Annotated in this window: 40 protein-coding genes and 1 tRNA gene (1 of these 41 running past the window's edge); 20 read left to right on the forward strand and 21 right to left on the reverse strand. The window is 40.0% G+C overall.

Features of this window, described 5'->3' with window-relative positions; translation table 11 throughout:
• Positions 1 to 231: 231 nt before the first annotated feature.
• Positions 232 to 9,045 carry a carboxypeptidase regulatory-like domain-containing protein gene (locus JW794_07905; protein MBN2018033.1) on the forward strand — a complete coding sequence of 2,938 codons (8,814 nt, stop codon included), beginning with the start codon at positions 232 to 234 and terminating at the stop codon, positions 9,043 to 9,045.
• Between the two features lie 209 nt (positions 9,046 to 9,254).
• Positions 9,255 to 12,098 carry a T9SS type A sorting domain-containing protein gene (locus tag JW794_07910; protein MBN2018034.1) on the forward strand — a complete coding sequence of 948 codons (2,844 nt, stop codon included), beginning with the start codon at positions 9,255 to 9,257 and terminating at the stop codon, positions 12,096 to 12,098.
• 76 nt (positions 12,099 to 12,174) lie between these two features.
• On the opposite strand, the gene JW794_07915 is transcribed toward JW794_07910, so the two are convergent.
• The 8 genes from JW794_07915 to JW794_07950 form a co-directional block, all read right to left on the reverse strand.
• The gene (locus JW794_07915; protein ID MBN2018035.1) at positions 12,175 to 13,725 is read right to left on the reverse strand and encodes an NAD(P)H-hydrate dehydratase; all 1,551 of its coding nucleotides are present in this window, start codon (positions 13,723 to 13,725) and stop codon (positions 12,175 to 12,177) included.
• Between the two features lie 7 nt (positions 13,726 to 13,732).
• Positions 13,733 to 14,941, reverse strand: coding sequence for a HAMP domain-containing histidine kinase (locus JW794_07920; GenBank protein ID MBN2018036.1), 1,209 nt, complete (start codon positions 14,939 to 14,941; stop codon positions 13,733 to 13,735).
• Complete coding sequence (gene mazG, locus JW794_07925) at positions 14,931 to 15,698, reverse strand: nucleoside triphosphate pyrophosphohydrolase (protein ID MBN2018037.1); 768 nt, start codon at positions 15,696 to 15,698, stop codon at positions 14,931 to 14,933. Before mazG ends, JW794_07920 begins: the two co-directional genes overlap by 11 nt.
• Positions 15,698 to 16,453, reverse strand: coding sequence for a prepilin peptidase (locus JW794_07930; GenBank protein MBN2018038.1), 756 nt, complete (start codon positions 16,451 to 16,453; stop codon positions 15,698 to 15,700). Before JW794_07930 ends, mazG begins: the two co-directional genes overlap by 1 nt.
• A 9-nt stretch (positions 16,454 to 16,462) precedes the next feature.
• Positions 16,463 to 16,885: a hypothetical protein gene (locus JW794_07935; protein ID MBN2018039.1), complete on the reverse strand. Its 423-nt coding sequence runs from the start codon at positions 16,883 to 16,885 to the stop codon at positions 16,463 to 16,465.
• Positions 16,886 to 16,963: 78 nt separating this feature from the next.
• Positions 16,964 to 18,265: an asparagine--tRNA ligase gene (gene asnS / locus JW794_07940; protein ID MBN2018040.1), complete on the reverse strand. Its 1,302-nt coding sequence runs from the start codon at positions 18,263 to 18,265 to the stop codon at positions 16,964 to 16,966.
• A 2-nt stretch (positions 18,266 to 18,267) separates the two neighbouring features.
• Positions 18,268 to 19,254 carry a Gfo/Idh/MocA family oxidoreductase gene (locus JW794_07945; GenBank protein ID MBN2018041.1) on the reverse strand — a complete coding sequence of 329 codons (987 nt, stop codon included), beginning with the start codon at positions 19,252 to 19,254 and terminating at the stop codon, positions 18,268 to 18,270.
• The gene (locus JW794_07950; GenBank protein ID MBN2018042.1) at positions 19,251 to 19,559 is read right to left on the reverse strand and encodes a hypothetical protein; all 309 of its coding nucleotides are present in this window, start codon (positions 19,557 to 19,559) and stop codon (positions 19,251 to 19,253) included. Before JW794_07950 ends, JW794_07945 begins: the two co-directional genes overlap by 4 nt.
• 220 nt (positions 19,560 to 19,779) lie before the next feature.
• Between JW794_07950 and JW794_07955 the strand changes: the two genes are divergently transcribed.
• The 6 genes from JW794_07955 to JW794_07980 all read left to right on the forward strand — a co-directional run bounded on the left by JW794_07955 (position 19,780) and on the right by JW794_07980 (position 29,977).
• Positions 19,780 to 21,312 carry a PAS domain-containing sensor histidine kinase gene (locus JW794_07955; GenBank protein MBN2018043.1) on the forward strand — a complete coding sequence of 511 codons (1,533 nt, stop codon included), beginning with the start codon at positions 19,780 to 19,782 and terminating at the stop codon, positions 21,310 to 21,312.
• Positions 21,302 to 22,657, forward strand: a complete 1,356-nt coding sequence (locus JW794_07960) for a sigma-54-dependent Fis family transcriptional regulator (GenBank protein MBN2018044.1) — start codon at positions 21,302 to 21,304, stop codon at positions 22,655 to 22,657. The genes JW794_07955 and JW794_07960 overlap by 11 nt, the downstream gene beginning before the upstream one ends.
• A gap of 223 nt (positions 22,658 to 22,880) precedes the next feature.
• A complete protein-coding gene (locus JW794_07965; GenBank protein MBN2018045.1) occupies positions 22,881 to 24,167 on the forward strand; it encodes a Glu/Leu/Phe/Val dehydrogenase in 1,287 nt (428 codons plus the stop codon).
• 61 nt (positions 24,168 to 24,228) lie between these two features.
• Positions 24,229 to 25,971, forward strand: a complete 1,743-nt coding sequence (locus JW794_07970; protein ID MBN2018046.1) for a hypothetical protein — start codon at positions 24,229 to 24,231, stop codon at positions 25,969 to 25,971.
• The gene (locus JW794_07975; protein MBN2018047.1) at positions 25,968 to 29,117 is read left to right on the forward strand and encodes a nucleotidyltransferase domain-containing protein; all 3,150 of its coding nucleotides are present in this window, start codon (positions 25,968 to 25,970) and stop codon (positions 29,115 to 29,117) included. The genes JW794_07970 and JW794_07975 overlap by 4 nt, the downstream gene beginning before the upstream one ends.
• Complete coding sequence (locus JW794_07980; GenBank protein ID MBN2018048.1) at positions 29,114 to 29,977, forward strand: hypothetical protein; 864 nt, start codon at positions 29,114 to 29,116, stop codon at positions 29,975 to 29,977. The genes JW794_07975 and JW794_07980 overlap by 4 nt, the downstream gene beginning before the upstream one ends.
• Before the next feature lie 10 nt (positions 29,978 to 29,987).
• Here JW794_07980 and JW794_07985 read toward each other — a convergent pair whose 3' ends face one another.
• The 5 genes from JW794_07985 to hrcA all read right to left on the reverse strand — a co-directional run bounded on the left by JW794_07985 (position 29,988) and on the right by hrcA (position 35,826).
• Positions 29,988 to 30,719: a 16S rRNA (uracil(1498)-N(3))-methyltransferase gene (locus JW794_07985; protein ID MBN2018049.1), complete on the reverse strand. Its 732-nt coding sequence runs from the start codon at positions 30,717 to 30,719 to the stop codon at positions 29,988 to 29,990.
• A 7-nt stretch (positions 30,720 to 30,726) separates the two neighbouring features.
• Entirely contained in the window at positions 30,727 to 31,890 is a 1,164-nt protein-coding gene (gene dnaJ, locus JW794_07990) for a molecular chaperone DnaJ (protein MBN2018050.1), read from the reverse strand.
• Between the two features lie 77 nt (positions 31,891 to 31,967).
• Positions 31,968 to 33,926, reverse strand: coding sequence for a molecular chaperone DnaK (gene dnaK / locus JW794_07995; GenBank protein MBN2018051.1), 1,959 nt, complete (start codon positions 33,924 to 33,926; stop codon positions 31,968 to 31,970).
• A 32-nt stretch (positions 33,927 to 33,958) separates the two neighbouring features.
• Positions 33,959 to 34,600: a nucleotide exchange factor GrpE gene (gene grpE / locus JW794_08000; protein MBN2018052.1), complete on the reverse strand. Its 642-nt coding sequence runs from the start codon at positions 34,598 to 34,600 to the stop codon at positions 33,959 to 33,961.
• Positions 34,601 to 34,752: 152 nt separating this feature from the next.
• On the reverse strand, positions 34,753 to 35,826 hold the full coding sequence (gene hrcA / locus JW794_08005) for a heat-inducible transcription repressor HrcA (GenBank protein ID MBN2018053.1): 1,074 nt from the start codon (positions 35,824 to 35,826) through the stop codon (positions 34,753 to 34,755).
• A 150-nt stretch (positions 35,827 to 35,976) separates the two neighbouring features.
• On the opposite strand from hrcA, the gene JW794_08010 reads away from it, so the two are divergent.
• The 3 genes from JW794_08010 (at position 35,977) to JW794_08020 (ending at position 40,876) form a co-directional block, all read left to right on the forward strand.
• Positions 35,977 to 38,226: an endonuclease gene (locus JW794_08010; protein MBN2018054.1), complete on the forward strand. Its 2,250-nt coding sequence runs from the start codon at positions 35,977 to 35,979 to the stop codon at positions 38,224 to 38,226.
• A gap of 66 nt (positions 38,227 to 38,292) precedes the next feature.
• Positions 38,293 to 38,757, forward strand: coding sequence for a 5-(carboxyamino)imidazole ribonucleotide mutase (gene purE / locus JW794_08015; protein ID MBN2018055.1), 465 nt, complete (start codon positions 38,293 to 38,295; stop codon positions 38,755 to 38,757).
• Positions 38,758 to 38,785: 28 nt separating this feature from the next.
• Positions 38,786 to 40,876: a lamin tail domain-containing protein gene (locus tag JW794_08020; GenBank protein ID MBN2018056.1), complete on the forward strand. Its 2,091-nt coding sequence runs from the start codon at positions 38,786 to 38,788 to the stop codon at positions 40,874 to 40,876.
• Between the two features lie 778 nt (positions 40,877 to 41,654).
• Here the strand turns inward: JW794_08020 and JW794_08025 are convergent.
• The 7 genes from JW794_08025 to JW794_08055 form a co-directional block, all read right to left on the reverse strand.
• Positions 41,655 to 42,611, reverse strand: a complete 957-nt coding sequence (locus JW794_08025; GenBank protein MBN2018057.1) for a radical SAM protein — start codon at positions 42,609 to 42,611, stop codon at positions 41,655 to 41,657.
• Positions 42,612 to 42,712: 101 nt separating this feature from the next.
• Positions 42,713 to 43,177 carry a D-glycero-beta-D-manno-heptose 1-phosphate adenylyltransferase gene (gene rfaE2, locus JW794_08030; protein MBN2018058.1) on the reverse strand — a complete coding sequence of 155 codons (465 nt, stop codon included), beginning with the start codon at positions 43,175 to 43,177 and terminating at the stop codon, positions 42,713 to 42,715.
• Positions 43,174 to 44,169: a D-glycero-beta-D-manno-heptose-7-phosphate kinase gene (gene rfaE1, locus JW794_08035; GenBank protein MBN2018059.1), complete on the reverse strand. Its 996-nt coding sequence runs from the start codon at positions 44,167 to 44,169 to the stop codon at positions 43,174 to 43,176. The genes rfaE2 and rfaE1 overlap by 4 nt, the downstream gene beginning before the upstream one ends.
• Before the next feature lie 80 nt (positions 44,170 to 44,249).
• The gene (purF, locus tag JW794_08040; protein MBN2018060.1) at positions 44,250 to 45,635 is read right to left on the reverse strand and encodes an amidophosphoribosyltransferase; all 1,386 of its coding nucleotides are present in this window, start codon (positions 45,633 to 45,635) and stop codon (positions 44,250 to 44,252) included.
• A gap of 3 nt (positions 45,636 to 45,638) precedes the next feature.
• On the reverse strand, positions 45,639 to 46,313 hold the full coding sequence (gene plsY / locus JW794_08045) for a glycerol-3-phosphate 1-O-acyltransferase PlsY (GenBank protein ID MBN2018061.1): 675 nt from the start codon (positions 46,311 to 46,313) through the stop codon (positions 45,639 to 45,641).
• Entirely contained in the window at positions 46,310 to 47,629 is a 1,320-nt protein-coding gene (der, locus tag JW794_08050; GenBank protein ID MBN2018062.1) for a ribosome biogenesis GTPase Der, read from the reverse strand. Before der ends, plsY begins: the two co-directional genes overlap by 4 nt.
• A gap of 91 nt (positions 47,630 to 47,720) precedes the next feature.
• The gene (locus JW794_08055) at positions 47,721 to 49,040 is read right to left on the reverse strand and encodes a DUF2851 family protein (GenBank protein MBN2018063.1); all 1,320 of its coding nucleotides are present in this window, start codon (positions 49,038 to 49,040) and stop codon (positions 47,721 to 47,723) included.
• A 104-nt stretch (positions 49,041 to 49,144) separates the two neighbouring features.
• Here JW794_08055 and JW794_08060 point away from each other — a divergent pair, with 104 nt between their 5' ends.
• A complete protein-coding gene (locus JW794_08060) occupies positions 49,145 to 49,477 on the forward strand; it encodes an integration host factor subunit beta (protein ID MBN2018064.1) in 333 nt (110 codons plus the stop codon).
• 157 nt (positions 49,478 to 49,634) lie between these two features.
• Entirely contained in the window at positions 49,635 to 49,832 is a 198-nt protein-coding gene (locus JW794_08065) for a hypothetical protein (protein ID MBN2018065.1), read from the forward strand.
• Positions 49,833 to 49,858: 26 nt separating this feature from the next.
• Here the strand turns inward: JW794_08065 and JW794_08070 are convergent.
• A tRNA-Pro gene (locus tag JW794_08070) sits at positions 49,859 to 49,935 on the reverse strand.
• A 130-nt stretch (positions 49,936 to 50,065) separates the two neighbouring features.
• Here JW794_08070 and lon point away from each other — a divergent pair.
• The 7 genes in view from lon to thyX are tightly spaced (at most 17 nt apart) and all read left to right on the forward strand, a layout consistent with a single transcriptional unit that may run on beyond the window.
• Positions 50,066 to 52,414, forward strand: a complete 2,349-nt coding sequence (gene lon / locus JW794_08075; GenBank protein ID MBN2018066.1) for an endopeptidase La — start codon at positions 50,066 to 50,068, stop codon at positions 52,412 to 52,414.
• The gene (locus JW794_08080) at positions 52,415 to 52,648 is read left to right on the forward strand and encodes a DUF4911 domain-containing protein (GenBank protein ID MBN2018067.1); all 234 of its coding nucleotides are present in this window, start codon (positions 52,415 to 52,417) and stop codon (positions 52,646 to 52,648) included.
• 17 nt (positions 52,649 to 52,665) lie between these two features.
• Positions 52,666 to 53,622, forward strand: a complete 957-nt coding sequence (gene meaB / locus JW794_08085; GenBank protein MBN2018068.1) for a methylmalonyl Co-A mutase-associated GTPase MeaB — start codon at positions 52,666 to 52,668, stop codon at positions 53,620 to 53,622.
• Between the two features lie 2 nt (positions 53,623 to 53,624).
• Positions 53,625 to 54,857: a hypothetical protein gene (locus JW794_08090; GenBank protein ID MBN2018069.1), complete on the forward strand. Its 1,233-nt coding sequence runs from the start codon at positions 53,625 to 53,627 to the stop codon at positions 54,855 to 54,857.
• 8 nt (positions 54,858 to 54,865) lie between these two features.
• A complete protein-coding gene (locus JW794_08095) occupies positions 54,866 to 55,741 on the forward strand; it encodes a Tpl protein (GenBank protein MBN2018070.1) in 876 nt (291 codons plus the stop codon).
• Complete coding sequence (gene deoC / locus JW794_08100) at positions 55,734 to 56,528, forward strand: deoxyribose-phosphate aldolase (protein MBN2018071.1); 795 nt, start codon at positions 55,734 to 55,736, stop codon at positions 56,526 to 56,528. Before JW794_08095 ends, deoC begins: the two co-directional genes overlap by 8 nt.
• Positions 56,529 to 57,671, forward strand: the 5' portion of a protein-coding gene (thyX, locus tag JW794_08105; GenBank protein MBN2018072.1) for an FAD-dependent thymidylate synthase. It continues 255 nt past the right edge of the window; only the first 1,143 of its 1,398 coding nucleotides appear in the window; it begins with the start codon at positions 56,529 to 56,531; the stop codon falls past the right edge of the window.

Consider the following 57,671-nt stretch of genomic DNA (forward strand, 5'->3'; position numbering starts at 1 on the left):
AGAGAAAGAACGCGAGAATGTTAATGTCAAAATTAGGTTACCAGCCTTTTTTTACAATACAATTTTATATGGCTGGAGTTTTAATCTCGAATCACAATCGGGATATCCATTATGTTACTTTCGCAAGTAGGGAACCTGGGATATAGTCTTATGACAGCAACCCAGCATACTTGTATTTATGTTAATTTGCAATTAAGTAAAATTAATTAATCCTTTTATAGGAGGAAAACAATGAAAAAGTTCATTTTGTTGTTAATTGCTTTACTTCTGACTTCCTCTCTAGCGTTTGGTGCCTATATCGAAATCGGTGATGGTACTGGATATCAAAATTACGTTCCTTGCTATGGTTATTATAACTATTCATGGTCCCAGACTATTTATCTTCAGTCTGAAATTGGAATGGCAGTTGATATCACAGGAATTCATTATGATGTAAATAATACACCTGCAGCATACGCTATGGAAAATCAAGAAGTATACATCGGTCATACTACCTTAACTGAGTTTCCAAGCAACGAAAATGTTGATCCTGTTGCTCTTGGAATGACATCAGTCTGGAGTGGTACAATGACATGGAATGGCAGTGGCTGGCAAGGAATTGACTTTACAGCACCGTTCTCATACAATGGTACAGACAACCTTATGATTGTCTGGATCAACTACCGTGGGGACTATTCTACTGGCTATCCAAACTTCAAATACACAAACCATACAGACAGAGTGGTTCGTGATTATGATGATTATGTACCCCCTGGCCCAGGTCATACGACCGGTTACCTGTCTTATTATGTCGCAAACATCCGCCTTCTGGCTGATATTCCTTACGGTTTAAACGTAACCCAGCTTACCCCTGATGCAAACATTCTTATGGGTCAGACCTTTGATTACCTTATGAAGGTTTGCAACCTTGGTGATAATGCTGATACGTATGATCTTACACTTGCTGGTGGTGCATGGACCTATGAGATCAGAGATAAGGACGATACTGGTGTTATTTCAACAATCAGCATTGGATCTGGTGAATGCGATACTGTTATAGTTCGCGTTACTGCTCCAGCTGCAAAAGATGTAACAGACATGACGACCTTTACTGCAACATCGCAGGCAGATCCAACAGTTTCAGCATCTGATGATATTAACACGACTGCATACGAACCTTACCTCGACCTCTTCGAAAACTTCGATACATGTACTGCGCCCGACCTTCCACCTAAATGGTCGAGAATCGTACAGACCACAAGCACCTATCCTTATGTTGATACATATTCTAGCGCAACATATGCCTATTCCGGCTTGATGAGCGTGAAAATGTACAACTCAAGTGATACTGCTGCAGAACTGATGCTCGTTACTCCCGCCCTTCAAACAGGTGTATGGGGTAATGTTATCTCGGCAATGGTTCGCTCAAGTTCAGGTACACAGAATATCTTGGTTGGAACCCTAACGGATCCTTCAGATCCTTCAACTTTCTCTCTTGTTCAATCCTTCGAAGTAACGAGTACCTATTCTGAGGTCATTTGTCCCATCGACTTTGCAAAAGCAACAGGATATGTTGCATTCAAGCATGGTCAAGATGGCACCTATGATTACTTCTACATTGATGATGTAGCCTGGCAAGAGATCATACCTGAACCAGATATGATTATTGACGAAACTGCCCATGATTTCGGTATGGTTGATCAGGGAACAGTAGAAACATGGGATGTTACGATCTATAATGATGGATTTGGCACACTCTATTTCAATGGTGTCACAATTAATCCTCCATTCTCAGTAACATATCCAGACTCAATCGAACCTCTCAGCTATGATGTTGCTACAGTAGAACTCGATGCTACAACCGTTGGTATGTTCGCTGATGTTCTTGAATTCCACACCAATGCAGTTCAGGACTCCACAATCGACCTTAGCGTTATTGTGAAGGGTGTTGATTATGCGATGGAAGGATTCGAAGAGACAACATTCCCACCATTCGGTTGGGAAAATCCTGGCGACTACTGGGCACGCTTTATGAGCGATGCTTATGAAGGACAGGGATTTGCACGTTGTAGCTGGTATCATGACTATGACGCTGTTCTGATCACTCCTCGTCTTGTAATAAATGGTGGTGATTTCATTGACTTCTTCTGGAGAAATGATAACCTCTATGAGGCAAAGGGTGCAGATATCCTTGATGGTGATACCCTGTTTGTTGAAATATCCAACACATATCTCAATCAGAATCCTACTTGGGAATGCATTGCAGTCTTAACCGCAGATGCACCAATGGATGATTACGAAGAAGTGTTTGTAACTATTCCAGATACGTATATTGGCGAAAATGCAAAGATCAGATTCCGTCATCGTAGTGAACTCAACAGTGAGTCCCGTGGTGTTGGTATTGATAATATCATCATGCCAGAACCGTATCTTCCGATCAACTTCTCAGTCGATCCATACTATGCATCCGATTATATCGCTGCAGGAAACAATATTCAGTACGAATTCGACGTTACGAATATGGGTATTCAGAGTGATAGATACATCTTTGTTGTTCAGGATAGCTCAGCTATTCGATACAACAAGAGAGATGTCGAAGACTTCGAAACCAGTGATGGTGGCTGGGTAGCTACTGCAGACTGGGATCCAGTGGGTGACTGGGCATGGACGAATACGTATGATGTTGCCAACTATACCGGCACACATACACCTCCTCCAGCAGCTCACTCCGGAACAGGTCTCTGGGCAACCGTTCCCGAAGGTGATTACACCAACTCGGGCGGCAATACTTACATGAGCAAGACCGTTGACTTCTCATCAGTTACCGGTGCATACCTTCAATTCTGGTATTGGTCAGATATCTTTGGATCATGGGACTACTGTGATGTTATCGTTAATGGAGATATTCTTCTTACCGTTGACTCATATCCCGGAACTGCCTGGGAATTCGCAGATCTTGACCTTTCAGCTTATGACGGCATGTCCGACGTTCAGATCGTCTTCTCATTCTATGCAACAACAGTTGTTGAGTATGCAGGAATGTATATCGACGACCTCGACTATCCTGGCGGCGGTGGTCCTGGTCCAGGTCCTGGCCCAACAGGATGGCCTGTAACTGTTAGCCCTCCATACATTGAGCTTGATCCGGGTGAAGTCGGCAACTTTACAGTTACCGTAGCAATTCCTGAAGACGCAGCTCTTGATGCTTGTCAGCTTACCCCTGTTCTTGCTTACTCAAGAGAAGAAAGTGCTGTTCAACATCAAGTATTAGTGCTTGCAACTGCTCATCCCAGAGATCCGTATGAACCAAACGATCTTATGGTTGATGCCACACCTGCACACTTTGACTTTGTGTCTGAAGGTGCTCAGATCTACTATAATCCGGATTATAGAGATAAGGACATTGATATCTATACGATCGATTGCTTAGAAGGCGATATCGTATGGTGTGCCTTTGAACTTCCGATTGATGAAACAGAATTTGACGGTGCTATCAAGCTCGTTGATGCAGATTCTACTGAACTCGCCTACGCAGATTCCTGGGCAGGTGGCGGAAGTGAATATCTGCAATACAGAATTCTTGAAGATGGTACCTATTACTGGATACTTGGAAAATGGGATAACGTTCTTCTTGGAAAAGATTCGAAGAAGACAGTTACAAGAGGTGTGAACACCACCTATTATACTGTTGCCTTTGACCTTATTCCTTCACCAGAAGTTGCTGTGGAACCTGCATCACTTACCCTTGGTTTGATCGCAGGAACCGGTGGCACTGTTTCTGATGAACTTTACATCTCGAACATTGCACCAGACGCTATGGCAGAAGACCTTTCATTTAATATTGAAACTGTTATTCCAGGTGTCGAAACACTGTATGAATCAGACTTTGGTGACTTTTCCAGTTGGACAATTACAGGTGGCACAAACTGGGGTGAAAGCAATACCAGTTATGCTGGTGGAACACCTCCGGAAGCACGCTTCTACTGGAGTCCTTCTACAACAGCTCTTCAAAGATTGATCAGCCCTGTTATTAATACAACAGGATATACAAGTGCTAATTTAACATTTAAACATTTCTTAGATTACTATTCTACCGGTATTACCGTTGGTGTCGCAACAACCAGTGATGGTGGTGCCACATGGAATACTGTTTGGTCTACATCACCAACCGCAAATATGGGACCAGAAACTGTTCCTGTAACCATTGATAATGCTGATATGGGTTCAGACCAATTCCAGATGTGCTGGTTCTTTGACGGATACTCATTCAATATCGATTACTGGTATGTTGACGACGTCAATCTCGGTGTTGGTTCCGAATGGATCAGCGTTTCACCAGTAACCGGTACAGTTGGTCAGGGTAATACCAAGACCATTACTGTTACCTGTGACGGTGATGCACGTCTCGATCCCGGCATGTACACCGCAGACCTTATTGTCCATAACGATGCATTACTTTATGGTGCATCAGATATAACCGTTCCGGTTGTATTCTACATCAGCGATGCAGCTGGTGGACTTCAGGGAACAGTTACCTTTAATGGTGATCCGGTTCCTGATGTTATGGTCAAAGCAGGTAACTTTGTAACCTACACTGATGAATATGGTTTCTACTGCTTCACAGAAGTAGCATCCGGATTCTTCGATATCTACTTCTACAAAGATGGATTCCAGCCATACTGGGCATATGGTGTCTATCTTAATCCTGGCTGGATCGTTCTTCTCGATGTAGAAATGATATTCGATGGTCCTGTACCAGAGAACCTCTCAGCTACAGGAATACAAGAAGCTGTTGATATTGATTGGGATAAACCGCAAACCGGTGGTGGTGGCGGTGGTACACAAGTTGATTATGTACTCGACGACGGCACCTACGAAAACGGTTGGTCAATCAATCCTGGTTATGAAGCATGGCTTGGTAACCTGTTCCAGACTGATGATGGTGGTGAAATCATAAGCTTCGAGCTTTATGGTGATGCCAACGCAGCAGCTGGTGGTGAAACAGTTACGATCGACATTTATGATGAAGATCGGAACCTGATCGGAACCACAGATCCATTCGTGATCCCGGCTGATGATTGGGTAACAGTACCTGTACCAAACGTCTCATTTGCCGGTGACTTCTATGCAATGGTTCACTGGAACATGAATACAAGTTCTACAAACTATGTTGGATTTGATGAGAATGGTCCGAATGCAAATGCAAACCTTGACTGGTACATGAGCGGTGGAGCATGGCAGCTTCTGCATGTTGCTGCAGCTTCTACTCCTGGTGTGTTCGGTATCCGTGCAACCGCAATGGTTCGTGGACGTAATATCGAGCTTGCCTATAACGAGAAGCAGCTTGGTAAAGAACCTGAAGTGAACCTGTACGCATTTGATGCAACTACCATTGATAATGGTAAGAGAATCCTTGATAAGGTCTTCGCACAAAGCGGTCATACTGTCGATACCGGCAATTATGAAGTATCTCATTATACCTTCAACGGTAATACTGAACTTGGCTTCAAGATGCCGAGAGATATTACACTTCTTGGTTATAATGTGTACGAACTCGGTAAAGGATTTGTTGCCTATGTTGATGGTGAAAACCATACCAACTACACTGATGACATCGTTGCTGTAGGTGAAGAATATACCTACTGGGTAACGGCAGTCTACGAAGAAGGCGAATCCGGTCCTTCAAATACCGATACAGCAGTTCCGCTTGCACCAAGTGGTGGCTATCATGAACCATTTGATGTTGATTGGCATAATACCGGTTGGACAACACAAGGTTCTCCGAACAACTGGTTGTGGTCTGCAGGATATGCATACCTGTACTGGAGTCCTTCAGTTACAAACTATGACATGTCATTGGTCTCACCAGTGATCAACCTTCCTGCTAATCCATTGGATGTCTACGATATTAAGATCAGCATGTATATCAATGATTACAGCACCGATAGCGGTGAAATCATGGAGATCTGGGTCGTCCATCCTGGTGGTGAAGACTTGATCTTCGAATGGGATCTTGATACCAATGATGACTGGGGTGTATCCGGTGGAACAGACTGGTTCTATGATGATACTGCTCAGTATGCAGGGCAGGATGTCCAGTTGAAGTTCCGTTCCCATGGTGGAACCACATATAACTTCAATTACTGGTATGTCTATGATGTCCTCTGGGATTACGCTGGCATACCACCTGTTTACGGTGCTCTTGAAGGAACCGTTACAGACGGTGATGGTAATCCTCTCGAAGGTGTTGCTGTAACAGCTAATCCTTCCGATTACAATCCTGTCTATACTGACGAATTCGGTTACTATCTCATTGATCCTATGGCTGTTGGCTTCTATGACGTCCAGTACTACAAAGCCGGTTATACCGAAATTTGGTACTATGATGTTGAAATCGAAGAAAATGTAACAACAGTCCTCGATGTAGCACTTGGTAATCCTACCATGGATATCACGCCTACTTCGATCAATGCGACCGTACCGGTTGGCGGAACCTCGACACGTACGATCACCGTTACCAACAATGGTAATGCTCCTCTTGATTGGTCTGCCTCGATTGAGAATCAGACCGAGTTGAGAGCTAAGATGCTCGAAAACAGCTATACCGGTCAGACAGCTCCTTCATTTATTGCAGAAGCTGATCCAAATCCAGATACCTACAATCCTCCAGCATCTGATGATATGTGGGATATCCTCTTTAACTGGGATGTCGACACACCTACTGGTGGTGTTGGTGTTGCAGGTGCAGGATGCGGTAATAATTACGTCCTCGCTTCTGAATGGGGTTACTCAAGCAGAAATGTCTTCAAGTTCGACTTTGAAGGTAACTACATCGGCAGCTGGGTACCCACATGGATGCCTGGTACTGCTGGTCTCAGAGACATGGCGTTTGACGGTGAATACTTCTATGCTTCCAATGCTGGAAATACCATCTATCAATTTGATGCTGATGGTAACAACTATGGAACCATTTCTTCACCTGTTGCAGTCAGATCGATTGCCTATGATGACATCAATGATGCATTCTGGGTAAACAACTGGAGTGAAACACTGACGCTTATCAGCAGAACCGGAACCATTCTTAATACAATTGCCTCACCTCCAAGCATGTATGGTTCAGCATACGATAATGTTACTGCTGGCGGACCATATCTTTGGATCTTCACCGGAACAACAACTGGTGGCGGATGCCAGATCGAGCAATACAATCTGAATACCTTAACACTAACGGGTGTTACCCACAGTGTTGACGGTGACTTCGGTGTTGGTTCCTATATTGCTGGTGGTCTGTTTGCAACTGGTAACATGGTACCTGGAACATGGGTTCTTGGTGGTTGTGCACAAGGCACACCTGACCTTCTCTTCGGATATGAGCTTGGACCTTTTGCATCATGGATAACAATGGATCCTACTTCAGGAACCGTTCTTCCATATGGTGCATATGAAGAAGTAACTGTTACATTTGACGCCTGTGATGATCCTGCAGGAACAATTCATACCTGTGACATCACATTCGACTCACCGCAAGGCGTACCTTCAGTTACCATACCTGTAACATTAATGGTTGGTAATCCTGAATATGGCGAACTTGCCGGTACCGTAACAGCTGCAACTGGCGGAGCTCCTATCGCAGGTGCTCAGATCACTGCTTCTGATGATGCTGATAATACCTATGTAACCTACACGAATGCCTCTGGTCAATACACCATCGAGGATATGATGGTCGGTTACTATACTGTTGAATGCATAGCAGATGGATATAATTATCATGTTGAGACCGATGTGCCTATCGTTGTTGATCAAACAACTACACAAAACTTCGCACTGACCGCTCCTGTGATGGTTGTTAATCCGACCGTGATCAACGTTAACGTACCTCCGGGATCAACTCATACCGAATACATCACCGTCCAGAATACTGGTGATGGTCCAATGGACTTCAATGTTAATCTGTATGACTACGGTAAGCTACTTACAGCCCCAACAGATTACAGCAGATTTAATTGCGAAGATGAGCTGCTCAGCATCAAGAATGAGCCTGTAACAGGAACCACTTCATTCAATGCCACTCAGACCCGTGATGATGTTACAATTCAATATCAAACCGGTTATGATGATAATGGTATTGGTACAGGTGGCGTATTTGACGCAATTTGTGCTGCCAGATTTACCTCAACTGAGCTTGCACCTTATTATGATACCTATAACTTAACACAGGTGAATATTCACGTTAGAAGTGCAGACTTCACCTCTGTTGAACTCAAGGTATTCGAAGGTGGTTCATATGGTAATGCTGGAACAGAAGTGTACTCACAAGACATTACAGCCTCTGTACTGATCGATCAGTGGACAAATGTTGTACTTACAACTCCAGTTCCAATCCTGAGCGGTAATGAGTACTGGCTTGGTTACTCGATTTCTGCAACTGCAGACCATCCATGTTCTGTTGACGCAGGTCCAATGGCAACCGATAAGGGTGCTTGGATGTACTACAGTGGCGCATGGTCACTGCTGACAGATCTCAATCCTGCACTGGATTACAACTGGTGTATCCAGGGTATCCTGAGCTTAGGTACTCCTCCGTGGATTACTGTTGATCCGACATTCGGAACGATCGCTCCAAGTGGTCAGACTCAAATCGCTGTTATGTTCGATGCAACTGATCTGACATACGGTGAGATCAAGACCGCGGACATAGAGATCCTTTCCGATCCTGATGTTGGTTCAGTAACCGTACCGGTAACCCTTACAGCTACCGATACAGTCTCTAACGGCGATGTACCAGTAACAGAAACCAAACTGTATGCGAACTATCCTAACCCGATGCTTCATACTACAACCTTCCAGTTCAGCTTGAGGGAAAGATCTCATGTTAAACTGTCCATTTACAACTTGAAGGGACAGTTGGTAGAGACAATAGTCGATACCGAGTTCGATCCTGCACCTAAACATTCGGTTGAGTGGAATGGCACCGCTAACGGAAAAACGCTTGCAAATGGTATCTACTTCTATAAGCTTGAGGCTGACAACAAGACCTTCCTCAAGAAGATGATCTTGATGAAGTAACTCGCGTTGAAACTCATATAAATTAAGGGAAGAAGGTTCGCCTTCTTCCCTTTCTTCTTTTACTATTATTATAAATAAATATATATATATGAGGAATTCCATTATAATATACAAAGACAATTGAGGTGTAAAAAACTTGACTCCGCTGCTTAATACTCCATGAAAAGAACAATTGCGTAAAAATATCAGCGTCTTATTAATTCGACGTTTTGAAAGGAGAAAAGATGAAAAAAGCAATGACAGTTATTGCTCTTTTCGTACTCTTGACCTCACTTGCAATAGCAGAATCACAAGAGGTTAGAGTACAACAATTACAAGTGCAACCTGTTCTTTCAGGGACTGATTCACCAATGATCAATCCTGCCACAAAGAGCAGAGACATGACACAAGTTTACTTTGAAGATTTTGAGACAGGTGCTACTGATTGGACAGCGTGGGATGCAACTGCAACTCCACCCGTGTGGCATATTGATACCTATAATGCCTATGGTGGCTCAGGTATGTCATGGTGGATGGGTGATCCTGATATTGAACCTAATGGTGGTTATCTTGATCACTGGTACCAAGTTCTGGATACTCCCCCGATCACAATTCCCGATCATGCAGACAATCTTCTCAGTTTCCAACAGTTCCGTGCGATCGAAGCACTTGGTACAAGCGGCAACTTCGATGGCTGGGATGGATTTAATGTAAGGATCCGTCTTGCTACAGAAGAATATTCTGAAGCTGAAGTATTAACGAATTGTACACCTGCTTATAACAGTACAAGTATGTATAGTTTCGGTTTTGAGCACGGAGAATGCCCCACAGGTATACCTGGTATTCCTGGATGGGGTGGTTCAACCTCTGGTTGGCAGGCAACAAACATTACCATTCCAAGTAACTGGAATGGTGAAACAGTGATTATTAGCTTTGCTTTTGCTTCAGATCCAGCTCAATGTACAACAGATGATCCTACATTGATAGGTGTGTTTGTAGATAATATCGCACTTGCATCATTCTATAATACCGGTGATGACGCTACTGGTTTTGATATGTTCTCAAATGTCCCGGAAGGTGGACAGCTCTGGCATATTTATGATGATGCTTCTGCTCCCTCTCCAACACATGCAGCAGGTTGTTTCGATCCAGGAACCGGATTCTATAATCCTGATATGGATGATTACTATATTACTCCTGAATTTGATCTTCCAGCAAACGTAGATATTACCTGGGATATGTATGTTCAAACAGACCTCGATGATGGTGTTTTCCCTGATTGTGATTACCTTTATGTTGAAGTTCGTCACGATGATGGTGCTGGCTGGAGTGGCTGGTGGTCAGTGAGTAATCCTCTCGGTGATCCAGGTGGAGACAATTACGTTTTCACCGGCAGCATTGCAGATTGGTCACTCTTCTCAGCAGGATGGTCTGGTTATTCGGATATTTCATGTCTTGCTGGAATGACCGTACAATTCCGTGTCGGTCTTCACTCAAACTCAGATCCCGTAACCACGTGGGGTTTCCATGTTGATAATTTTGAAGTATTGGCAACAATCGATGTTCTGCCACCAACAAATCTAATAGCAGATTATAATGAACAAACAGCATTTGTTGACCTTGACTGGGATGCTCCAGTAGGTGGTGGTGGTGATATGCAATGGGATGATGGAACATTTGAAAATGCAATATCATTCACAACTGGTTCAGGTATCATGGGTGCTTCATTCCCTGTTGGCGGTCAATGTCAAATTCTTGAATTTACAGTATTCAGCGAGAACTTAGCCGGTCCAACAACAATTGGTGTATATGAAAAAGAAGGTGCATCCTATTCATCGACTCCATCATATACTATGGGTGTTACAACTCAAGCCGGTGCTGCAGCCACATACGATGTATCTGCTATGCATTGGGATGTTCAAAACAGCTTTATCCTCGGATTTGAATGCTCCAGCACAGTTGACTGCGCTTTAGATGAATCAACAGTTCCAAGTGAACACAGCTACGTAAATACCGGTGGAGCATGGGCTACATGGGCAGACGTGGCAGCAGCAAATAGTCTTCCTGATGGCGAATGGGGAATTCGATGCAGCACAACATATGCAACCGTTGATCCTCCCAATAGTTATAATGTATATCGTGGTCTGGAAAGCGGAAACTATGATGATACACCAGTAGGAAATACTGCTGACACCTTGTTTACAGATGAAACAGTTGAAGCTGGAAATACCTATTATTATGTTGTTACAGCAGTCTATGATGCAGGAGAAAGCCAGTATTCAAACGAAGCATCTGCATTTGTTGAGATCGCTTCAGCAGTAGAATATGCCTATGATGATGGTACATCCGAAATGGGTTATAGTGCAGGTTCAGCAGCAAGTCAGCTCGCTGTTCGCATCACTCCTGATCAATATCCTGTAAAACTTATTCGTATCAAATACTATCTTACAGAAGTCAATCAGCAGCTTATTGTATATGCTTGGGATGATGACGGTCCGGGTGGTCAGCCAGGTACACAACTCATCGATCCGATCTATATGATTCCTTCTGCAAACCTTGTTGCAAATGACTGGAACGTGGTTTCACTTCCGGATGATGCACGATATAATATCGTGATCAACGATGGTGACTTCTATGTTGGATGGTTTGAAGCATCGAACAGCAGCTTGATAGGTGTTGATACAAATGGTCCTTCATACTTCAGGAGTTGGCAGTATACATCAGGTACATGGTTTGACTATACAATGGGTATTCCTCAGAATATGATGATACGTGCAGTCGTCGATACCAACGTGATCGTTTCCAATGATGACGAACCGGTCGTCGGCACATACCTGCTTCAGAACTACCCCAATCCTGTTAAGGGTTCAACACAGATCAAATATGGAATTCAGAATCATCACGGACCAGTTGAGATCGATATCTACAATATCCTCGGACAGAAAGTAGATTCTATTGAGGGTGAAAGTGGTGTCGCAACCTGGAATCCTGGTGAACTTCCAAGCGGTATTTACTTCTATAAACTCGATACTGCAGAATTCACTCAAACAAGAAAAATGCTACTCATTAAATAGCAATTCTTATTATAAAAATCAAAGTCCCAATCGTTATACGTTTGGGACTTTTTTTATTGCGATTGAACGCTAAAATCTATTCTTCAGATTCAGGCGGGATAAATATTCTGTGAATGTTTGAGATCAATTTGGAAGGAGTTATCGAAGCTTCATCATATTCATCAAGCAATATGTCCGCAACTTCTCCATGAATATAAGCACCGACCCGTGCCGCTTCATATGGTGAGAAATGCTGTCCAAGCAGAGAACCGATAATACCACTCAGAACATCACCGCTACCGCCTGTGGCTAGCCCTGGATTACCCGTGACATTGAATGTTATGTTACCATCTTTTGAGGCTATGATTGAAGTACTTCCTTTAAGAAGTAATGTGAGTTTGTATTTTTTTGCGAATTCCAGAGCATATCCCAGTAAATCCTGCTGAAGTTGTTCTGCATCGACATGTATCATGCGGGAGAATTCCTTTATATGAGGAGTAAAAATATATGGTTTTCCAGAAAGTTTTTGCAGTGCATCACTATCATGTTCAAAGGCATTGATGGCATCTGCGTCGATAACAGCTGGTACTGTATTGCGGAATAAAAACTCTCGCACGAACTCAGCAGTCTCTTCATCTCTTGAAATACCCGGTCCAATTACAACGGCATCACAAAATTCAACAAAATCAAGTACTTCGTCAACTGCTTCCCGAGCAAATGTATGCTTCTTTGTTTCAGACACTCCTCGTGTCATCACTTCTAGAAGTCCTATTTCAAATATAGTACCCAGGCTCTTAGGATGAAGAAGAGTGATCAGACCAGAACCCATTTCCAATGCAGCATTTGAAGCCATCATACCAGCTCCGGTCATACCAGGTGAGCCGGCGATGATTGCTATTTTGCCATAATTTCCTTTATGTGTATTCCGTTCGCGTATGGGGAAATATTGGAGGATATCGGGAAGGATTTCTGCAACCGGTGGATTTTCTTCGTATGCATTGAGAGGAATACCTATATCAACAATATACATCTCACCGCAAAGGTCGCGTCCCGGATAGAGAAGATGCCCGTACTTCATATTTGCCATTGTGATAGTGATATCCGAATTGATTGCAACATTGGCAACCGTTCCTTTTTCTGCATCCAAACCTGATGGTATATCAATTGCAATGATAGCAGCATCAAGTTCGTTTACAATCTCGATAAGGTTTTTTCGAAATCCTTGAACGTCACCTTTGAGTCCAACTCCAAAAAGAGCATCGATGATCACCGTGAAATCATAGAATTGGTCAATAACATCATCCAGATCATCTTTACTCGATATATATTGAATTTCACAATGCATTTTCTGAAGGATATCATGGTTCTTCTTGGCAAGTGAGGTGAATTTTTTTGTATCTCCAATGATATAACAGCAAACATCAAAACCATGATTGTGGAGCCATCTCCCAATGACCATACCATCTCCGCCATTGTTCCCTGTACCACAAAGGATCGCTATCGAATCCGATTCTTCCAACATTTCCATCTCGATGATCTCGGCACTTTTCTTGCCGGCGTTTTCCATAAGCAGGATCGGGTCAATACCGAATTGCTCGTGAGCTGTTTTATCAAAAAATCTCATTTCTTCCGGGCTTAATATATACATAGATACCTCATTTATATTTTTTAGGAAGCATTATCTCAAAGGTTGTTCCTTCATTTTGTTCACTCTTCAATATTGAAATCTTTCCTTTATGAAATTCTTCAATGATCCTCTTTGTAAGGGCAAGACCCAAACCCCAACCTCTTTTTTTAGTAGTGAAGCCAGTGTCAAAAATAATTTTCTGCGATTTCTTAGGTATTCCGCAGCCTTCATCCTTTATTTGGATGTAGAATTTATCACCTTTGTCATATGTTATAACAAAGATATTTCCCGATTTTTCCTTCATGGCATCTATTGCATTTTTCAGGAGGTTCTCAAGAGCCCATTTCAGGAGATCGGGATCAAAACAAATTACTTTTTGTTCTGCATGATCGATATAGTTCAGATTAACCTGTTTGCTTGATCGTGGGATACGGTCGCGGAAATAATCGAGTACCTCGTGAATTGTCGCTTCAATATTTGCTTCTTTGATCTGTATATCCGAACCGACCTTTCCAAACCTGGATGCTATCATTTCGAGGTGGTGTACATCCTCTTTCATGTGCTGAACAATATCTTCCATCTGCTGAATTTCTTTGCATGAAGAAGCTTTTGATCTTAGAACTTCAAGCCATCCCAGAAGTGAAGTTATAGGAGTGCCAAATTGATGTGCGGTTTCTTTTGCAAGGGCTACCCAAATTGTCTCTTTTTCCTGTTTTTTCATGATCGAAAGACCGGATATGCCAACGCCGATAAACAAGATGACGATCAGGAACTCGAAGAAAGGAAGATATTTAAGCTGCTTCATCGTCTGAGAAGAACTGTATAGTATTTTTGAAATAATTTCCCCAGTTCGGGGTTCTTTCAGCAGGATGAATGTCTCATTTTTCTCCATTTTAGAGGCGATTTCACGGACTCGATCTTCATTGATCTCCTGGTCAGATTGCTCTGTTTCAAGATTTTTCCAGTATTTAGGATTATTATGAACGTCGGTTACAATAATTGGGAAATTTATTTTCTGAATAACTTCAGTAAGGATGATCTCCAATAATTCACTTTCAATATTTTCCTGGGTGGACACTTCTGCAAAACGCGCATAGATCTTTGGAAATACTTCGAGTTCTTTTCGAACCTGTTTGAGAAGAATATTTGAATACAGTACAAAAGATAAAATAATAATGATGCTGCCGAGGAGAAAGTAAAACCTGAGAATGGTTAGATTCTTATTGTTATTCTTCATCTTTTTCCTTGGCTTTTTGCCAGTAATACTCCATTTCATCAAGATCAGCAGAAAAAATCTTTTCTTTGAGTTCATCCTCGATGAAATTGAAACGCTTTATAAATTTCTTGATGGTTCTATCAAGAGCGAATTCTGGATCGATGTCAAGCCGACGTGCGAGATTGACAAGTGCGAAGAGAATATCTCCAAGTTCATCTTTCATTTTTTCAATGTCTTTGGTCTTATATTCCTGTTCAAATTCCTGTATTTCTTCCTTGAGTTTATCAAATATCAGATCAACTTCATCCCAATCAAAGCCCACGGTTGCTGCTTTTGCCTGGATTCTCCTTGCTTTTATCAGAGCAGGAAGAGATTTGGGAAGTCCTTCCAGAATTGAAGTCCGAGCAGTTTTTTCTTTCTTCTTGATCTTTTCCCAATTATGCTCAACCTCTTGATGATCCTTAACGTGTATATCGCCAAAAATATGAGGATGCCGTCTTTCCATTTTATCATTGATCGCTTCCAGAACATCATCCAGTGAAAATCGTCCCTCTTCTTCAGCAATCTTAGCTTGAAATACGATATGAAGAAGTAAATCACCCAACTCTTCTTTCATATGAACATCATCTTTATGATCGATCGCTTCGGAGAGTTCATAAACTTCCTCGATCATGTGAGGACGAAGTGACTCGGGTGTTTGTAGTCTGTCCCAGGGACAGCCCTTTTCAGGATCGCGAAGGATTTTCATAATTTCAACAAGTCTATCAAATTCTTTCATTACAAGCCCCAAATCTGTAAATACAAACGAATAATATCATTGCCGATCAAGATACTAACAAACATTGCCATGATGATGAAAGAGCCATACGGAATCAATATTTTATTTCTTTTCACAGAAAAAGCATAAATGAGAATACCCAATATCGAACTTAAAAAAATGGTAAGAAATGTTAATTGAAATCCTAGAAAAAGTCCTATCATTGCAATAAGCTTGATATCTCCCCCTCCAAGCCCGTCTCGCTTTGTGATAAGCTTGAATAATAATGCAATGAGTATAAAAACACCAGCACCCAGAGCAAATCCCTTGAGTGAAAACCAAAAGCCTAAGCCGTTAAAAAATGAAAAGAGAATCCCGCACGCCATCATAGGAAAAGTAATAATGTCCGGGATTACTCGGTAATAGAGATCCAGGAAAAAAATGAGAATAGCGATTATTGCCAGGAATCCAAATTGAAAGAACAATACTGATAATTCAAATTTGATAAAAAAGAGAATTAAAAGGATCGGTGATAAAACCGGTATTATAAGAAGATATGATGGAAGAGATTTTTTGCAATGTGAGCATTTACATTGAGTAAGTATAAAACCTAAAATGGGTATTTGATAAACTGGTATAAGCCGCTCTTTACACTGCGTACATATCGGTGATGAGAAAAAATTTCGTTTTTCGGGAAATTGCCAAACAGTTAGAGCACAAATCCATCCAAGATTAATTCCCACACAAGGAATAATAATGATCCAGATCAACCACATCCGAATCCTTTATCTGAAGGGATAATAATACGTTGGAAAGCTGTTATACTCAATATGTAGTCTCATGTTCTCGGCCGGTGTATAATCAAGACTGAAATTCGGCAGTATCTTAGTGTTTTCACGTGATATCAACGGGCTGCTTGAACCGAATTTTCCATAATTCACAAAATTCAGGTCTAATGCAAGTTTGAGTTTGTCAGACAATGGAAGAGAGAAGCTATTACAATAATTGCTGAGATAATATGCACTTTTCGTTCCGCTGTTGTATGTTGTTGAAAAACTGATTGACTGACTCATCTTGAGATTGTTTAAGGGAAGTGCTGTAGGAAACGAAAATAAGGATGAAGGAGTGTTCTTGGGTATCGTTAAATCCTGAGCACACAGGAGTGTAGCGCTTACTATTAAAATTGTGATTATTATAATGTATTTCATCTCGACTCCCAAAATTCTATATATGTAGAATTATTTTTTATTTGATGTACTAATATTTCGTGCTTTTCGTGGTTCATACTATGGATAAATTCTGTAAAGCATTCTCGGGAAGGGAATTGCTTCACGTATATGCCGTACGCCGGACATCCATCCGATCAAACGCTCAAGACCGACACCGAAACCGCTGTGTGGTACAGATCCATATTTTCTTAAGTCAAGATACCACTGGTAATCCTGCATAGATATGCCGTCTTCTTCCATTCGTTTTTTGAGGATGTCGTAATCATCTTCTCTTTGTGATCCACCAATGATCTCACCGAATCCTTCCGGAGCGATAAGGTCCGAACCGAGAGAGATATCCGGGTCATTAGGATCCTGTTTCATGTAAAATGCTTTAATATGTTTGGGCCATCTCTCAATAAATATAGGTACGTCCGAACCTTCTGCAAGCGCTTCTTCTTCGGGTGCTCCCATGTCATCTCCGTAATTTATACTAACACCCTTTGCCTGGAGGATTTCTATCATGTCATTATAGGTAATTATCTTAAATGGTGCATCCGCTTTTTTCAAAGCATCAATATCACGTTCCAATGTCTGTAAATCAACAAGATTGTTCTTCAAAACAGACTTAATAACAAACCGGATGAGTTGTTCCTGGATCTGCATGTTCTCTTTGTGCTCTACATAGGCTTCTTCAGCATCCATCATCCAGAATTCTGTCAGATGTTTACGGGTTTTAGATTTTTCCGCACGGAAAACAGGACCAAAATCATACACTCTTCCCAGACTCATGATACCGGCTTCAAGATAGAGCTGCCCGGATTGCGATAGATAGGCTTTACCCTGGTCAAAATAAGGGACCTCGAAAAGTGTGGTTGTTCCTTCGCATGCATTTGGAGTGAGAATAGGGGAGTCAAACCTATAAAATCCATTGTTATTCAGATATTCGCAAATTGCAAAATAGACGGTGTGCCTGATTTTCATGAGAGCATGCTGTTTACTGGAACGAAGCCAGAGATGCCTGTTTGAAAGGAGAAAATCAACCCCATGTTCTTTTTTTCCTATGGGGTAATCTTCTGCGATGTGAACGATCTCGAGACCGGTTAGTTGTATCTCGAATTGTCCATCGAGGTTGGGATGTTTTTTGGGGATACCGGTTATAATTATTGATGATTCAAGGGTTAAAGCTTTTACTTTCTCGAAATTTTCTTCACCAAGATCAGGTTTCCAGGCAACTACCTGCACCTCACCAGTACCATCCCTGAAAATAATAAAACGCAGCTTGCTGCTTGATTTGCGGTAGTTACGTACCCAGCCTTGGAGGGTTACTTCTCTCCCAATATATTTTGCAAGATCTTTAACAAATACTCTCTTTGCCATTCCTATTCCAAATCCAGTTTTTTCCTATTATTTTCAATATCTTCCATGATCTTATAAGCAACTCGCAATGCCTCGTAACCATCCTGAGCATTAACAATGGGGCGTGTATTATTCTTTACAGCATGAATAAAACTCTCGATCTCAGCTTTCAATGGTTCTTTTTCAATGATCGGGAGTTCTTCAGACCTGAATAATTCAAAGATATTGGGATCGCGTTTCCCAGCCATGACCTCATCCATGATTTCTTCTACTTTTGGATTTTTTTGCACAACACGCACTTTTTTATCCTGGTAATCCAAAGAGATATACATATCTTTCTGGAAGAATCTGATCTTTCGTTCACGTTTGAGTGAAATTCTACTTGAAGTTATGTTTGCCAGTGCACCATTTTCGAATTCTATTTTTGCATTCGCAATATCGATGTCGTTTGTGAGGATCGGTACACCAACCGCATTGATTTCTTTCACTCTGCTTTGTACAAGCGAGAGGATAATGTCGATATCATGGATCATAATATCATACACAACCGGAACATCACTACCGCGAGGAGTAAAGGGTGCAAGCCGGTTTGCTTCGATGAAAATAGGACGAAGCAGGATCGATGAAAGAGCCACAATAGCAGGATTGAACCGCTCGATATGCCCGACCTGTACTTTGATCCCTTTTTTATCAGCAAGCTCAACCAGCTTCTTCGCATCATTAAGGGTACTGCAGATGGGCTTTTCTACAAGTATATGCTTACCATTTTCAACGCAATAGCTTGAATATTCATAGTGAGATTGTGTAGGGGAAGCGATACTCAAAATGTCAGCATTTTCAAGCAGTTCGTCCAGGCTATCATAAACCTTGCATCCGTTTTTGTCTGCGATTTCCTTTGCTCTTTGAATATCTGTATCAAAGATCCCTACAGATTCAATATCCTGCAGTTCCGAATATATTCTTGTGTGATGCTGTCCCAGATGACCAACTCCGATAATGCCTGCTCTCATTTGCTGTCCTTTGTTTCTGCTGTGTTAGTATTTTTCTTTTTAGAATAACTCATTCCGAGATTAAAGACAGCATAAAGGATAAAGAGATAAGCAACTATCCTCATAAGGATCGTAATGCCCATGATAACAGTACTGAAGGTTATTTCATTTAATAAGAAAATGACTGCAAAAAGAGCAAAAGCTATTGCAATAAAAAGAGGAGATTGGTTTTGAGTCTCCTTATACGCCCAGAGACCAAGGAGAAATATTATAATATAAAGAAGCAGATAAAATATGGGAAGAAGCGCAAAGAAAATATCGACCATGATTTCTCCAATCTTTTCAAGAACTTAATGAAAGATATGCAATGATGCTAAAATGCTGTCAATTATTTTGCTATGATGCCAGTTTTGTAACTCCTTCTGAAGATGTCTGTTATTGAGAAGACTTTCATGAATAAGTCCAAAATTCTGTTATCATCCGATATTATTTGACAAATAATTAAGTTCATTTATTTGGTAAAATACCGAATTAAAGGAATATCCTATGATCGATAAAATTCATTATATATATCGTGAGTTGATCACACTCTCAAAGAAGAAAACCAATCTTCTGAAATATGTACATACGATTCACAAGTTCCTTGCTGCCGAGTTGAACGTGCGTGAATCGATCTTTGTATTTGTAATAAACGGTTATTTTTTTAAAAGTACATATAGTATTGAAAACGATGAATACTGGGATGTGCGAACGAATGAAGCTCAGGATGAAGAACGTTTCTTACGATTAGCTGATATTGTTTTTCAGGAGATAAATTTTAATAAAGATTCAGATATACGAGTCGAGATAAGGGATGATGATGCAACAACGGGATATATTATTGTACGTCCATTCAAGGAAAATGAAGGTCTTATCGAAATAATGGAAGAGATAAAGGATTTCTTTTTCCTGATATGTCGTTCCATATATCGTCAATATCAGTTGAATGAGAGAGTAAAGGAGTTGAGCTGCCTGCAGAATATCAGCAAAATTGCCGAAAAGGTCGATATAAGTATCGAGGAATTTCTTGATGAAATCGTGAACATCCTTCCTCCGGCATGGCAATATCCGTCACAGGCACAAGCTCGAATACTATTCAATGACGAGTCATTTATGACTAAAAATTACAAGGAGAGCGAAAGATCCCTTAAAGCACCTATAGTGCTGGGAAAGGCAAAAGTTGGTTTTGTTGAAGTCAATTATCCTCAAGAAAGCACTTTTCCAGATGCTCATACTTTTTTAATAGAAGAAACGCATCTCATTCATATTATAGCACAGGAATTGAGTATTACCCTTGAGAAAAAAAAGGCAGAGAGTGAGAGCAGGCAGCTTGAAAAACAGCTCCGGCATGCAGACCGTCTGGCTACGTTGGGACAACTATCTGCAGGTATAGCACATGAGATCAATGAACCACTCGCAGGTATTCTTGGACTAGCGCAACTGATGGAGAAGAATGAAAGTCTGGATGAACAAGCGCAGTCTGATCTGGAAAATATTGTATCTGCATCCCTTCATGCACGTGATGTCGTAAAGAAATTGATGTTGTTTGCACGTCAAATGCCTTCCAGCCAGTCAGATCTGAATCTTAGCGAAGCAGTAAATAATGCAGTATTTTTCCTCGAATCACGCTGCAGAAAGAATATGGTTAAAATCATGCTTGATCTCAAAGATGGGATGCCAAGTATCAAGGCAGATTCTTCGCAAATCCACCAGGTTCTCATCAACCTGATCGTGAATGCTCTGCAGGCAATGCCAGAGGGGGGCACTATTACGATCAGAACTTTTTATGATGACACACATGTTAGTCTTGAATGCAGTGATACAGGTATCGGTATGAGTAAAAAAGTGCTTTCACAAATATTTAATCCCTTCTTCACTACAAAAAAGATAAATGAAGGAACCGGACTCGGTTTATCAGTTGTACACGGGATAATCTATTCTCATGGGGGTGAGATAAAAGTGAAAAGCAAACCCGGCAACGGAACAAGATTTACAATTACATTTCCATATTCGCTGGAAGTAGGCACAGATGAAAAATAAAAGAATTCTTGTTTTAGATGATTACGATTTAACCCGCGATGTAATAAAGCGAAATCTAACAGCAAATGCCTATCAGATCTATACAGCAGGCAAATTTGAACTTGCGAAAGAGATACTGGAAGAGATTGAGATCGATCTCGTCATAACTGATCTTAAGATGCCGGATATAAGCGGATTGGACGTGATCAAGTATATAACAGAACATTACAAAGATATTGAGATAATCGTCATAACTGGTTATCCGACCATAACTTCTGCTGTCGATGCAGTTAAGCTTGGTGCCGATGATTATCTGACGAAACCGTTTACTGATGTCGAGCTTCTTGCTGCTGTAAAAAAAACTTTTGAAAAACAAGAGAATAAAAGGGAATTCAATAAGGAGATTTCTGACGGATTTGGAGAAAAATTCGGGATCATAGGAACTTCAGACAAAATGCTTGAAGTGTTCAGTACTATTAAGAAGGCATCTGAGATCAATAGTACGGTTTTGATCACAGGAGAAAGTGGAACTGGTAAGGAGTTGGTAGCTCGAGCTATCCATTATGCCGGGTATCGAGCAGCTGCACCATTTGTCCCCATCAACTGCGGTGCTATTCCGGAAACACTTCTGGAAAGTGAACTTTTCGGATATGTGAAAGGAGCTTTTACTGGTGCGCATACAACACGAAATGGTTTTTTCAGAAGCGCCAACAAAGGAACGATCTTTCTCGATGAGATCTCTGAAACGTCTATGATGCTTCAGATAAAACTGCTTCGAGTGATACAGGAAAAAGAAGTATACATGGTCGGTTCTGCCGAACCTCATAAAGTTGATGTGCGGATACTTGTTGCTTCCAACAAAGACTTACATGGTCTTGTTGATCTGGGTAGATTCCGTGAAGATCTTTACTATCGTTTGAATGTTCTTACCATAAATATCCCACCTTTACGGGAACGAGGAAGGGATATTTTCCAACTTGCGAATTATTTTGCCAACAAGTATGCAAATGAGTTTAACAAAAAAGTACCTGTTTTCCATGATGAGGTACTAAAGACCTTTGGTAGATATAACTGGCCTGGCAATGTGCGTGAACTGGAAAATATTGTACACCGCCTGGTGATCATGGATGAGGACGGGAAAATATTGAAAGCCGATCTTCCGAACTATATGAAGTCACGAATAGGAAGCGGAACCGACCTTACCAGGACGCTGCTGGAGATGGAACTTGAGTATATTAAAAATGTTCTTGAGTTTACCAATAATAATAAATCAAAAGCTGCGCAGATCCTCAATATTGATCGCAAAACATTGAATAATAAACTTCAACAGGATGTGGAAAAAGACTTAAATAAAAGCAAAAGCTAAGATGATATGAGTGAGGAAAAATAGAATAGTGGGGAAATTTTCCCCAATTTGAATCTTTCATAGTTTAGTTATGGAACCTCAATTTACACAGATTTTGGTGAAAAAATACTCCTTTTAGTTAGATTTCTCTTATAATCATGAGTAATTTCATTTAATTTCAACTTTTGGCACAGCATTTGCAGATTGTCATCATAAAACCAAAAATATGTGCGAAGGAGAAAAGATGGAAAAATCTTTCAATGCATTCAAGATGGCACAAGATCAGTTTGATGCTGTTGCCGACAAGCTTAACCTGAATCAAGCAGCAAGGGAGCTGTTAAGAACTCCTATGCGTGAATTTCATTTTACGATTCCTGTAAAAATGGATGATGGAACTTCAAAGGTGTTCCGTGGATTTCGTATCCAACATAACGATGCACTTGGACCATGTAAGGGTGGTATTCGTTTCCATCCTCAAGAGACTGTCGATACGGTGCGAGCGCTTTCTATGTGGATGACATGGAAAACCTCAGTCGTGGATATTCCTCTTGGTGGAGGAAAAGGTGGCGTGATCTGCGATCCTCATAACCTTTCTTTACGAGAACAGGAACAGATCTGTCGTGGCTGGATTCGTCAACTACACAGAAATGTTGGACCTCTTCGTGATATTCCCGCTCCTGATGTTATGACCAATGGACAGCACATGCTCTGGATGTTGGATGAATATGAAGCAATTATGGGCGAAAAATATCCTGGTATGATCACCGGAAAACCAGTTGGTATGGGCGGTTCACTCGGTCGAACTGAAGCAACCGGTTATGGTGTTATCTTTACGGTTCGGGAAGCTCTCAAAGAGATGAATATCAAGATCGAAGATACGACTGCATCTTTCCAGGGATTTGGAAATGTTTCACAATATGCAATCAAGCTCTATAACCAGCTTGGTGGTAAGACGCTCTGTATTTCCTGCTGGGATCAGCAAGACCAGAAATCTTATGCATTTTATAAGAAAAACGGTGTCGATCTCGATGAGCTTCTTGCAATAACAGACAGATTCGGCGGAGTCGATAAGAAAAAAGCAAAAGATCTTGGTTATGATGTACTTCCCGGAGAAAAATGGATTGAGGTGCAGTGTGATATTCTCGTTCCTGCTGCCATGGAAAACCAGATCACCGGTGAAACAGTGAAGAAGATACATCCGCAGGTCAAACTCGTTGCAGAAGGTGCAAACGGTCCCACTACTCCTGAAGCAGATGAAGTTTTGAAAGCAAGCAACATCTTTATGATTCCTGACTTTCTCTGCAATGCCGGTGGTGTTACATGCAGCTATTTCGAGCAGGTTCAGTGTAATATGAACTACTTCTGGAGTAAAGACGAAGTACTCGGTAAACTCGATTATAAGATGACAACAGCGTATCATAAGGTATCCAAACTTGCAAGAGACAAAAACATTTATATGCGTGATGCTGCATATATGATCTCTGTTGATAGAGTGGTTCGTGCCTCAATTGCAAGAGGTTGGATTTCATAAATGACGATATATCAAAGGGCAGAGGATCTGTCTGCCCTTTGAATAATCAAAGAGAAAAATTATGGAAAGCGGACACAAATTTGATCGCCAAACCGGATTCATGCATGATGGTTTTACCTATATAGGACGTGGATTGCCTGGTGGTAAGGCTTCTGGATTAGCACTCGCTCAGGAAATTCTCATAAAAAACTTCCCTGAAGGAAGTATAGATGGGATGCAGGTTGATATTCCTCACACAACAGTACTGCTCAGTGGAGTTTTTGAAGAGTTCATGAAGAACAACGATCTCTATGATATTGCGCTGTCTGATGCATCGGATGAGGATATAGCTATAAGCTTTATACATGCGTCATTCGGTGGCGTGTATAGCGGCGACCTCTATTTCTTGATCGAGAATGTTGATAGACCGCTTGCGATCCGCTCCTCGAGTATCTGTGAAGATTCCTTGAATGAACCATTCGCAGGTGTGTATGAAACAAAAATGGTAGCTAATAATCAGACAAGTACGACTGAGAAGTACAACGCCCTGGTGAATGCGATCAAGTATGTGTATGCATCCATGTTTTTTCAACAATCTAAAAAGTATTTCAAAACGATCAACCGTGACATCAAAGAAGAAAAAATGGCTGTAGTCATTCAGGAAGTCGTGGGTGATCAGCATGGAGAGTTCTTCTATCCCTATATTTCAGGTGTTCTCAAATCCTATAATTTTTATCCCTCAGAACAGATCGGACCGGATGCAGGATTTGCAGCTCTTGCGTTTGGTTTGGGTAAGACGATCGTTGATGGCTCGATATGCTGGAGCTACTGCCCCCGTTATCCCCGCACTCCTCAGCCTTTCAATAATATGAGAGACCTGCTTGAGAATACGCAAAAGGAATATTGGGCTGTGAACCTTGGAACCATCAACAGTTATAATCCAGTTGCAGAAACAGAGTATTTAGTCCAAAATTCTATATTTGATATTAAGGATCGGGACGAGTTAAGACATGTCTGTTCAACATACGATCACACGAATGACCGTCTTATCATGGGTGTTCAGAAGTATGGTGCGCCGGTTCTCGATTTTGCTCCAATTCTTCGAGCAGGAACATTACCTTTGAATAACGTAATAGAAAAAGTGATCAAAGCATGTGAGGATGAGACAGACAGCAAGGTTGAGATCGAGTTTGCAGTATCTCTTGGATCGAAAAATACAAAACCTCGTTTTGGTTTCTTGCAACTCCGTCCTATCAATGTCTCTCATGAAATAGTAGATCTACCTGATATTGATAACAATGTAGATGATGTCCTTCTATTATCAAAACGGGCAATGGGAAATGGGATTTATGAAGATGTATGTGACATCGTGTATATTCGACCGGATACCTTTGATGTGAAGTATTCGAGTGAGATCGCAGGTGATATCAACGAATTGAATACGCTATTCACAGCAAACAAACGAACGTACCTTTTAATTGGATTTGGACGATGGGGTACATCTGATCCATGGTGCGGAATTCCCGTGCGATGGCCTCAGATATCCAATGCAAAAGTTATTGTTGAATCAGTCCTGCCCAGTATGCAGGCAGACTTCAGCCAGGGTGCACATTTCTTTCATAATATGACTGCACATAATGTGTTCTATTTTTCTGTAGATGAAGACGAGGCAAAAAATCTTGACTGGAATTGGATTCAGCAGCAGAAGACTATTAACGAAACAAAATTTGTGAAACATGTACGGTTGAAGCATAGTCTCAAAGTGATGGTTGATGGACGTCTAAGTAAGGGTGTTATTCTCAAAAATGAGGTTGGTGCGCAATGAGCATAATCGAAGAAAATACAAACAGACTTATTGAAAGTCTGAAAGAGCGACAGAAAGAACTCAACTGTATTCATGGCCTGGAAGGTATTTTAATCGATTTTGATTCACCCATAAAGTTAATATTTGATAAAATACTCGATAACTTACCAACTGGCTGGCAGTTTCCTGAAAAGTGCTTTGCAGAAATCGAATATGAAGACAAAGTGTACAAAAATTCCCCACATCCGGTAACTGAATATGTCCAAAAAGCTCCCATGCATAAGAATGGTAAACGATTTGGGGAAATACGTATATATTATACTGATGTCCCGCCGGAACAGCATCAGGAACCATTTTTAAAGGAAGAATATTCACTTCTCAATACCATTGCAAGCATCCTTGCATCATATCTTGCTGTACGGTCATATAAAGAAAGTGAACCGTCAGAACGGCATAAGGGTGAATGGAAGATCATCATAAATATGCTGCAAAAGACTGATATTAAGCTCTTTTTACGAATTGCGCGAAAACTTTTGAATTTACTCTATCAGAAAGGAGTAAAGGAAGTACAGTCCATTTATGCTTCTTTCGGTGCCACAACGAGAGACTCGGATATCGATTTGTTTCAGGAGATCAATGTTCCACTTGAGAAAAAGGATTACAGGGAAACCATCAAGCTGAGTGACAAGATCTTTGAGAGTGCTCAGCAACATTTCTCCGATGAAGAATTAATTGATTACATCCGAAAATGGATGCAGGAAGAAAAACTAAACTTCCTGATAAGTTCCCTTGAAAGTAAGGATACAACGTTATCTGAACTCCAGGATGTTCTGTTCCATTACCACAATAATGAGATCGAAAAGGAGAGTATTTCACCTTATTCATATATGAATGTAAAGGTTCTCCTCATTCAGAAATTATTTACAAATCAACTACAATTCATAAATGTTGCAAAGAATTACATCGAGATCGATGATTTCTATAAGGTGCTTCAGCATACGATCTTTCCGCTCAATTCTCATGGGAAGCTTGGTGGCAAAAGTACCGGTCTTTTCTTTGCAAATAATATCATTAAACGGGAACTCGGTCCTGAATTTAATAAACATTTCAAGATCCCACAAACATGGTATCTTACCTCTGATGCGATGCTTAACTTTCTTCATTACAATAACTTAGAGGAGATTGTTGAGCAGAAATACAAGGATATTGAGATCGTCCGTGCTGAGTATGGAAACATCATACAGATGTTCAAGAATTCTCATTTCCCACACGACATATCAAAGGGATTGTCTCAGCTTCTCGATAGTCTTGGAGATAAACCCATTATCGTGCGGAGTTCATCACTTCTGGAGGATAGTTTTGGTTCGGCGTTTTCCGGTAAATATAAGAGTCTTTTCCTTGCGAACCAGGGAACTAAACAGGAGCGATTGAATGCACTGCAGGATGCTATAGCAGAGGTTTATGCATCAATCGTGGGTCCTGATCCGATCGAGTACAGAAAAGAGAGGGGATTGCTGGATTTTAAAGAGGAAATGGCAATTCTTATCCAGGAAGTCGTGGGTAAAAAATGCGGGAAATACTTCTTTCCTGCCTTTGCCGGGGTTGCTTTTTCAAATAATGAGTTCCGCTGGTCATCACGTATCAAAAGAGAAGACGGGCTTGTTCGCATGGTTCCAGGTTTAGGAACCCGCGCCGTTGATAGATTGAGCAATGATTATCCTGTTCTTGCTTCACCTGGTAATCCGAATATCCGTGTTAATCCAACCACGGAAGAAATCCTGAAATACAGCCCCAAAAATATCGATCTGATCAATCTCGAAACCAACTCATTTGAATCCCTTCCTATCGAAGAAGTCATTTTGGAATGCAAGGATAATTTTCCTCTATTCCAACAACTATTTTCTGTGTATGAGGACAATGAACTTGTTGAAAAATCTGGATTTATGATCGATTTTGAAAAGGCTGATCTCATTGCTACTTTTAATGGAATTATTAAAAATTCGAACTTTCTAAAAAGAATGTCATTAATTCTTGAGACATTAAAAGCAAAGCTGGGAACACCAGTGGATATTGAGTTCGCCGTGAAGGGTGAAGATTTTTATTTTCTTCAATGCCGACCGCAAAGTTTCTCGAGCACCGACGAACCGCAGCCCATTCCCCAGGATATTCCAGCAAATGATATTATTTTTACTGCGCATAAATACATCTCAAATGGTTATATTCCTGAAATATCATATATCGTGTATGTCGATCCTGAAAAATACAGCGTCCTGAAGTCCCTCGAAGAATTGCATAAAGTAGGATACTGCGTCGGAAAGTTAAATTTGCTTCTTCCAAAAAGAAAATTCATACTGCTCGGTCCAGGAAGATGGGGAAGCAAAGGTGATATCAAACTTGGTGTCAATGTTACGTATTCTGATATTAACAAGACTGCAGTACTCATAGAAATAGCCAAGGAGAAAGGGAATTATGTACCAGATCTTTCCTTCGGGACGCATTTTTTTCAGGATTTAGTCGAAGCTCGTATCCGTTATATTCCTCTGTATCCTGATGAAAAGGGCAATGTCTTTAATACAAATTTTTTCAGGTTTTCCAAAAACATCTTACCCGATCTGCTTCCAGATTTTGAAGATTTGAAAGATGGCGTGAAAGTGATCGATGTTCCTGCTGAAACAAGCGGAAAGATATTGAAGATCTTTATGAATGCTGATCTTGATGAAGCGATCGGTTATATCGGTTCTCCGGGTAAAACACGAGGAATTGTTCCCAACGTACCTGAAAGCTTAGAAACCGGTATTGAAAATTATTGGTTCTGGCGTATGCAGGTATGTGAATTCCTGGCACAAAATATTGAGGCGAATAAGCTTGGTGTTGAAGCAATATATGTATTCGGAAGTGTGAAAAATGCCAATGCCGGTCCAGCAAGCGATATAGACCTTTTAGTACATTTTCGCGGGAATAAGACACAAAAAAAGGAACTCCTTGCTTGGCTTGACGGTTGGAGCATGTGCCTTGATCATTTCAACTACCTGAAAACAGGATATAAGACTGGCGGATTGCTGGATGTGCATATTATTACTGACGAAGATATTGCAAACAAAACCAGCTTCGCGATAAAAATCGATGCAGTAACAGATACCGCGAGAAAGCTCGATATGAGAAAATGACATCCGCCTTTTTTATTAGTGATTTACACGGATCAAAAAATAAATACGAATTTCTCTTCAAAAGTATCCTGACTCACAGACCTGCAATTGTATTTTTGGGGGGTGACCTGATGGGATTTGCTTCTTCAGCAAGAAGTAGTTCAATCCCAACTGGTGAGGATTTTCTGTATGATTATTTTGCTCGCAATCTGCAGAAAATAAAGGATATTCTGGGGGATGAATATCCACAAGTTTTTGTTATACTGGGTAATGATGACCCCAAAATACACGAAGCAGCTCTCCTCGATATATCGACAACAGGTTTGTTAATCTATGCACATGAAAGAACAATTGCATTTGGAAAATACAAAGTAGTTGGATATTCATACATCCCTCCTACTCCTTTTCTCAATAAAGACTGGGAGAAATATGATGTATCCCGCTTTGTGGATGTTGGTTGCGTTTCTCCGGAAGATGGATATCGGAGTATTCCGGTCTCCATCGATGATCTCCGTTACTATACCATAAAACGTGATTTGCACACTCTTTTTTCAGATGTTGATATGGCTCATGCAGTTTGTCTTTTCCATTCACCTCCACATGATACAAAACTCGATCGGGCTGCACTGGATGGGATAATGATCGAGCATGCACCGGTCGATGTGCACGTTGGAAGTGTTGCGATAAAAGATTTTATACTTGAGAGAATACCCTATCTAACTCTTCATGGGCATATTCACGAATCGACTCAATTAACAGGAGTCTGGAAAGAGCGAATAGGGGAGACACTTTGTTTTCAAGGGGCTTCTAAGTCCAATGTTAATAGAATTATTCATTTCGATCTTGATGATCCGAATCATGCGGAGTTGATAGAAGAGTAGTTAACCTCTATTAATAAAATGCGGGATTCTTTCCCAGTTGGTAGAACATCGTTTGTGCAGTAAAAGCAATCGCAGCAGTCTCTGCTCGCAGAATATGATTTCCTAACGAAACAATTTGAGTGTTATATTTTTTTGCTAAGCTAATTTCACGTTCTTCAAAACCACCCTCCGGTCCCACGATCAAACAGATATCCTTGAAGGTAGTATCAAGTACTGATACCAAGGATGTCTTTTGTTCCTCTTCCCATGCAAGAATGGGAGTATATTGGTTAGTGACACTGTTAAGCAATTTTTCATAAGTTACAGGTTCATGAATGAATGGAAGATGGGTTGAATCACATTGTTTAATAGCTGAGACAGTGATCTTTCTCAACCGTTCGAGTTGATGATCTGAGAGCGAATCTTTTACATTTCTTTTTGCATAAAAAGGATAGAATTCAAACACACCGAGTTCAGTGCATTTTTCAATGATAAGATCATTGTGCTGTTTGAGGAGAGCAAATGCCAGAGCGATGTGTGGATGGGATTTTTCTTTGTAAGTTGTCTGATTTATCTGAAGGATAATTTCCCTATTCTGAATATTCTTAATTTCACAAAAAGCAAGCATTCCTTTACCATTTGTGACCTCGATCGTATCTCCAATGCTCTTTCGCAAGGTAGTTTTTATATGCTTATATTCGTTATCAGAAAGAACAATTTCATGTGAGTTTTCATTGAAATCTGGAGAGTAAAAGATCGGCATAAATGGATTACACGAAGTAGTCTTTTAATTTTTCAAAGAATGATCTGCCCGGTTTCAGATTCCGTGCTTTGTCGAAAGGGGCGATCTTGGTGTAGAGTTCCTTCTCTTCATTTGATAATTTGTTCGGGATCACAACAATGATCTTCACATACAGGTCACCTTTTCTATTGCTGTTCAGGTAGGGAAGACCTTGTCCGCGAAGGCGGAATACTTTTCCGGACTGTGTGCCGGAAGGCACTTTCATTTTTGCATGACCCTTCAGAGTTGGGATTTCCATCGTATTTCCAAGCACAGCATCAGTAACAGTGATTGGGAATGTGCAGATGAGATCTTGACCATCTCGTTCAAAGAGGTCATTTCTCTTTTCTTTGATATACACGAGGATATCACCAGCTGGACCGCCTTGTTTGCCGGCATGTCCCTGTCCGCGAAGTTTGAGATATTGTCCGTCAGATACACCAGCAGGGATCTCAACTTTGATCGTTTTAACCGAAGATACTCTTCCATCACCATTACATTTTGTGCATTTATTCTGGATTATCTGACCGGTACCATTACAAGCAGGGCAGGTCGTGATCGTGGACATCTGACCGAAGAAGGATTGCCGAATCTGCTTAACTCTGCCCGATCCACCACATTGCTGGCAGGTTGTAACTTTTCCATCAGCTGATCCTGTTCCATTGCAGGCATCACAGACCTGCTTGATATTTACCTTAAGCCGCTTTGTTACACCTTTCGCAATCTCTTCCAAACTGAGAGAAAGTGATATCTTGAGATCACCACCACGATTGACAGTGTGTTGGCGCGGTTGTGCACCAAAACCAAATCCTCCACCACCCCCTCCAAAAAAGGTTTCAAAAATATTGCCGATATCGCCAAAAATGTCGGTGAAATCATTTGCATGTGTGAAATTATCCCATGTGAAACCGCCACTGCCGAAAGCACCTTCCAGTCCGGCATGCCCGAATTGGTCATATTTCTTTCGCTTTTCTTCGTCACTCAGCACTTCATACGCTTCAGATGCTTCTTTGAATTTTTCCTCTGCATCTTTGTCATCTTTGTTCTTGTCCGGGTGATATTTCAATGCCAGCTTTCTGTATGCACTTTTGATCTCACTTGGAGAAGCTTCTTTTCCAACACCGAGTATTTCGTAGTAATCTCTTTTAGCCATATCCTGTCTTAACCTTCTTTATTGATAGGCACGGGAACTGCGCCTTGGCAATCCCCGTGCTTTGAGTTTATGTTATCTTATTTATTTTCTTCGTCATCAACAACTTCGAAATCTGCATCGACAGCTTCATTATCAGTTGATTCCTGCTGTGTTTGAGATTCCTGTTGCTGAGTCTGATCTTGACCGCCAGGTTCTTCCTGTTGCTGCTGTTGTTTCTGTTGATTCATGGTTTCCTGGTAGACGATTTCACCAAGTTTTTGAGCTTTCTGTTCGAAGTCAGCTTTTGCTTTCTTAAGCACTTCAACATCCTGCGAATCAAGTTTTTCTTTTGCAGCTTTGATCGCTTCTTCGATCTCCGTCTTTTCGTTGTCTTTCAGCTTATCACCGTATTCTTTTAGTGATTTTTCGGTGCTGAAGATCATGGTATCGAGATGATTTCGAAGTTCGACCAACTCTTTGAATTTCTGGTCTTCCTGGGCGTGTTCCTCAGCTTCTTTGACCATTTTATCGATCTCGTCTTCAGAAAGCGCGCCAGCTTTATCGATCTTGATCTGCTGCTTCTTACCAGTGCCCTTATCAACTGCAGAAACATGAAGAATACCGTTTGCGTCGATGTCGAAAGTAACTTCGATTTGCGGCATTCCGCGTGGTGCTGGTGGGATCCCAACAAGATCAAAACGACCAAGCGTTCTGTTCTGAGCTGCCATCTCACGTTCACCCTGTAATACATTAATTGATACTGCTGTCTGGTTATCTGCTGCAGTTGAGAATATCTGGCTCTTCTTAACTGGAATGGTCGTATTCCTTTCGATAAGTTTTGTCATCACACCGCCAAGGGTTTCGATTCCAAGAGAGAGAGGAGTCACATCCAGAAGAAGGATGTCTTTCAGGTCTTCATCACCGGAAAGGATACCACCCTGTATAGAAGCACCAATAGCAACAACTTCATCAGGATTCACGCTCTTATTCGGCTCTTTCTTAAAGAAATTCTTCACTGCTTCCTGAACTGCGGGAACTCGGGTGGAACCACCTACGAGGATAACCTCATCGATCTCTGATACATCGAGTTTTGAATCTTTCATGGCTGATTTACAAGGTGTGATACTTCTCTCGATAAGGTCGTCTATCATTCTGTTGAATTCAGAACGGGACAGGTTCAAAGAAAGGTGTTTCGGACCGCTGCTGTCTGCAGTTATATACGGCAGATTGATGTTTGTGGATTGAGTTCCACTTAGTTCGATCTTTGCTTTTTCTGAAGCTTCACGAATTCGCTGCATTGCCATAGGATCTTTAGAAATGTCGATACCGTCGCTTTTCTTAAATTCGCTTACAATCCAGTCGATGATCTTCTTATCAAAGTCATCTCCACCGAGGTGAGTGTCTCCATTTGTTGAAAGCACTTCGACAACGCCTTCACCAATTTCCAATATGGAAATATCAAAGGTACCGCCACCAAAGTCATATACTGCGATTTTTTCATCTTTTTTCTTTTCAAGACCGTATGCAAGTGCTGCAGCAGTAGGCTCGTTGATGATACGATCAACTTCCAAACCAGCGATCTTGCCGGCATCTTTGGTTGCCTGTCTTTGAGCATCATTAAAGTATGCCGGGACAGTTATGACTGCTTTATCGACTTTCGTACCGAGATATTCCTCAGCAGTCTCTTTCATTTTTTTTAGGATAAATGCAGAGATTTCCTGAGGGGTGAAATCTTTTTTCTGGTTCGGTATCTCTATGACAACTTCACCTTTGCTGTCACCCTTGATCTTGAAGCTTACTTCAGATTCTTCCTGCTTTACCTCATTTACTTTTCTACCCATGAAACGTTTTACCGAGTAAACCGTATTCTGGGGATTGGTTACTAATTGATGTTTTGCTAACTGACCAACTAGTATTTCACCGTCTTTTGTAAAACCAACCACCGAGGGTGTTGTTCTTCCACCTTCTGAGTTTGGAATTACGGTAGGTTTTCCACCTTCCATAACAGCCACACAACTGTTGGTCGTTCCTAAGTCTATTCCTATTATTTTACTCATGGTTATTCTCCTTGAATTTTTTATTTAAAAATCTAATTTTCTTCATTATTATTTTTCTTCTTTTTTGCATTTATTTTGATCGAATCATCATCGACCTTGTCTTCGAAATATTCCTGATCTTCATCAGAATACTCTTCAGGAGCTTTTGCAACAGCCACTCTGGCAGGTCGCAGCACTTTGTCGTTCAATGTATATCCGCTTTGAATACAATCGAAAATAATATTATCATCGAAGCCTTCTTTTGGAGTACAGATGATCGCCTGGTGATATTGAGGATCAAATTCGACACCCACAGCCTCGATTCGTTTGAGTCCGTATTTTTCAAGAAGGTCTTTCAGTTGATCATGAACCATAATGATGCCTTTCTGAAAATTTTCTGGTACTTTATCGGTATCTGCAGATTTCATGGCCATTTCGAGATGCTCATAGACATTGATGAGTTCAGTGATGAGTTCCTTATTGGCGTTCTTTATCCAATCGATGCGGTCTTTTTCGTTACGGCGGCGGAAGTTTTCAAATTCAGCAGCGCTTCTCAACCATCTATCTTTGTAGGATGTCACTTCTTCTTTCAAAGTCTCGATCTCTTCTTGTAAGATATCGATCGTATCCTGTACCTGTTCTTGTTTCATGTCCTGTTCCATTTCTATATCATTATCTTGTTTCTTTTTGGGCATTTATATCTCCTGATTATTATTTATTTTTACCACTCGGCTTCTTTTCAATACGCCGCAGCAAGCGAAATACACGAAAGGCAAGTATGAATCAATTTTCTTCTCTGGGATGAGATCCCTTTATACAAAATCTTTTTATGATTCATTAACTTTCCTTAAACCGCATGGCATGGCATGACAGTACCACGTGTGGTCATCTCGGTTATCATGCGTGAAGCAAAGCAGATCATTGGAATGTTCTCACGGTAATCCATACGTTTGGTGCCGAGTATTCCAATAAATCCCGGAAGATCCATTACCTGATATTTGCCGAAGATGAGTACGAGGTCTTTGAACTCTTCACCTTTGATCTCATCACCCATAAGGATCGTATAATCCTCCGAACCATACTGCTGGAAGATATCGAGGAAATCTCTTTTTCTTTCGATTATCTTGAGTAGTTGTACGATCTTCTCTTGTGAGTTGAATTCAGGTTGATTTAAAAATCCCACTTCACCTTCGAACCTGATATTGTATTGCTTCACTTGCTGGATGATCTTTTTAATCTCAAAGAGAATATCAAAGAGAAACGCTTTTTTATGGGGATCAAGATTCAGGTCATTCAAGCTGATCTTATCAATTTTATGGATTGGCTTTTCAGCAATTCTTGTATTGACATAACGGGTAAGAGCATTGATCTGAGCATCTGAAAGGGAATACGTGTCCTGCAAGGTGAACGTCTTTTCGATACCACCTTCAAAATTTACGACAATGAGCAGTTTTTTTCCTTCGATCTTAAAGATCTGTATAGATCGAAGAATCCCAAGCGAATAATCCGGTTCAGCTATGATACTGAGTTGACCTGATGTTTTTGCAAGGAATCGATGGAGTGCACCAAGCATCCTATCGAGATTTTGATAATTTTCCGAGAGAAGTTGCTGCATCAGCTTTATCTTTTGTTCCGGGATATTATTATCAAAATCAATGATATCATTAATATAAAATTTATACCCTTTTTCTGTTGGCATCCTACCGGCAGATGTATGAGGTTGCTCGATGAATCCCATTTGAGCCAGCACTGCCATCTCATTTCGGATCGTAGCAGAACTGAGATCGAAATCATAACATTCCGAAAGTATCTTGGAACCAACTGCCTGAGCATTCCTGAGATATTCAAGAATAATGGCCCGAAGCAGTTTTTTCTGCCTTTGACTTAAGGATGATTCATTATTAGATATATTATTTTCCATGATTTATTAACAAATTTTAGCACTTTAATTATTTGAGTGCTAATTTTAGCTAAAATGTAGGTCATATGGGTATTATGTCAAAATATTATTTTCATTTTATTCTCTAGAAAATTGACAGATAAATCGTTCCATTTCGAACATTCATCCTGTATGAAATTGGGCATATCGCTGATACTTATCAGCATCATAATACAAATCTCGCTATTCGCAGAAATTCCTGCAGGATACTACGATTCTGCTTCGGGTTTGTCCGGAACAGATCTTAAAAACGCGCTGCATGATATCATAGATAATAATACAAATACAAACTATGATGCTTCATCAACGGGCGCTCGTGGGCAAATGTACGCATATTTTGATAATCATGGTAATACTGTTACATGTGTTTATACTGGCTATGCTGTGGCTCATACGGAAGGGACATATAGTGCACCGAGTGGTATAAATTGCGAGCATACATTCTGTCAGAGTTGGTTTCAGGGCATTCCAGAACAAGCAATTGCAAAAGCAGACATTCATCATTTATTCCCTGTTGAAGAAGGTGTGAATTCTTCCCGAAGTAATTATCCTATGGATAATGTTAATACGATAACGCATACATATAACTCTGCAGGAGATTATTATAGTTATTTAGGTACAAACACCTTGGGTGATACGGTTTTCGAGCCTGACGATGAACATAAGGGTGATGCAGCACGAGCATTGCTGTATTTTTCCGTACGATACGAAATGGACCTCACACAAGGAGGGGTGGACATGTTGAGTACTCTTATTTCATGGAATAATGCTGATGGGGTTAGTACTCTTGAACAGAACAGGAACGATGATATCTATGACTACCAGGGAAATAGAAATCCTTTTATCGATCATCCAACATATGTAGAATCAATTTGGGGAAACACTCCAACGGATATTACTCCTCCTATAATAACGAATATTTTTGTGCAATCATCAACGATACTATATGTTCACTTCTCGGAATCCGTGGATGAAACGACATCGGAAACAACGACCAATTACTCGATTGATAACGGAATCGGTAATCCGTCAGGAGCTACAAGAGGTGTTGCAAGCAATAACTCGATTGTAGAACTGACTGTTCCAGCTCTTTCAAGAGGTGTTACCTATAACCTAACTGTGAACAATGTAAAGGATCTCAATGATAATACAATTGAGGATGGGTATCATAGGAAGTACCAGGTTTTAGAACAAGGTGATATTGTATTACTTGGTATGAATACCTCTGATCCGGATGATTTTACTTTCCTCACAACGGTTGATATCCTAAATGGAACTCAAATTACATTTTCAGATAATGGCTGGAAAAGTACCGGATCATTTTATGAATACGAAGGTTGGATGAAATATATATTTCCTGAAGATTTACCAGCACTTACAATTATTAATTATTCAGAGAATGAATCTTCTGGTGATTTCATAGATAAAACAGGAAATTTCGAATTTTCGACTTCAGGAGATCAACTTTTAATATTTCAGGGTGATTCTGACACCCCGCTTTTTGTATATGGTCTAAACATTGAAGGTAACGCTGTTTGGCAAGCGGATGCATCATCCTCGAATACTTCCGCATTACCAGCAGGTTTAACTAACGGCACAACTGCTTGCGCGGTTCAGGAATATGATAATGTGAAGTATAATGGAGCAACAGATTTTAGTTCAAGAGCAGCATGTCTCTCAACAGTGAGTAATGCATCGAACTGGATTGGAAATAACACAACAGGTTACGATCTTACCAGCTTTGGAGATTTTACCCTTCCGGTCGAACTCAGTTCCTTTACTGCTCAGTATCTGGACAATAAACCAACTCTTTACTGGTCCACCCAATCGGAAACCGATAATGCCGGATGGCTGGTTTATAGGAATAATGAAAATAATTTTACATCTGCACAGTGTATATCCGAGCTGATCTCGGGATACGGCACCACAACACAAACTCAAGCATACATTTATAATGATGAAACAGACATCTCAATGGGAGAAACATACTACTATTGGCTGGAAAGCATCGATTATGGTGGGACGATCCATCATTATGACCGAATTGCTCAGCTTTTCATTCCACAAGATCCTGACCCCAATAATTCTATTCCAATCCCCAACATTTATACAACGAATGCTTATCCAAACCCATTCTCTGATGTAACCCAGATCTCTTTCAATTCAAAAGAAACAGGATATGTTGTGCTCGAGATATTTAATGTAAAAGGTGAGTTGGTCAAACGTTTTGATAATAGATTCTTGAGTACTGATGAAAAGGTTATGTATATTTGGGATGGGAAAGATGGAAAAGGAAAACCTGTGAAGAATGGGATGTATTTTTACTCATTGATCCTCAATGATAAAGACATCTCAGATGGAAAGATCATTTTTTTACAATAAAAACTTTACATAAATTTTTGTATTTTTTATAAGTACTTAACATTCTTATTGTAGAATGAATAAAATATGGATAAAAAAATACTCGTAAGAATTATTGCAGGTAGTAAGTCTGATATGCAGTACGTAGAGCAGACGCAGCAGGTACTCGAAGATTTTGGTGTGCCCTACGATATGCATATCTCTTCCGCACACAGAAATCCAGAAAGAACTGAAAAACTTGCCAAAGATTCAGAAAAGGTTGGAATACAGGTAATAATTGCGCTTGCTGGTATGGCTGCTGCTCTTCCTGGCATTATTGCTGCAATGACAACGATTCCCGTAATTGGTGTTCCCCTTCCCGGCTCCGCATTGAATGGTATTGATTCGCTCTACTCGATAGTTCAGATGCCCACTGGTATTCCTGTTGCCGGTGTTGGTATTGGTAATTCCGGTGCAAAAAATGCTGCCTACCTTGCAGTCTCAATTTTAAGTTTGCATAATGATGAATATAAGGAAAAATTAAAAAAATATCGAACTGGTTGGAACGATTAAGTAAATTGTTCAGCTGGGAAGGAGAAAGATGAAGAAAGTTGGATTGATAGTTGTTGTATTATTTTTTAGCGTTAACTTAGTATATGGAGATGTTTTTATTACAGAGTTAGCGGATCCAAACAATGATGCTACTGCTCGTTACATAGAATTGTACAATTCGGGTGTGTCATCAGTGGATTTTTCCGAGGGAAGCAGCTGGAGAATTGATAAATATACCAATGCTTCTGCTTCTGTAAGTCAAACTTTAAATTTAACTGGTACAATACCAGCTGGAGGCTTCTATATTATTGCAACAGGAACAAATGATGGCCACTTCCTTTCAGTTTATGGTGTCAGTGCTAATCAATTTGATGGGGCATATGATAATGTTGCAGGTAGTAATGGTGATGACAATTTGGAATTGTATAACGGCAGTGGAACTCTAGTTGATCAATTTGGTGTTCCCGGCGAAGACGGCACAGGTACAACTCATGAATTTGAGGATGGACGTGCTGAGAGAAAAGGAACAGTTACAACTGGAAATACAACTTGGGATGTTAATGAATGGAATATTGATAATGATAGTGGGGGGGGAGATGGTCCACAAGATGCACCTGATGACTTTGATCCAGCTCAATGGATTGGAGCTGCAACCCCAACAATTACTCTTAGTACTACATCTTTAAACAACTTTACGTATGTTTTTGGAAATGGTCCTTCTTCAGAGCAATCATTCACAGCTGAGGGATCAGACCTATCAGCAGATATTTCTATTACTTCCCCAACAAATTATCAAATTTCTACGGGAACTGGTGGTTCCTTTGTTGCTACAAATCCAATAACTTTAACTCAATCTGGTGGAACAGTTAACTCAACGACTATTTATGTCAGATTAAAAGCTGGATTAAGTGTAAATAGCTATAATAATGAAAATATTTCTGCGACCTCTTCAGGTGCTACAAGTAAAACAGTTAGTTGTAGTGGAGCTGTAACAGGAACTACACCTGTTGAACCATCAATAGGTGATCTGATAATTTCTGAAATAGTTGGTGATGACGCAGATGGTAATGCAAGTAATGATAACGGTTTTATGGAAATCTATAATAATACATCCAGTACAATAAGTCTTAATAATATACAAGCAAGATATTACAATTCGAATCCTGGCCCTGTTTCAGGTACATACGATTTATCGGGTTATATTGAAGCAGGTGGTTATATGGTTTTAACACAAAATAATACTGGATTTAATTCTGAATACAGCTTTGATGCTGATTTTGCCGCAGGAGGTTCATTTTATTTTAATGGTGGTGATGATGGTGTAGATATATATTTAACAACCTCAAAAGCTGAAGTACTTGATGAGTTTAATGATAATGGTGACGATGGTACTCCCTTTATATGGGATGATTCTAAGGATTATGAAAGAACTTCAACATCAGCTGGAAATACATTAGATTCATGGACTGCAGTATCTAGTACGGGTACACCTGGTGCAGAAAATGGTCACACTCTACCAGTCACCCTTTCAACTTTCACTGCCCAATACATTAATAGCAAACCAACCCTTTACTGGTCAACAAAGTCTGAGTATGATAATATTGGCTGGTTTATTTACAGAAATATAACCGAAGACTTCACTTCTGCTGATAAGATCACCGGTATGATCGAAGGACATGGTACAACCACACAACAGCAGGATTATATCTATACAGATATTGGTGAACTTCAAACTGAGCAAACATATTATTATTGGCTTGAAAGTGTGGATTACGGCGGCACAGTTCATCATTATAACATGGTTGCCCATGTTACTATTCCTGACCCCAATGATCCCGGACAGCAAGTTGTTCCACCTACAGCATATAATGTCTCAGCAGATCCAAGCCCCTTCTCACAAAGTACCAGAATATCTTTTGCACTCACACAATCAGGTATGGTCGATTTATCTATTTACAATGTAAAAGGTGAACTGGTCAAAACCTATAGTACAACAGCGGTGACTGCAGATGAGATTGTTGAATTCGAATGGAATGGAAAAGATGATGCAGGTAAGATACTTTCAAATGGAGTGTATCTATATGCTGTTAAGGTAAATGGTAAAGATTACGCAACTAAGCGTATGATATTAATGAGATAAACAATATTATCACATATATTATGTAAGGGCTGGTTACGACCAGCCCTTTTTTTATCACGCTGTCTTGTCGAGTCGTATCCGTCAGCCGGCGGAGAAGACTGAAAGGTAATAATAGCGGATGATATCCTCACCCTAACCCTCTCCTTCAAAGGAGAGGGAATAAAAGGGAGAGGTTGTTTTATTGAACCACGACTTAAAAGTCGCGGCAAAGCAAAATGAAGACAGCACTATCTGGTGAATGAGAATTTCTATGTATTTCCCTTAAACGGTTTGTCTTTCCTGAAGTCTGGAACAAAATCGATCTTATCTACCTCATCCTGACCTTCTCCTATCAAGGAGAAGGAATATCCTCACATAAAACAAACATTGTCACCCTGAGCCTGCTTGTCAAGGCGAAACGAATTGAAGACTGGTCGAAGCTCTCGCAGATAGGATAAATTATCAATCATGGAGATCCTTCTACCGATTAATCGGGACCAGGATAACAAAGAGGGTGTTTTAAGGATTGAGTTTTTATGCGGAATTAAGATTGAATAGCCACGAGCTTCAGCTCGTGGTGTAAGAAAGAAAAGAATTAGGGTTTTAATCCAAATATAAGGACTAAAGTCCTATTTATTTTTGATCCATTTGTTTCCACGACTTAAAAGTCGCGGCAAAGCAAATAGTAAACTTATCCAAAATTGCTCCTATCAAAATAATGAACAATAAACAATGTTAGAATATTACTGATAATCTCTGTGTTCTCAGTGTGCTCTGTGGTTATATGGTTTTTTAAAAGTTATCTATTTCCCTTAAACGGTTTTTCTTTCCTAAAGTCTGGAACAAAATCTGTTTTGTCTCCCTCTACAACAAAATCGTGGGGATACTGCACCAGCATATTAGTAAATCCAAGACTGAACGTATGTTCATAAACTTCCCCAAACTCCTGTAAGGTGATCCTTCTTAAAAGGTATCTCAGATCAGAATCATCATTTCTCTGCAAACGAGCGGGAGGATAATACTGCGACATCAAACTTATGGGAATTTCTTTTCCAAATTCTAGAAAGAGAGTGGTGAGTACATCCTTGGAATTCTGAACTTGATCAGGTAGTATCAGATGTCGGACAAGTACTCCTTTTGTCGCAATACGTTTTTTCTCAGTAAAAGAATTAAGGAAACCCTTTTGGTTAACCATTTCGATCAAAGACTTAATTGCTTTATCTGGATAATCATCTGCATGGGATAGCTGCTTTGCCAGTTCTCTGTTTGCATACTTGTAATCAGGCATGAAAATGTCTGCGTAGTCTTCCAGCGCTTTCACCGATTCAAGCTTCTGATATCCTGACATGTTGTAAAGTATGGGAAGATTGATCTCTTTTTTTCTCAATAACTGAACGATTTCAATCGTGTGGGGTAAAAAGTGATCAGGAGTAACAAAATTTACATTGTGGATATTATATGATCCCACCAGTTTAAGGATTTCTTCAACAACCTGATCAGACGTATAGTAATCACCAAGTCCATCAAATGAGATCTGATAATTCTGGCAGTAGCAGCACTTCAGGGAACATCCGGTAAAAAAAACTGTTCCTGATCCATTTGTTCCTGAGATAGGGGGTTCCTCACCAAAATGGGCTCCGATACTTGAGATACGAAGCTGATCTGATTCGCCACAATACCCAAGTTGTCCATTCGTTCGGTCAATGTTGCATTCCCGAGGACATAGAGAACAATTTTTATATGTATGCATACTCATTAAATCGTTTATTGAGATTTCGTCATCCTTCGATCCGACTTCATCTCGATAGATCGGGATTACGCCGTGACTGGCAACCTCAGGATGACATTGTTTATGTATTATAGATTTTTTATCTTCTCGATTATATCAGTTGTTGATTTACCTTCAACAAATTGGAGACTTTTTACTTCACCACCACGATCAAGCACAATATCACTTCCGACAATATCATCAATAGCCCAATCTCCACCTTTCACAAGTACATCAGGTTTGATAATGCTAATGAGTTCGTACGGTGTGTCCTCATCAAAAATACAAACATAATCGACCGATTTGAGATTATCAAGAACGACAGCTCGATCCTGCTCATAATTAATGGGACGGTCAACACCTTTTAGTCTTCTAACCGAATCATCACTATTGAGCCCAACAATGAGTATGTCACCGCATTCTTTTGCGAGCTTCAGATATTCAATATGACCTCTGTGAATGAGGTCGAAACATCCATTGGTAAAAACGATCTTTTTATCTGATAGATGTAAATTTTGTGCAATATCTGCTATTTCTTCTCTTGTTGCGATCATGATGCATTCCATTCTTTGAATGAGTGAATGATTTCTTCGGGAGATGCAGTTGCTGCTCCAACTTTTCCACACACAACACCAGCTGCATGGTTTGCGATGATGGATGCGGTTTTGACGTCGCACCCCGCGCTTATTGCAAGCATGAGTGTGCTGATCACTGTATCACCGGCACCGGATACATCATAGACTTCTTGAGAAAAGGTCGGTATCTGCCAGTCGTGCTTTTTGTCATCATAAATGAACATCCCCTTGGAGCCGAGAGTTATAACAATATACGAGCAATTCAGTCGATCCATAAGCTCTTGAGCTGCATGTTTCAGATCTTCGTTTGATCTTATGGAGATCTGGAGATTCTTTTCAGCTTCATTTCTATTAGGTTTGAAAAGTGTAACATTTTTATAATCGAAGAAATTTTTTGCCTTGGGATCAACTCCGACAAATGTATCATGCTTCTGTGCGAGAGAAGTAAAAAGATGAATGAGTTCCTTTGTGAGTAATCCTTTATTGTAATCCTGCATAATGATGCCATCGACCTTTGGGACAGTCTTTTCTGCGAATGTCTTTATCTGCTCAAATACAGAGCCGTCGATCTCATCATCCTTTTCAAAATCGATACGAACAAGCTGCTGGTTTCGAGCGATTACACGTGTTTTTTGTGTAGTAGGATGACCTTTGCGCATGATGATACCATCATCTGAGATGCCATTTTTCTGGAAGATTTTCCTTAATCTCTTTCCGCTTTCGTCATCACCAACAGTACCTAAAATTATAGGAATTGCTCCCAGTGCTTTGATGTTTTGAGCCACATTTGCAGCACCGCCCGGTCCGAACTTTTCTTTTTCTACTTTGACCACTTGAACCGGTGCTTCAGGTGAAATCCGATCAACATCTCCTATGATGTAATGGTCGAGCATAAGATCGCCGATAACGAGTATCTTTTTTGAACGTATTTTTTTCAATATATCCGTAAGTTTTCGTCCATCTATTTGCATAGTACTCCTTAGAAACAATGACCGCAAAAAAACACGTAAATTCTAATATGTGAATATTTCATGAACAGATATTTTTGTCACTATTTATTCTTTAAGCTGATGGGGTAGTCCCCATCGAAACAGGCAAAGCAGAAATTTTTCCTGTCCTTCACCAAGCCTTGCAATTCAGCTACTGTCAGATATCTGAGCGAGTCTGCATGGAGATATTTTGCAATATCATCAACCGACTTCTGATTAGCGATCAGTTCTTCGTAGGTCGGAGTATCGATGCCATAATAGCAAGGATATTTAACCATGGGCGAACCAATACGGACATGCACTTCTTTTGCACCGTGCTTTCGAACCATTGAAACGATTTTTTTCAACGTTGTACCGCGCACAATTGAATCGTCGATCAAGGTTACTTTTTTTCCTTTAAGAAATCCTGGCAGGGGATTGAATTTTTGACTAACATTCTCATCACGGATCGTCTGTTCCGGTGCAATAAATGTCCGTCCTACATAGTGATTTCGAATCAGACCAAAGTTGAAATCCATGCCCAGTTTTTTTGCATATCCCAGAGCAATAAAGTTACTGGAGTCGGGCACAGGCATCACGACATCGGTTATGATATCTTCCTTCTCTGCAAGTTTTTCTCCAATGTGTTCTCGAAAAGAATATACTGTATGATCATATACAATGCTATCCGGACGGGAAAAATAGATCAGTTCGAATACACAATGTGCTTCATGTTCGTTGCTTCGGAACTGGTGCGGATCTTGCTTGATCGATTGCAATCCTTTTTTATCGATATGAATTATCTCAGCGGGAGAAACTTCCTTTACAAAGTTCATACCGATAATATCCAGGCAACAGGATTCTGAAGCGAGAACAAATGTTTTGTCATCTAACTCCCCAAGAATAAGGGGTCTATTCCCAAAGGGATCGCGAAAAGCGTAGAGTTCATCTTTAACCATCAAAATTGTTGAATAGGAACCCTCGAAATTTTCCATCACCCTTGTGATAGAATCAACAACTGATAATCCTTCCCGCTCATGATAATACGCAATATATTTGAGAATAAGTTCACCATCATTATCAGATTCGAAATAAACATCCTTTGATTCAAGTTGAGAACGGAGAGTTTTGTAATTGACTATGTCGCCGTTGCTTGCGAGTGCGAATTTTGGACCTGAAAGATTCCGCAAGATGTGAGGTTGAGCATTGCCGATATTTGATGATCCCTTTGTAGGGTATCGGACATGTCCCAATGCTATATGTGAATTCATTGACTTCAGTGTTACATCGTTGAATACTTCTTTTACAAGTCCCATCTTCTTCATGAGTTGTATCTTAAAGCCGTTATGGTAAGCAATTCCACAACTTTCCTGTCCGCGGTGTTGCTCAGCGAATAGCCCGAGAACAGCAAGTTGGGATGCGTTACTGCTTTTCGTATCCTTTTTATAAACGCCTATGATTCCGCACATGTGCTATTCTATTTTCTTTCTAAAAGATATTTTTGATTCTTTGCCGTTTCGAAGACGGGAAATGTTTTCTTTATGACGATATATGATCAATATAGCTGTACATATTGTTAAAATGAGTAAAGGAATTTCATTGAAATCCGGTATGTTCCGGACAACCTCCACAATGATGAACGATAGGGTCGCTGTAAGAGAGGCAAGAGAAACATATCTAAAAAGCGCTGCTACCATAAGAAACACGCCAACTGCAATAAGAGATGGGATCGGTAGAAGGTTCATATACACACCTGCGCCTGTTGCCATACCTTTTCCACCTCGGAATTTGAGGAAAACAGGGTAAATGTGCCCGATAATTGCAGCTAATCCTATTGCTACGATGACGATCTGATAGGTTTGCGGATTTGTATAATCAAGACACGGGTTAAATCCAAATATTGTATGTTCGCACGATTGAGAGAGTAATATCCTTCCGATCTCTACGGCAAAAAAACCTTTGAAGAAATCGAAGATAAGAGAAACAATACCCGGGATCACACCGAGGGTACGAAGTACATTTGTTGCGCCGATATTTTTGCTTCCATGTTCCCGGATGTCGATTTTTTTCAACAGCTTACCGAGAATGAAGCCACTCGGGATTGCTCCGAGGAAATAAGCGATGAGAAGAGATATGATGAGGATCACGTTTTATCCTTAAATTTTAATTTTATTGTTATTCCATCAAAACAAAATGCTGTCCTGAGTTGGTTATGTATGTACCGTTTATAGTTTTCTGTAACGAGTGTTCGATTATTAACAACAAAGAGGAACAAAGGGGGATCGGTCTCAACCTGAGATGCATAATAGAATTTGATGCGCTTATGAGATGGATGTTTTGGAGGATTCTGGCTGGTAATTCTTGTCAGGAACTCATTCATCTCGTGAGTAGAGATTCGTTTGTTTCTTTGTTGATTCACGTAGAGTATGAGATCCAATAACTTGTTGACACGCTGACCGGTTTTTGCAGAGATAAAGATCAACGGAGCATAATCGACAAAATTAAGAGTATATTTTATCTCATCCTCGTATTCTTTCGCAGTTTTATGATCTTTTTCTATGACATCCCATTTATTTACGACAAGAATGATTGCTTTAAGCTGAGATTGAGCATACTCAATGATCCGCTTGTCCTGTACCGATACTTCTTCTTGTGCATCAAGCAGAACAAGTACGATATCCGAATCCTCAATGCTTCTCAGGCTCCTGAGATTACTGAAATATTCGATACCGAAATTCACTTTGCTTTTTTTCCGTAATCCAGCAGTGTCTATGATCGTCATATCCTGGTCTTTGAACGCGAAGTGCAGATGCACAGAGTCACGGGTTGTACCAGGGATATCAGTGACAATAACAGCATTCTGTCCAATGATCTTATTTACTAATGATGACTTTCCGACATTCGGTTTACCCACAACTGCTATTTTTATTGTATCAGCATTTTGATCTTGATCAGCTCCACTTATAGAGGGGAGTTTGTTAACGATTTGGTCAAGCAATTCGATGAAATTTCTTCCATTGATCGCAGAGATGCCGATTGGTTCGCCAAATCCAAGATTCATGAACTCATAGAGTTCCATCTCCCGTTTGTCATTATCTACCTTATTCACAGTGAAGATCACTTTATCCTGAACAGGGAACAGCATTTTTGCGATTTGCTGATCGTAGTCAGCGATTCCGGTCGTACCATCAGCTACGAAAACGATCAGATCTGCTTCTTCTATAGCCAGTTCAGCTTGAGCTTTTATTGATTTTGTTATCGTATCTTTTGTGCGGGGAACAATACCTCCGGTATCAACAACAATAAAGGGGTAACCATTCCATTCTGTATGATAGTATTTTCGGTCACGTGTTACGCCTGCCTGCTCATCAACAATCGCAAGTTTCCTCTTCACCATCCGGTTAAAAATGGTTGATTTGCCCACATTTGGACGTCCAACAATTGCAACAATAGGGGTAGCCATACGTAATAAATTACACTGGGATTTTGGGAGAAAAGGTTGTCAAATAATTCGTGGAATGATCGTTGTTAATTTGGATTCGGTTAATGCAATATTATTGAAGGTTTGCAATACAATTATCACATTCATGTTTTGAACAGAATTGATAGTAGAGCTGGATCATGCCCTGCTGCATTAAAAGGTTGATCTTGAAGTTGATACCTTTTTGCAAAAGCGTCGAAATATAGCTTGTAATATAATGCTCTGAGAGTTTTGGTAACATGCAGTATACGTGTGAGATAACGTTCATAAGTTTGTCGTAAGTCAATGTTTGTGCATACACAAAAGAAATAGGCAGGATTATGTTTGCAAAGATATCTCTGCTTCGTCCATTTCCAATTGATGTATGTTCATCTTTATTGATTAATTTGATGAAATCTTGTTCAACCTGCCGGGCATCGACAGTTTGCCCATCTCCATAACTGAAAAGAGCAATAATAGGATTTATGAGTGTGCCCTGTTTGAGTGTTTCAAATAGGAAAGGAGCTATCTGCAAGAGCCGGTTGATCGGATGATTTTGTGGTCGGCATCTGAAGAAATTCCAATCATTCTCTTGGAGTTGCGTGAAAGAGCTGCTTTTCAGAAGCGAGCAAACTTTTTTGTATCTCTTGATAAGATCTTCATTGATATAATTAAAATTGTACTTGTTCAAATTCAGTCCGGAAGTATAAACAAGTATGCTAAAGACATCTTGTAAGTCGTGAATTTCATGCATGAAGGATTTCAATTTCTGGTAGGGGAGAAGCTTTGCAAGTTTCAAGAAAGGCATCTTGTTCTTACCGTATCCAAGCGCTTCGAGAATACCCTCAAATAGGATCTGGTTGAAATCTGAATTGTAGAGTTCTGCAGAGAACCGTTTGCATTTCTTTTGAAAACGATCTTTTCCAAATGCAGTCAAAATATCATGCAGTTCGTTTGGATCTTCAATTTTATTTATAAGCAAGCATTCGATTGTTTTTTGCTGAGAAGTATCGAAGGGCTTATGTCCGTATCGTTTCCAGAGTTTTTCGATCTGTTGATCGAGATTGTGCTGGAGTTCGAAAATTGGAATATGAGTTCCATTTTCAGAGATTGTAGAGATTGCATTCTGGTCATTGGAAAACACTACGTGGAGAATAACATTATTGTATCTGCTATCTTCATGATGATTATGAGCTTTCCAGTCATACTCATGTCTGTGTATTTCAATATCTCCCTGTAGTTTAGTGTCGTTTAAAAGTATGATGCTATTCACAAAATCAGGTCCCGCATCAGTATTCCATTTTCCTTGGAACAATATTTTTAACTTCTCACCTGATTCTGTATTGATTGAATCTTTGAGATGCTGTTCATCCCAGATATGGTAAAGAAAATTTTCCGCAATATATTCTTTCATCTGTCCCTCGAATTCATGAAAACACAAAAAAAATATAATAATTTTTGTCAATTTATTTACATTGATAATTATTTTTTCATATAAAATTTGACACAAGATTTGTAATGCACAAATTAGTCGCTAATTACAGAAAAAAATCCATCCATGGAGGCACCATGACCAAGGCTGATTTAATTCAGGCAATTTCCCAGGAAACTGGAATAATCTTAAAAGATACGAAAATTATAGTTGATGCACTCTTGGATAATATTAAAGTTAGTATGATCAATGGAGAGCACATTGAACTTAGAGGATTTGGAACCTTCAAAAATAAGGTTCGCAAATCGCGTATCGCACGTAATCCTAATACCAAGGATCTTGTTCACCTTCCAGAGCGAGTTGTCCCCACCTTTAAGTTTTCAAAATTCTTTATTGATGAGGTAATGAAGAACAATTAATCTTTTCGGAGTTGAAATGCCCTGCGGGAAAAAAAGAAAAAAAGCTAAAATCAATAAACACAAACGTAAAAAGAGACTAAAAAAGAATCGTCATAAAAAGAAATAATGGTGCTTTGCTCGGTTTAATAGCACACATATAAAAAATGGAGTACCTTATATGTACAAGATCCTCGCAAAACTCAGTGCTATTGTTGCGGCTATATTATTAATTCTTGGTGTTGTCGACAAGATCTTTTTTCCACATAGTAATATTCTTTTGCAGCATGAAAACTATTTTCTTGCTGCAAATCCCTTTATTCTATTTGGAATATTCTTCCTCATTGCGTCGTATGTGAAGTCTCATAAAAAAGAATAGTAATATAACATTCACTGGTAAAATAATGGTCGGGATGGCCGGATTTGAACCGGCGACTTCTTCGTCCCGAACGAAGCGCGCTACCGGGCTGCGCTACATCCCGACAGGGAATCAAAACCTTTTCCATAGAATCGTCTGTCAAGAAAAAGTGGGACCGACTGATCAATACTTTTAATTGACAAATGTATGTGCAAAGGTATTATTTATTGTAAAAATTCAGGTTTTATGTATATATGACAGAGAAAATTCTCAAAGAACAGAACAATATATTACCAATCATTCCTACGCGAAATATTGTAATTTTTCCTCAAATGATTGTTCCGCTTGTTATCGGTAGAACGCACTCGATAAAGGCAACGGAAGAAGCTTATGGAAAAAACAAGATAATCTTCTGTGTTGCGCAAAAAAAAGCAGATACACAGGATCCACAGCAAGATGATATGTACGAGATGGGAGTAGTATGTCAGATATTGCAAATCTTGAAAATGCCCGATGCTACAATCAGGATTCTTGTCGAGGGACTGCAGAGAGCACGAATTGAAGAACTCTACTTTACTGATGACTATACAAGTGCTAAACTAGATCTTATTCCAAAAGAAATCCTGAGGGAAACCCCTGAGAATCTTGCCCTTTTGCAAACCTTGGAACATGATTTCAAAGAGTATGGTAATCTAAGTAGGAATTTTTCAGATGATGTTCTTATCACTTATGAAAATCTGAAGTCAATGGATGATAAAGTAGACTTTATGGCATCCAATATCGAGCTGGATATTGACATTAAACAGAAACTGCTGGAAACGAAGCTGATGGAGAGGATCTTCGATCTTATCGAGCATATTTCAAAAGAACTCGAAATATTGAAAATACGAAAAAAGATAGCTGGTGAGGTGCGGAGTAAACTTACAAAAAGCCAGAAAGAATACTTCCTTAATCAGGAACTCCAGGCGATCCAAAAAGAACTTGGTTTTTCTGATGACCAAAATGTTGAAGTCAAAGAGCTTGAAAAGAAGATAAAAAAGCTGAAACTCAGCGAAGAAGCACTTGAAAAGGCTGAATATGAACTCAGTAAATTACGCAGAACAAATCCAATATCTCCCGAATATTCTGTTTCTCTTAACTATCTAAACTGGCTTACTGATCTACCCTGGAACAATCAAAAAAAGGGACGATTCGACCTTTCTGAAACTGAGCGAATCCTGGACGAAGATCATTATGGTCTTAGTAAGATAAAAGAACGTATTGTTGAATATCTTGCAGTGCTGAAGATGGTTAAAAAGGTCAAAGGGCAGATACTATGCTTTGTTGGACCTCCCGGAGTAGGGAAAACATCACTTGGTCAGTCTATTGCTCGTTCCCTCAACCGAAAATTCGTTCGTCTTTCTCTCGGTGGCGTACGCGATGAAGCTGAAATTCGCGGTCACAGGAAGACATATATTGGTGCAATGCCGGGGATTATCATTCAAGCGATGAAACGAGTCGGGATAAAAAATCCTGTTATTATGCTGGATGAAGTTGATAAGATGAGCATGGACTTTCGTGGTGATCCATCTGCTGCCCTTCTCGAAGTACTTGATCCCGAACAAAATTTCGAATTCCACGACCATTATCTCGAAGTCGGATACGATCTTTCGCAGGTACTCTTTATCACAACAGCCAATAATCTGTTTTCAATCCCACCTGCTCTCCAGGATAGGATGGAGATCATTACCCTACCCGGTTATACTGAGATTGAAAAATGCAAAATAGCGGAAGGATTTCTCCTAAAAAAGCAACTTGATAAGCATGGATTTAATAATAAAATTAAAGTTGAATTTTCTGAAAATGCATTTCTCAAAATCATCCGTAATTACACACGGGAAGCTGGTGTACGAAATCTTGAAAGAAACATCTCATCCGTTTTGAGGAAGATCGTTCGTGAATATCTTAAGGATAAGAAGAAAAATTCATACAAAATATCTGAGAACAGTATCAAGAAGTATCTCGGTATCGAGAAGTATCTTTATTCGGATGTTAAGAAAGAGGATAATGTTGGTGTTGCAAATGGACTTGCATGGACATCTGTTGGAGGTGTTCTTCTTCAGGTTGAAGTAGTCGTTCTTGAAGGTAAGGGAAATCTTGTCCTGACAGGAAAACTCGGCGATGTAATGAAGGAAAGTGCAAATGCAGCGTTAAGCTATACCCGTGCTCGATATGCTGAATTCGGTATTAAAAAAGATTTTTATAAGAGCAAAGATATTCATATCCATGTTCCCGAAGGAGCGATTCCCAAAGATGGACCTTCTGCAGGAATTACAATAGCCACAGCGATTATATCAGCGCTGTCCAAAAGAAAAGTTCGCGTGGATCATGCAATGACAGGAGAAATAACCCTTATGGGCGATGTTCTTCCCATAGGTGGATTAGAAGAGAAACTCGTTGCTGCGCAGAGAGCCAAGATCAAAAATATAATCATTCCAAAAAGAAATTTTAGAGAGTTGACCGAAATACCACAACAGATAAAAAAGGGGCTTAATATTATCGCAGTTGAGACAATGGATGAGGTGCTTTCTCATGCATTGCATGAAAAAGTTGAGGTCGTATAAATGTATTTTGAAATAACGTCCAGAACACCACTTGATGGACATTCTGAAGAGATGATCTTAAAAATCGATAAAAACAATCTTCAATTACTCGGATATATTCTGGAAACAGTTGAAGGCATGTGTCATTATACTACCATCGATAAGGATGAGAACTTACTCAAAATCGTATACACACTTGACTTCAAAAACGATATAGACAATATTCTCATCTCATTTCAAGAGTATCAGGAATAGAACTTTTATCATCATTCATGAACATCGAACACCAGATTGATCTTTTGCTGAAAGGGAATTTCCGAGCCGCAGCGAAACTAATAACCAATATAGAAAACCAGGAACAAGTACAGGAGATTCTGTCAAAGATATATCCTCATAAAAAAGAAAGTTATGTCATTGGTATTACAGGTGCACCCGGTGTTGGGAAAAGCACGATTACAGACCGGCTTATTGAGAAATTCAGACATGATGGAAAAAAAGTTGGTGTTGTCGCCATTGATCCAACAAGCCCGTTCTCCGGAGGTGCAATTCTTGGCGACAGGATTAGATTACAAAAGCACGCAACTGATAAAAATGTTTTTATACGCAGTATGGGATCTCGAGGTCATCTGGGAGGACTGGCTCCTGCAACCAATAATGTTGTGACAATACTATCTGTTCTTGGATGTGATTATATTATTATTGAAACTGTAGGAGTGGGACAATCCGAAGTTGAGATAGTAAAATATGCAGATACGGTATTACTGGTTCTAACACCCGGTTCTGGGGATAGCGTACAAGTCATGAAAGCTGGGATTATGGAGATCGGCGACATATTCGTAATTAATAAGTGCGACAGACAGGGAAGTAATAAGATCGAATCGGAGTTACGAATGCTCCAACAGATCGGAGATAATAAAACTTCAGAAAAGCCCATTGTAAAAATCGTCGCCCCTAAAAATATTGGCATTGAGGAATTGTATCACGCTATTCTCGATCATCAAGAAATCCAGAAGAAAAATCGTTCGCTGACCATCCGGCGTCGTGAACGTATCAAGAATGAGATCATGAATAATCTTCATCAATCAATCCTTTCTCACATACAAAATAATATTGTTACAGATAATGAAATTGAACTACTCATCAACAATGTGTTTGACAATAAATTAGATCCCCTGACAATTTCACTTTCTCTCATCGAGAAATCCAAAAATAATGACCCTGTGGAGTGACCATGAAACTCTGTATCTTTGAAGATAGTGCATGGGATCAGTTTCTCCCGCTCACGTATACAAGAGCTTCTTTTGATCTGAAATCCGGGATACTCAAACTTAGACAGAAAATCTCTTATTTCTATCCTGATGCTAAAAAATATTTCATTGTCCGCCAGGAATTAAAAGAACTTTATCAAGAACGATACAATTATGCAATAAACGAGCTTGAAAAAGGAACATATCTCTTCATTAATGGTCGATTGCTTTTTAATGAAAATATATTAAAAGGGATTAGTACGCTTGAAGTCGGATCCAGTCTTTTTAATGAAGGTGTATGTATAGCTGCCCGGATCGACATCAAAGAGAAGAAAGTCATCTCAACTGAACAATTGACTGTATTATTTTCCGATATCAACAAAATCCAAACTGAGATACGCCCAATCGATTATATATGTGAATTAGTTGCGATGAATGCATACCAAATCCAGCAGGACTATGCTAATTGTATCAAAAATAAAATTAACTACCATATCCAGGACGGTACGTTCCATGTTCTCAATGCCGAGGATATTTTTCTTTGCGAAAATGTGACAATTGAGCCCGGAGTGGTTCTCGATGCCACAAAAGGTCCGATTCTTGTGGATAATGATGCGCACATAATGGCGCAAGCTGTGATCAAAGGACCTGTCTATATTGGAAAAGGAAGCAAGGTCAAAGTAGGGGCAAAGATTTACGAGGGCACATCGGTAGGGAAAGTATGTAAGGTTGGAGGTGAGATAGAGGAGACGATCATTCAAGGTTATTCAAACAAGCAGCATGAAGGATTTCTCGGACACTCATATATCGGCGAGTGGGTCAATATCGGTGCAGATACAAATAACAGCGATCTCAAGAACAATTATGATCACGTAAAAACATTCTATTATCCTAAAAGAACGTTTATAAGTACAGAATCACAATTTTTTGGGGCTGTTTTTGCGGATCATACTAAAACCGGGATCAACACAACTTTTAATACAGGTATTGTAGTAGGTGTTGGATGCAATTTGTATTCATCGTTGTTATTCAGCGGTTTTATTCCATCATTCAGTATTGGAAGTGCAAACAAGATTGGTGAATATCATCTTAAAAAGATGCTCCAAACTGCCGAGATCGTCAAATCAAGACGCGGACTTATCCTGTCTGATGAAGAGAAAAAATTGCTTGAAAGTTGCTTTGAACGATCTGCACCTTTACGAAAAATATTTTTATAGGATTAAATATGAATGGACTTATTGAAGTAAAATTCAAATGTGACGAAAAGCGTTATTACGAAAATCCCCATGACATAGAAGTTAGAAAAGGGCAGTATGTGATCGTGGAAGCAGAAAAAGGTGCAGACCTTGGTTGTGTGGGCAACTATCCTCTAGATAGAGAAAAACTCGAACTACCCGATCATTATACAATACGAAAGATCATCCGCGAAGCAAGCGATGATGATATCGAAAAGATGAACCGCATCCATGAAAAAGAGGCAGATGCCCGAGAAAAATTCTTGAATGCACTTAAGGATCAGCCCTTTGAAATGGATCTGGTTGATGTCGAATACCAGTTTGATGGGAACAAGTTGACGTTTTATTTCATGGCTGAAACACGTGTTGATTTTCGAGATTTTCTCAAAGTACTTGCACGTATCTTCCGAACCAGAATAGAACTTCGTCAAATTAATGAACGGCAAGAGATCAAGCGGCTTGGCGGAATTGGACCATGTGGAAGAGAATTATGCTGTAAAAATCTTAACTTGAATTTTGACCGAGTTACCATACAAATGGCGAAAGACCAAAATGTAAGCGTTACATCCTCAAAGATGTGCGGATTATGTGGAAAATTGCTCTGCTGCCTTGCATATGAAGAAGAATTTTACAAAGAAGAAGCAGAGAAGTATCCTGAAATCGGTGAAGAGATAGAATTTAACAATAAGAAAATGACCGTTGAAAAGAACAATTTCTTAACACTCAGAATCGAGTTAAGAGATGAAAATGGCGTTCTCACGACAATTAGCTTTGATGATTATCTTGAAGATAAGATAAAGAAGAAAAAAACAAAATTTCAAGCAAAAATCACCCCTAAAAAAAATAAGAGACAAGATGATGAATAATATTAAATCGATTGCACTCGAACTCTGGCCTCTGGATGAAAATTCTCGATCCAGATGTAACGGAGCCCACGAGGTTTGTCTTCAATGTGCAGTATGCGGGTATAAGAACAACTCTTATTCCGTGGTGGATGAGTTGCCATCTCAGGAAGAACTTGCGGAGTATATTGATCATACCAATCTTAAACCTGATGCCACAAGCGTTGAAATTATCAGGTTATGCCAGGAAGCCCGAACTTATGATTTTGCATCAGTCTGCGTCAATCCATACAATGTCAAACTCGCTAAGAAAGAAATGGATAAACGAGTGGTATGTTCTGTCATTGGATTTCCGCTTGGAGCCAATCTTACCCACACAAAGCTTGAAGAAACACAGCTTGCACTGAAACAGGGTGCCACAGAATGCGATATGGTTCTGAATATTGCCGAACTAAAGGAGCAAGGTTATAATTACGTACTCACAGAGATCGAAAAGATCGCTGAACTCTGCCATGCAAACGGAGCAAGACTCAAAGTTATTCTTGAAACCTGCCTGCTTAATGAGCGTGATAAAATAATTGCATGCCTGATAGCTAAGAAAGCTGGAGCTGATTTTGTTAAGACTTCAACCGGCTTTTCCAAATCAGGTGCAACAGTCGATGATATTATGCTCATGCGTACCGTTGTGGGAGATTATATGGGCGTGAAAGCGTCAGGTGGGATTCGGGACACGGAAACAGCCCTGGAAATGATATCTGCTGGTGCAAACCGTATCGGAGCAAGCAGCAGTCTCTCTATTATCGGAGTGTAATTGAAGGTCATTCTCGCTGGCTATAATATTGATGTCACCCAGTTAACCTCAAAAGAAGGAAATTTCACTCCAGAGACGATCTCTGCTGCATATGCTCGAATAAGCAGATCGAAGAAATCGGTGGATGATCTTCGAACGGATGCAATCCTTGATGTAGAAAAATCCAGAAGATCAAATAAAAAAATTGTCTTTGAAATGGGACATAGTGCCATTGCAGAGCATGCAGTGTTTAACTTTGATATCATCGGTATTTCCCGCTATCTGACTGAATTTGTACAACGTACCAGGCTGGCTTCTTTTACCGAAAAATCGCAGCGATATGTTACACTTGATGGTGATTATATCATCCCCGAAGAGATACAACACGATAATGTCATAGTAACACAATACAACGATATGATCCAAGAACAAAACCAAACGTATCGTATCCTGTTTGAACAACTGAAAAATTACTTTGAACAGACATCATCGCTTCCTAAAAAAGAGCTTGAAGGCAGAGCTAAAGAGGATGCGCGATATGTACTTTCCATGGCAACGCAGACTCAGATGGGAATGACGCTTAACGCACGGAGCCTCGAACATCTTCTCAAACGCTTATATGCACTTAATCTATCTGAAGCAAAGAATCTTGCAGACAGTTTATATGAGAATGTCAAAGAAGTTACACCTTCTCTCATTCGCTACATCGAACCGTCTGATTTTGATATGGAAAAATATCGAACCGATGTTGCTGAGGGATCTCAGTCAAAAAACGATAAATGTATACTTCTATCCCACACACCTCAAGCGGATGAAACAATACTCGCCGGTTTGCTCTTTCGTTCCACAGGAAGAGACTATCAGGCAGTACTTGAGGATGTTAAAAGAATGACCACTCATGAAAAAGAGGAGATTCTTGATAGTCATCTGAATAATCTATCATGTCATGACTCTTTGCCGCGCGAATTTGAATTAGCTGATATGCTTTTTCAGGTAAATATTAGTTCATCATGTTTTGCTCAGCTCAAACGTCATAGGATCGCCACAATTATCTCAACAGATTATAGCCCGAGATTTGGTTATACGATGCCAAAGAGTATAGATAAGATAGTGCAAAAGGATCTGTTCATAAGAATTATGAATAGAACTGAACAGATGTATAAG

It is taken from the genome of Candidatus Cloacimonadota bacterium, assembly GCA_016932035.1.
GTDB lineage: Bacteria > Cloacimonadota > Cloacimonadia > JGIOTU-2 > JGIOTU-2 > Celaenobacter.

Bases quoted from the DNA above. Each gene is read 5' to 3' on its own strand.
- JW794_07930 (MBN2018038.1), bottom strand. From the start codon at position 16,453: ATGTGGTTGATCTGGATCATTATTATTCCTTGTGTGGGAATTAATCTT.
- purF (MBN2018060.1), bottom strand. From the start codon at position 45,635: ATGTGCGGAATCATAGGCGTTTATAAAAAGGATACGAAAAGCAGTAAC.
- JW794_08060 (MBN2018064.1), top strand. From the start codon at position 49,145: ATGCACAAATTAGTCGCTAATTACAGAAAAAAATCCATCCATGGAGGC.
- JW794_08055 (MBN2018063.1), bottom strand. From the start codon at position 49,040: ATGAAAGAATATATTGCGGAAAATTTTCTTTACCATATCTGGGATGAA.
- JW794_07935 (MBN2018039.1), bottom strand. From the start codon at position 16,885: ATGAAATACATTATAATAATCACAATTTTAATAGTAAGCGCTACACTC.
- dnaK (MBN2018051.1), bottom strand. From the start codon at position 33,926: ATGAGTAAAATAATAGGAATAGACTTAGGAACGACCAACAGTTGTGTG.
- rfaE2 (MBN2018058.1), bottom strand. From the start codon at position 43,177: ATGATCGCAACAAGAGAAGAAATAGCAGATATTGCACAAAATTTACAT.
- grpE (MBN2018052.1), bottom strand. From the start codon at position 34,600: ATGCCCAAAAAGAAACAAGATAATGATATAGAAATGGAACAGGACATG.
- JW794_07905 (MBN2018033.1), top strand. From the start codon at position 232: ATGAAAAAGTTCATTTTGTTGTTAATTGCTTTACTTCTGACTTCCTCT.
- JW794_07975 (MBN2018047.1), top strand. From the start codon at position 25,968: ATGAGCATAATCGAAGAAAATACAAACAGACTTATTGAAAGTCTGAAA.
- der (MBN2018062.1), bottom strand. From the start codon at position 47,629: ATGGCTACCCCTATTGTTGCAATTGTTGGACGTCCAAATGTGGGCAAA.
- purE (MBN2018055.1), top strand. From the start codon at position 38,293: ATGGATAAAAAAATACTCGTAAGAATTATTGCAGGTAGTAAGTCTGAT.
- JW794_07980 (MBN2018048.1), top strand. From the start codon at position 29,114: ATGACATCCGCCTTTTTTATTAGTGATTTACACGGATCAAAAAATAAA.
- asnS (MBN2018040.1), bottom strand. From the start codon at position 18,265: ATGGCAAAGAGAGTATTTGTTAAAGATCTTGCAAAATATATTGGGAGA.
- JW794_07920 (MBN2018036.1), bottom strand. From the start codon at position 14,941: ATGAAGAATAACAATAAGAATCTAACCATTCTCAGGTTTTACTTTCTC.
- JW794_08065 (MBN2018065.1), top strand. From the start codon at position 49,635: ATGTACAAGATCCTCGCAAAACTCAGTGCTATTGTTGCGGCTATATTA.
- dnaJ (MBN2018050.1), bottom strand. From the start codon at position 31,890: ATGGCTAAAAGAGATTACTACGAAATACTCGGTGTTGGAAAAGAAGCT.
- JW794_07960 (MBN2018044.1), top strand. From the start codon at position 21,302: ATGAAAAATAAAAGAATTCTTGTTTTAGATGATTACGATTTAACCCGC.
- JW794_07955 (MBN2018043.1), top strand. From the start codon at position 19,780: ATGATCGATAAAATTCATTATATATATCGTGAGTTGATCACACTCTCA.
- meaB (MBN2018068.1), top strand. From the start codon at position 52,666: ATGAACATCGAACACCAGATTGATCTTTTGCTGAAAGGGAATTTCCGA.
- JW794_08095 (MBN2018070.1), top strand. From the start codon at position 54,866: ATGAATGGACTTATTGAAGTAAAATTCAAATGTGACGAAAAGCGTTAT.
- JW794_08080 (MBN2018067.1), top strand. From the start codon at position 52,415: ATGTATTTTGAAATAACGTCCAGAACACCACTTGATGGACATTCTGAA.
- JW794_07970 (MBN2018046.1), top strand. From the start codon at position 24,229: ATGGAAAGCGGACACAAATTTGATCGCCAAACCGGATTCATGCATGAT.
- rfaE1 (MBN2018059.1), bottom strand. From the start codon at position 44,169: ATGCAAATAGATGGACGAAAACTTACGGATATATTGAAAAAAATACGT.
- JW794_08025 (MBN2018057.1), bottom strand. From the start codon at position 42,611: ATGAGTATGCATACATATAAAAATTGTTCTCTATGTCCTCGGGAATGC.
- JW794_08020 (MBN2018056.1), top strand. From the start codon at position 38,786: ATGAAGAAAGTTGGATTGATAGTTGTTGTATTATTTTTTAGCGTTAAC.
- JW794_08010 (MBN2018054.1), top strand. From the start codon at position 35,977: ATGAAATTGGGCATATCGCTGATACTTATCAGCATCATAATACAAATC.
- JW794_07945 (MBN2018041.1), bottom strand. From the start codon at position 19,254: ATGAGAGCAGGCATTATCGGAGTTGGTCATCTGGGACAGCATCACACA.
- lon (MBN2018066.1), top strand. From the start codon at position 50,066: ATGACAGAGAAAATTCTCAAAGAACAGAACAATATATTACCAATCATT.
- JW794_07950 (MBN2018042.1), bottom strand. From the start codon at position 19,559: ATGGTCGATATTTTCTTTGCGCTTCTTCCCATATTTTATCTGCTTCTT.
- hrcA (MBN2018053.1), bottom strand. From the start codon at position 35,826: ATGGAAAATAATATATCTAATAATGAATCATCCTTAAGTCAAAGGCAG.
- mazG (MBN2018037.1), bottom strand. From the start codon at position 15,698: ATGAAAGAATTTGATAGACTTGTTGAAATTATGAAAATCCTTCGCGAT.
- JW794_07985 (MBN2018049.1), bottom strand. From the start codon at position 30,719: ATGCCGATCTTTTACTCTCCAGATTTCAATGAAAACTCACATGAAATT.
- JW794_07965 (MBN2018045.1), top strand. From the start codon at position 22,881: ATGGAAAAATCTTTCAATGCATTCAAGATGGCACAAGATCAGTTTGAT.
- JW794_07915 (MBN2018035.1), bottom strand. From the start codon at position 13,725: ATGTATATATTAAGCCCGGAAGAAATGAGATTTTTTGATAAAACAGCT.
- JW794_08090 (MBN2018069.1), top strand. From the start codon at position 53,625: ATGAAACTCTGTATCTTTGAAGATAGTGCATGGGATCAGTTTCTCCCG.
- deoC (MBN2018071.1), top strand. From the start codon at position 55,734: ATGAATAATATTAAATCGATTGCACTCGAACTCTGGCCTCTGGATGAA.